This window comes from Desulfovibrio sp. 6_1_46AFAA (genome assembly GCF_000224635.1).
Classification (GTDB): domain Bacteria; phylum Desulfobacterota; class Desulfovibrionia; order Desulfovibrionales; family Desulfovibrionaceae; genus Desulfovibrio; species Desulfovibrio fairfieldensis.
The window spans coordinates 369,356-425,878 of record NZ_JH114300.1 but is presented as its reverse complement, the minus strand read 5'-3'; the positions used below and the strand labels follow the sequence as shown (position 1 = coordinate 425,878).

Sequence of the window (56,523 nt, the reverse complement as noted above, 5' to 3'; positions counted from 1 at the left end):
CGCTTTTTGTACCATCCGTCAATTAACCATAAAATAATAGACAAAGGGCGCGAGCAGCAAACGATAGACGGCAAAGGGCACCAGGGTCATCCGCCCCACCAGGGCCACGAAAACTTTGACCGCCAACAGGGCGGAAATAAAGGAGCCCACTATGCCAACCGCGAAAAAGGGAATGTCCGCCGAGGTGAACAGGCTGAGATTCTTCAGCATGTCAAAGCCCGTGGCGGCCACCATGATGGGCACCGCCGCGATAAAGGAATATTCCGCCGCCAGCGGCCGCTTGGCCCCCAGCAGCATGCCGCCCATGATCGTGGCCGCTGAGCGCGAAAAACCGGGCCAGAGGGCCAGGCACTGGAAACAGCCGATGCCCAGGGCCAGACGCGGCGTCATGTCGTCCAGGCTGATGCAGGTGGGCTTATGCTTGCGCCGTTCCACAAGAATCATGCACACGGCCCCCACCACCAAGGCGATAAGCACGGTGGAAGGCCGGAACAGATATTCCTTGATCAGGGAGTGGAACAACAGGCCCATCACGCAGGCGGGCAGCGAGGTGAGGACCAGCAGCCAGATGCCGCGCATGCCCGCGAAGCGCACGTAGGGCTGCGGCTGGACCAGGCCCCAGAAGCGTTTCCAGTACAGCACCACCACGGCCATAATGGCCCCGAGTTGAATCACAACCTCAAAGGTGGCGGCCCGCTCTCCCACAAAATTAAGCAGATCGCCCACAAGAATCAGATGCCCCGAGGAGGAGACCGGCAGAAATTCAGTCAGGCCTTCCACGATGCTCAGAATAAGGGCGGTGAGCAGATTATCCATATTGGGTCTCCGGGCGGCCCGCCGCGCTACGCGGCAGTCCGCTGCTTTTCGATCCGGCCGTGGCACAGTCGTTTACAACGCGGCATTGCCAAAAAGCCGCGTCGTGGCTATCTAACAGAAAAAGTGAGGATACCCCGATGCCGACCATCATGCCCCAGAGCGAACTTGTGCGCAAAGCTATTGCCTATCTGAATGAGGAACACAAACGCGACCCCCACAAAAGCCTGTCCAGCCTGCTGGACGAAGCGGGCATGCGTTTCAACCTTACGCCTGTGGACGCGGAAGCTCTGGAGTTTCTTTTCCGCAAGGAGCAGAAACGCGACTAAGATTCCGCTTTTTTTCTTTGCTAGGGCCTCCTGACACTACTGGGATTTTGTTCGCTGGCAAGGAGAACGAGCCTTTTATGCAGGGAGTGTACTTCTTATGGTACTCGACCGGAATAAAAGGCGAAGTTCAACAAAGCCAGCGGGCAAAAGAACGTAGTGTCAAAAAGGTTCTAGGCGATTTCGCTGCCGTCGGGAACGGCCTTGGCCACAGCCAGCAGGCTGAGCTCGTCCCCGCCTTGGGCGGTAAGCACCATGCCGTGGGACATCAGGCCCCGGATCTTGCGCGGCGCCAGATTCAGCACGGCGCAGACCTGTTTGCCCACCAGATCATCGGGGGCATAATATTCCGCCAGTCCTGAAAGGATCTGGCGCAACTGCCCTTCCCCGAAATCGATTTCCAGACGGAGGATACGGTCCGCGTTGGGATGCCGTTCCGCCACGCGTACCGTGCCCACCCGCAGGTCCAGAGCCTTGAAGTGATCAAAGTCCACCTCGGGCCGCCCCGCTGTTGCGGCGGGCGCGAGAGCCGCGGCTTTGGCCTCGGCGGGCTTGTCCGCTTTCTTTTCTTTATGTTTTTCTTTAACCTTCGGCGCGGGCGCCTTGTCCCCGTCCGCGTCGGTATTTTTCTTCACGTCGATGCGCGGGAAAAGATTGGACGTTGCCGACACCTGCGTGCCAGCTGACAGCCCGCCGAAGCAAATGATTTCATCATCCAGGTTGGGCACCGGGGGCAACCCCTCTTCCACGGGCTGGCCCAATTGTTCCAGCATCCGGCGGGACGCGGCGGGCATGACCGGCCAGAGGCAGAGCGCAACTTTGCGCATGGCCGCCAGCAGAATGTACATGACCGTGGCCAGCCGCTCCATATTGCCCTGCTTGTGCAGGGCCCAGGGGGCCTGGCTGTCCACATATTTGTTCAGGGCCCGCACCAGCTCCCAGAGCGACTCCAGAGCTTGGGCGAACTGCACGTTGCCGAACAACTGGGAGAAATTGCGCATGGCCGTGGCGCACAGTTCCACCATGGCCTCGTCTTCCGGCTCGCGCTGTTTGGGCTGGGGCACGCAACTGCCGAAGTATTTGGCTGTCATGGAGAGCACCCGGCTGAAAAGATTGCCCAGGTCGTTGGCCAAGTCAGCGTTGATCCTGCCGATCAGGGATTCCTCGCTGAAACTGGCGTCCGAGCCGAAGTGCATCTCGCGCAACAGGAAGTAGCGGAAGGCGTCCAGCCCGAAACGTCGGCCCGTCTCCAGGGGGTCCACCACATTCCCCAGAGATTTGGACATCTTGGTATCCCGCGAGAGCCAGTAGCCGTGCACATTGAGGTGCTTGTACAACGGCAGGCCGGCGGCCTTGAGCATGGTGGGCCAGAATACGGCGTGCGGCTTGAGGATGTCTTTCGCCACCAGATGTTCGCCGGGCCAGTAACGGACGTATTCGGCCCCGTCAGGCCAGCCCAGAGCGCTGATGTAGTTGATCAGGGCGTCGAACCAGACGTAGCAGACGTAATTCTTGTCAAATGGCAACTCAATGCCCCAGGTCAGACGCGTTTTCGGGCGGGAGATGCACAGATCCTCCAGCGCGCCCGATTCCAGCATGGCCAGCACTTCCGAGCGGTAGCGCTCGGGCCGGATAAAATCCGGATGCTGGCTGATATACTCCCGCAGCCAGGGCAGATATTTGGACATGCGGAAGAAGTAATTCTTTTCGCTGATAAATTCCGGCTTGGTCAGATGCTGGGGGCAGAGGCCGTTTTCCAGCTCCTTTTCCGTGTAGAAGCGTTCACAGCCGTAACAGTAATGGCCGCCGAACTCGCCGAAATAGATGTCGCCGGCGTCATACACTTTTTGCAGAAAGTCCTGCACCGTGCGCTTGTGCGCCTCGTCCGTGGTGCGCACGAAACGGTCATTAGCAATGCCCAGTTGCGGCCAGAGCGCCCGGAAACGGCCGCTGATATCGTCCACGAATTCCTTGGGAGTCTGTCCCTGTTTTTCGGCGGCCTGCACGATCTTGTCGCCGTGCTCGTCCGTGCCGGTCAGGAAGAGCGTGTCCTCGCCCAGCAGTTTATGGAAGCGGGCCAGGGAATCCGCGACAATGGTGGTGTAAGCGTGTCCCAGATGGGGATTGGCATTGACGTAGTAAATGGGCGTGGTGATGAAAAAACTTTTCACACAAGGCTCCGTGCTGTTGACTTGAACCCCAATACGCTATTCGTTTTCCGGGCGTTGCGCGGGCTTGCGCCGACGCTTGCGGCGGCCTTTGCCCGCTTCGCCGGCTCCCGATGGTCCGGCTGGTCCGGCGGGCGCGCCGCCCTTCTCTTCCCGGTTTTCCGCAAAATTCGCCGTATCCGGCCGCTCAGCAGCCTGCCCGTCCTCATGGGCCCGGCTTTCGTCCGGAGGCAGCAGGTCATCAAACAGACCAGGGTCTTCCACCGTGTCGGGCGTCACGGAAACCACCAGCAAACCGTCCCCCTGCCGGGGCTTGGCGGTCGGCTTGGGTTGGCCGCTCTGCTGCTGGGGCTCGGGCCGGTGGGGAGCCAGAGCCTGCCATTCGTCCAGGCTCAGTTCCAGCTCCTCGTTATTTTCCGTGATCACGGACAGGGAATTGCGGAACATATTGGCCCGCAGCACCTTCATGCCGCCCCGGTCGGTCTGGTATTTCTTGCCCAGGCGCGGGCAATGGCGGTGGAAATGGTCGTAATTTTCCTGCTCATAGGAAAGGCAGCAGAGCAGCCGACCGCAGATGCCGGAAATTTTGGCCGGATTGAGAAAAAGGTTCTGCTCCTTGGCCATACGGATGGTCACCGGGGCGAACTTGCGCAAATAGCGACGGCAACAGCAGACCATGCCGCAGTTGCCCACCGCGCCCACCATCTGGGTTTCATGACGGACGCCGATCTGGCGCAGCTCAATGCGGGCGCGGTATTCTCGCACCAGATCCTTCACCAGATCGCGGAAGTCAATGCGCGCGGGCGCCGTGAAGTAAAAGATCAGCTTGCTGCGGTCAAAAAAGACCTCCACGTCCACCAGCTTCATGTCCAGGCGGCGGTCGCGGATGCACTGGCGGCAATAGGCCGTGGCCTCGCGGGCCAGCGCCTCGTTTTCCCTGCCGGTTTCCAGATCCGTGGAGTCCGCCTGGCGCAGAATGTCGGGCAGGTCCTGCTCTTCCATGCCGGGCAGGCCTTCAAGCGGGCCGGAAACAACCTCGGCCAGGGTCAGGCCCTGATCGGCCTCAATCAGAACATGGTCGCCGCGCTTGAGCTCCGGCGGGCCGGAATAGTAGCTCGTCTGTCCGAGCTCACGAAATTTAACACCAAATATGGGCATAAGCATCACTGCGGTAAAACGTCAGAAGAATGTGTCTAAGACATTGCTTTTCGGCCATATTGCCCCTGCTGTCAACAGCGGCGGGTCGCGGTGCGCTTCGTTTAAGCTTATCCGGTCATGTGTCGCTGCCCCGCGCGGAAGGGAAGGCGGCAGGCAAACGCGCGGACACGGCCTCGGCATCCCCATATCTTTTGAGACCCCGGACGTTCCTAATCTTGCCGTCTCGCCTTGCCATCGTTGCGCCCCTGTTTTACATTTAGAGCATAAAGGGGGCCTGATGATGATTGAACGAGATGAAGCCCTGAAACTGCTGGCGGACCAGGGCACGCCGGTATCGTTGTTGCAGCACGCTTTGGCCGCGGAGGCCATTATGCGCTCTCTGGCGCGCCGTTTCGGCGAGGATGAGGACCTTTGGGGCCTGACCGGGCTGCTGCACGACCTGGACTATCCCACCACCGCTGAAGCGCCTGAACGACATGGCCTGGAAAGTGCGACCATGCTGACCGGCATGCTGCCGGAAGAGGCTCTGGCCGCCATCCGCGCCCATAACGGCGAAATGAACGGTGCTGCTCCGCAATGCCGCTTTGATTACGCCCTGCGTTGCGGCGAGACGGTCACGGGGCTCATCAGCGCGGCGGCGCGTATGCGCCCCACCGGCCTGGAGGGCATGGAGCCCAAAAGCATCAAGAAAAAGATGAAGGACAAAGCCTTTGCCGCCAGCGTGAACCGCGACAATATCCGCCAGTGCTCCGACGCCGGGCTGGAATTGGACGATTTTCTGGCTCTGTCCATTGAAGCCATGCACGGCAAGGCCGCGGAACTGGGCCTGAGCAAATAGCGTTTTTACTTTTTTTATGAGGCAGATCATGGAAGAATGCGCGCTGGATACAAGCATCCGCACCCTAGGGCCCTGCAAGCTGGAATCGCATCTGCCCTACCGCACCTGGGCCGACGACAAACGTATTCAGATTTTTGTGGATGAGGAACTGAGCGAACACAACGGAAAGGCCTGCTGCGTCTGTTTCGAGGCGGCAGGGCCGCGCAAAAAGCTCTATTTCGACTCCTCCCGCGCCAAGTGCGCCATCGTCACCTGCGGCGGCCTGTGCCCCGGCATCAACGACGTGATCCGCGCCATCGTCATGGAGGCCTACCACGCCTACAATGTGCCTTCCATTGTGGGCATTCCCTACGGCCTGGAAGGTTTCATCCCCAAGTACCGGCACGCCCTGCGGGAGCTGACCCCGGACGTGGTGGCCGACATCCATCGCTTCGGCGGCACCATTCTGGGTTCGTCGCGCGGGCCGCAGTCGCCCGAGGAAATCGTGGACACCCTTGAGCGCTGCAACGTCAACGCCCTTTTCGTCATCGGCGGCGACGGCACCATGAAGGCGGCGCTTTCCATCAGCCGGGAAGTGCAGAACCGGGGCCTGAAGATCGCGGTGATCGGCATTCCCAAAACCATTGACAACGACATTAATTTCATCCCCCAGTCGTTTGGTTTTGAAACCGCCGTATTCAAGGCAACCGAGGCTATTGAGTGCGCCCATACCGAAGCCTGCGGCACGCCCAACGGCATCGGCCTTGTCAAACTCATGGGGCGGGAGTCCGGCTTCATCGCCGCGCGGGCCACGCTGGCCCTCAAGGAAGTGAACTTCGTGCTGATTCCGGAAGCGCCTTTCACCCTGGAGGGGGAAGGCGGCCTGCTGCCCGCCCTGGAAGAACGCCTGCGGTCCAGAGGGCATGCGGTCATTGTGGCGGCCGAGGGCGCGGGTCAGCATCTGCTGAAACACAGCGCGGGCACCGACGCCTCGGGCAATCCCGTGCTGGGCGAAGTGGCCGACCTTTTGCGCAAGGAAATCAATACCTATCTCAACGCCCGCCAGATGGAGCATTCCATCAAATACATCGACCCCAGCTACATCATCCGCTCCGTACCGGCCAACGCCAACGACAAGGTTTACTGCGGCTTTCTGGGCCAGTACGCGGTGCATGCGGCCATGGCCGGGCGTACGGACATGGTGGTGGCCAAACTGCAGGACCGCTATGTGCATCTGCCCCTGCAACTGGTCACCCAAACGCGCCGCAAGCTGAACATTTATTCCGATCTCTGGCGCGCGGTGCTGGAATCCACGGGCCAGGGCATGCTCAAGGGCATGCTGCCGCCCGAATAGAGCCGCTCTCCACATGTCTCGTCTCTGCCAGGTCAAGGCCTCGGCCGGTTCCGGCAAAACCTATGAGCTGACCCGTTGTTTTCTGTTGCGCCTGATGGAGTGCGGGCATGCCTCGGGTGTGGCGGCCTCTCCGGCCTGCGCGCTGGCGCCGGAGGGCCGCCAGTGCGGTTGGGGCGACATCCTGGCCGTCACCTTTACCAACGCCGCGGCCGCTGAAATGCGCGACCGCGTCATCCGCCACCTGAAAAGCGCGGCTCTGGGTGCGCGCGCGGAAGACATTCCCCTTGATGCGGGCGAGGCCCGCCGCTGGGTGGATGTTATCATGCGCGATCTGAGCGCCCTGAACATCCGCACCATTGACAGCCTGCTGCATCTTATCGTGCGGGCCGCCGCCCTGGAGCTGAATCTCCATCCTGATTTCCAGCCCGTCTTCGCCACTGAGGAGGCTCTGGCCCCCTACCTGGACCTTTTTATGGAACGGGCCTGGCGGGAAGACGCGGCCATGCGCGATCTTTTGCGCGAGGCCTGCCGGGCTCTGGTGGTGCACGGCCAAAGCAAGGGTTTTCTGGCCGGGGAAAAACTGCTCCGCCAGCTGCGGGATTTGCTGGACGATGTGCTGCTGGGGCGGTTCGAGGATCTGACGCCGGAGGCCGTTCTTAAAGAAAAACTTCAAGAAATGGATGAGGCCGCCGTGCAGGCCGCGCGGGAACTTCTGGCCTCCGCGCAGGCTGCGGGTCTGCGCTGGAAAAAACCGGCTCTGGGCGCTGTGGAACAGCTTTCCTGGGGCCAAGTGGAAAAATGTTCTTCCGCCTTTGCAAGTAAGGAAACAGCTGAAGAACTCTTTCTCAAAAATACCGTGGTGCCGGAAGCAACCGCGCAGGCCTTTGCCGTTTACTCGGCCCACGCCCGTCGCCGGGCCGGGGAAGGCGCGCTGATTGTCCAGGCCTTGCGCATCGCCCCTTTTGTGCGCCTGGCACAGGCTCTGGTGGCCGCTTTTCTGCAAAATCAGGAACAGGAAGGCGCGCTGCCCGGCCTGCTGGTGCCGCGTCTGGCCCGTGAAGTGCTGGAGGGCGAGCGCGGCGTGCCGGAAGCGCTCTGCCGCCTAGGCACGCGCCTGACCTATTTTCTGGTGGATGAATTTCAGGACACCAGCCGCGAGCAATGGCAGGCCCTGCGTCCCTTGCTTGAAGAGGCCCTGTCGCGCGGCGGCTCTCTGACCTGGGTGGGCGACGTCAAGCAATCCATCTACGGTTGGCGCGGCGGCGAGCCGGAGCTGTTCGACGCGGTCTTTGACGATCAGGGTCTGACGCGGCTGGCTCCCGGCGGGGAACGCCGCCATCTGCCCCGCAACTGGCGCAGCCGCCGGGAAGTGGTGGAGCACAACAACCGGATTTTTGCCCCACTGGAAAATGCGGCTACAGCGCAACGGGTGCTGGCCGCCCTGCTGCCCGGCGATACGCCCCCGGAAGTTCTGACTACGGCCACGCGACGCTTGAGTCGGGCCTTTGCGGGCGCGGCGCAGCAATGTCCGCCCAAGGCCCGGGAAGGCGGCCTGGTACGGGCCGAAGAGATTCAGGGCGCCACGCAGGACGACTTGCGGGATTGTGTGCTGGAACGCCTTTGCGATTTGTTGCGGGACGAAATCGGCCCGCGCAGGCCCTGGTCCGACGTGCTGGTGCTGGTGCGCGGCAATGAAACAGCCCGCGTGACCGCCGAAGGTCTGGTACATGAGGGCATTCCGGTCATCACGGAAAACAGCCTGCTGCTGGCGGAACACCCGCTCATTGTACAGACTGTGGCTTTGCTGGCTTTTCTGGACAATCCCGACGACGACATCGCCTTTTGGACCATGCTCACGGGTTCCATCGTGCTTGAACACCCGCAGGCGGCGGAACTCGACTGGGAAATACTGCACGGCTGGTGCGCGGAGCCGGGCCAAGGGCCATTTCATCTGCGTTTCAGACGGCGCTGGCCGCTGATCTGGCGGAACCTGCTGGCCCCCTTTCACAGTCAGTCCGGCCTGATGACACCCTATGACACGGTGCTGGAATGGTTTACGCGCCTGGACGTGGAAGCACGCTTTCCGGAAGCCCGGACGTTCCTGCGCCGTTTTATGGAAGTATTGCACAGCGCTGAAGAAAAAGGCCTTGCTACCCTGTCCACGTTTCTCGAGCATTGGCAAGACAAAAGCGGTGAAGAAAAAGTGCCCATGCCCGAAAACATGAATGCCGTGCGCGTCATGACTATCCACAAATCCAAAGGGCTGGAAGCTCCGGTGGTGATTCTGCCCTGGACCAGCTTCAACGTGCGCCCGTCAGGGCGTCCCGTTCTGCTGGAACGCGACGGACTGCGCATGGCGGTGCCCAATCGCAAGGCTCTGGGCGAAATCTACTATGAGGATCTGGCGCGGCAGGCTTGCGAAAATCTGGATCTGCTCTATGTGGCCTTTACCAGGGCCAGGGACGAACTGCACATTTTCCGTACCGGCACGCCGGGTCTGGACAACAAAAGCGGCTCGCTCTGCGCGGCCCTGGATATTCTCTGGCAGGAGGCCGAGTTGAGGCTGCCCTACAGCCGTGGCACGCCGGTGGAGTGCCCGCGCAACGGGGCAACGGACGACGAGATCTGCCCCGAGCCGCTTGCCGCGCCACTTACCGAGGCGGCTGTACCGGAACAGAAATGGCGGCCCATGCAGTGGCTGCCCCGTTTAAAGATCTTCCGCAATCCGCTGGGCGGCTTTGCCTTCAAGGCCGAAGACCGCGGCAGCCTGCTCCATTTCTGCCTGGAGCATCTGCGCGTTACCGGGCAGGCGGAGGAGGACGCCAGGGCCGCCCTCTCTTTCGGCCTGCGCAACTATCCCCTGCCTGTGCCGGATGATCCGGCCCTGCGCGACTCGCTGGCCGGGGCTCTGGCCTGGTTCGCGTCCCAGCCCGAGGCAGGGCGCTGGTTTGAGCAGGGCTGGCCCGAACAGTCGCTTATGGACGAACAGGGCCATGTGCTGCGCATGGATCTGCTGGTGCGCGAATCCTGGGGACCGCTGGTCATCGACTATAAAAGCGGCCGCCTCGAAGCGGAGCACATCAGCCAAGTGCGCCGCTATCTGAGCTGCCTTGAGCAGAGCGGCGACTACGGCGGCACGGCGCGCGGCCTGCTGGTCTATCTGGATCAGCGTCGCTTCCAACTGGTGGAAGCGACGCGGGTTTCGCCTCTGTGCGAGACGTGCGGCGAGCTCCTGCCGTCGCCGGAGACCCGATTATGATGAACCGTTCGCCCTTTCTGATTTTTCCCTGGCAGCGGCCTTTTCTGCCCGATCTGAAAGCCGTGCTGGAAGATTGCAGCGGCGGCCGTTCCGGTTCCGCTCTGCTGATTGTGCCGCATAACCGCCCCTGGCGGTATCTTTTGCAGCTCTATGCCAAAGAGAGGAAGCCGCGCCTGCTGCCGAAGGTTCTCACCCTGGCTGATATGGTCAAGGTCTGGCGGGCTGGCACCAGCGACGTGCCCCTGCATACGGCCAACATGCTGGACCGCGTGGCTTTGCTGCACGGCTGCGTGCAGAACCTGACCGAGGATGACGCGGCTCTTTCCGCCCGGTTCGCGCGCATGGACATGGCGCTTTTTCTGCCTTGGGGCCTGCGCCTGGCCGCCCTGCTGGAAGAAATGCTCGGCCAGGGCCTGGAAACCGCGGACCTGGCCTATGTGGAGAATGAAGTGGCCGCGCCCGCGGCGGCTCTGCTGGGAGCCCTGGGGCGGATCGGCCGCGCCTATCTGGCGGCCCTGAACGAACGCCGATGGACCACGCCGGGGCTGGATCAGTACATGGCCAGCCGCCAGGCTTCACATATTCCGCCTCTGCTCGTGCCCGGTGCCGAAAGGCCGGTGCTGGTGGCGGGCTTTTCCGTGTTGAGCGGCACGGAGGATGTGCTGCTGCGCTCGCTCTGGCGGGCCGGAGCGCATATCTGCCTGCATACTGATCCTGCCTTGGCTGGAAATGAACCAGCGCACTGGGCCTGCGCCGAACACGCGGCATGGCTGCGTCGCTGGCAGGCCAGGGCCAAACCGGCTGTGGAGCCCGCCGCGCTGGAAGCGGCGCACAAGCCGCGTCTGTCCTTTTTCGCCGGTTATGACTGCCATTCACAGCTTCAGGCCATGCGTGACACGCTGGAAAAGGATACGAAGACGAACGGCCGCATGCCCTCCACCGCCGTGTTGCTCACGGACAGCGCCCTGCTCATGCCAGTGCTGCACCATCTGCCGGACAAGGACGTCAATGTATCCATGGGTTATCCTCTGACCCGCTCGCCCCTCAACCGCCTGCTGGACGCTCTGCTGCGCCTGCAGGAGGGACGGTCCGAGGATGGGCGCTATTACTGGCGTACCTTGCTGCAATGCCTGCGGCACCCCTATCTGAATATGCTGCGGATAGAGGACGAGAGCGGCCGAACGCTCTTTTTACGCGACGCCTTGCGCCGCCTGGAAGCTCTAGTCCGCACGGGCAACCGTTTTGTGGATCCGGCGGCTCTGGCCGACGAATGCCGCGCCGCTCTGCCCGCCCCGCTGGACACGTTGCTCTCCCAGTGCCTGGCCATCACGGTGGAAGCCTTGTCCGCCGCCCGCAGCACGGAAGATATAGCCGAATGCCTGCACGGCATCTGCGACTTTCTGTTGGCCTACGGCGGCGATATGTGGCGGCATTTTCCTTTGGACGCGGAGGCCATGTTCCGTCTCATGCGCCACGCCGCGCCCATCTTGCGTGAAACCTGTCTTGCGCAGACCCCTTTTCCTCCGGCCGTGCTGCACGGCATCACCCGACAGGTACTGGAACAGGAGCGCGTGCCCTTTGAGGCCGAACCGCTCACAGGCCTGCAGGTGCTCGGCATGCTGGAAACCCGCCTGCTGCATTTTGAGCGCGTGCTGATCGTGGACGCCACGGACGACAAGCTGCCCGGCAATCCGGCCCAGGACCCACTGCTGCCGGATTCCCTGCGCCAGGTCCTCGGCTTGCCCGACGCCCGGCGACGCGAGCGCACGGCGGCGCATACCCTCTATCGCCTGTGCGCCGGGGCGGAGGAAGTTCATTTTTTCTGGCAGGAAGGCATCACCCGCTCCGCCCTTTTTGACGGCAAAAAAAGCCGCAGCCGCTTTGTGGAGCAACTGATCTGGGAGGAGGAACAACGCCGGGGAGCGCTGCTCACGCCCGGAGAGGAGCCTCTGGCCGGGGCACGTTGTACGGTGCGCGCCAGTCAGGTCTTGCCCAAAAGCCTGCCGCGCGGCGCGGGCCTGGACACGGCCTTGCAACATCTCTTGCGCGAGCCGCTTTCCGCCACCCGGCTGGATGTCTATCTGCAATGCCCCCTGCGCTTCGCCTGGCAATATCTCTGCCGTCTCGCGCCCCAGCGGGAGATCAACGAGGGCGATGACCCGGCGGCGGTGGGGATATGCATTCATAATACCCTGCGCGCGCTGTACGAGCCCTATCTGCACAAGGAAGTAAGGCGGGGCGATATCTCCATGGAAACCGTGCGGGCCCGCTTTTACGAAGCTCTGGAAGCGGCGGACCTGCGCCGGATTTTGCCCGCGGATAGTTGCCTGATGCTGGAAACAGCCGCGCCGTTAAGGCTGGAACGCTTCCTGGCGCGGCAGCCCGAAAGCGCGCTGATCCTGGCTCTGGAAGAAAAACTGAACGTGGATCTGGACCTCAACGGACAACGCTATGCCTTTACCGGCACCCTAGACCGCCTGGACCGGCGCGACGGCCTGCTGTATGTACTTGATTATAAGACCGGCACCATCAAACGCCATGACGGCAGCCTCTGGACCGACGCACCCTTCTTCGAAAGAGTGGCCCAGGCCTGCTCTGCCCCGGGAATAAAAGCGCAAACATCCATGGGGGAAGACCCCATGTCGGCACTGTTTGAGGAGTTGCGCCAACGCCTGCCCAGCCTGCAACTGCCCTGCTACCTGTCCATGATCAAGGCAAAAAATATAGGCGCTCCCGGCGATGCGGCCCTGGTCGAACTCAAGGAAGACGGGGCGGAAATTCCCCTGTTCGGCGGCCTTGCGGAAGAAGACCTGACGGCTGCCCTTGCTTATTGCGATCTCAGCCTGGCCCTGGTCCTGCGCCATTTGGAAAGCGCCCTGCACTTCGCGGCCCGGCCGGACCGGCATTGCGCCTGGTGCCCCTATGCCGGTTTGTGCATGGCCTGAATCACGCAGCGTGAAAATCCGTTTACAATGATGGATTGCTCCTGCCGGCTGCCTTGCTTTTTCATAATCAGGCTTTACCCTTGCTGACGTCACGGCATAAAAAGGACAACATTCCGCGCAACTGCGCTCCCCTTTTTGAACTTTGTGAAAATATCCGCGAAACCAGCGGGAGACATTTTTTCGACATCACTCAAAAGGTCAGGCAGAGCCCGCGCTTAAATATAAATCAGATCATCTTTGTTTCCCACGGCTATGGAGAGATCACGGCCTCTTTTAATCTGCAAACCGATCTAAACGAATACTGGGATATCTCATATTCATTCGATGGATATACGAAAGAAAACCTTGTTGATTCGGTTATGGAGAGTCTGATGGAGCATAGAAAATCATGTAAAACGATGAAGGTGGCACATTTTTGTGAAGAACCCGCTGTTGAAAACAGCCTTTCCTGTTATAGTTAGTAAGTCGCTGCATTTCGCAGTGGACCGAATAGCGCGGCATTGCCCCACCCGGCATAAAAAAAATGCCGCTTTCCGGCGCATTTTATTGCGTCTTGTGACTTTTCCCGCTATGCTTTCTGCCAGATGGTTGGGGATAACCGTCCCATGCCGACCGGGGGGGTCGGCGGCGGTAACCCCGCACTGGTTCAAGACGGAGGTCTTGTCATAATGCCCTTCCCTTCTTTGCAAATCGGCAATCTCACGGCTAAAGTGCCCGTTATCCAGGGCGGCATGGGCGTGGGTATCTCTCTTTCCGGCCTTGCGTCGGCGGTCGCCAATCAGGGCGGCATCGGCGTTATTGCCGGAGCCATGATCGGCATGAAAGAACCGGACGTGGCCAAAAACCCTCTGGAAGCCAATCTGCGCGCTCTGCGCAATGAAATTATCAAGGCCCGTGAACTTTCCAACGGCATCATCGGCGTCAACGTCATGGTGGCCCTGACCACCTTCAGCCAGATGGTGCGCACGGCCATTGAAAACAAGGCGGACATCATTTTCTCCGGCGCGGGTCTGCCGCTGGAAATGCCGCGCCATCTGCTCCAGCTTTGCGAGGAAAAGAAGGAGGAGTTCAAGACTAAGCTCGTCCCCATTGTTTCCTCGGCCAGAGCCGCCACCGTCATTGCCAAAAAATGGCTTTCCCGTTTCAATTACCTGCCGGACGCCTTTGTGGTGGAAGGCCCCAAGGCCGGCGGCCATCTGGGCTTCAAACCCGAAGAGATTCAGGATCCCGCGCATGCCTTGGAGGTGCTGGTGCCCCAGGTGGTGGATGCGGTTAAGCCCTTTGAGGACCAGTACGGCCGCGCCGTGCCGGTCATTGCCGCGGGCGGCGTCTATACCGGCGCGGACATCAAGAGATTCCTGGATCTGGGAGCTGCCGGAGTTCAGATGGGAACGCGTTTTGTAGCTACCCATGAATGCGATGCGGACGAGCGCTTCAAGCAGAGCTATCTTGCGGCCAAACAGGAAGATGTGACCATCATCCGCAGCCCTGTGGGCATGCCGGGCCGTGCCTTGTGCAACGACTTCATCAGCGCCGCGCGCGAAGGCCTGAAAAAGCCCTTCAAGTGCATCTTCCACTGCGTGAGCACCTGCCAGCAGGAAAAGACCCCGTATTGCATCGCCCAGGCCCTGATCAACGCCATGCGCGGCAATCTGGAGCGCGGTTTTGCCTTCTGCGGAGCCAATGTATTCCGGGTGAACAAGATCATTACCGTGGGCGAACTTATGGATTCCCTGCAGCACGAATTTGACGAGGCCATGAACTCGTTGAGCAAGAGCGTGCAGAATGTACAGTCCATACTGGGCTACGGCAACAAGGCGGAGCAGACGCTGTAAAACGGATTCGTAATAAGTAAAAACCGGCAGGGTAAGCATGATTAAAGAATTTCATGCACCCTGCCGGTTTTTCATTTTTGTGTCATCTGTCAGACAATAGTGCAATTTCAAAGAGAAATTGTTCTTGCGGCCGGGTAAGCAGACACCCGCCGCGTAGGCGCAGCGTAATTTATTTGCGCTATTAAGCGACGATCGGCAATGCAAGACGCCGTGGTACCCTGAATTGCAGGGGCACCACGGCCTCTTGTGAGCAACTTCGGCACGCCGGTCTTTTCAGTTCTTCAAGGCCAATGGCGCGAGCGGTTCAACCTGAAAATGTTCAGGCTTACTTGAACAATTCCCGTTCCTGCACGTCATGGTCGATACGGTCCTCCACCTCAATACCCTTGGGCGGCGTAAAGCTGAAATCCGAGGCCTTGAGTCGCATGTCGGGCTTGAAGGAAGTGAAACGCACCTCATTGGTGTTGCCGTAAAAATCCACGATGCTGGCCCGGCGGATGTAACCATTGTCCGGTTCCACCCAGATTAGGGCCTCCACCATCTGCGGAGCGGGTTCCTTGGGGTAGAGGCGCAACTTGGCCAGACCTTGTTCGCTGCCTTCGGGCTTGACGTCAAAATCCTTAGTCAGCGCCGCCTGGCCGGTGATCACCTGAATGATGCTGCGCGAATCCCGCACCAAGCCAGGCGGATAGCGGTAGGCCACTTCTTCATCCGGCAGATAATCCCAGATTTCCTTGGCCGTGACCACCAGGGTTTCCTCATGGGGTTTGGCGGTCTGCCAGCGGATCAACAGGGGTTTCTGAAACAAGAGGCTGCCCTGCCGCCGCTCCACCGAGCCGCTTTCTTTATGGGTGAGAGTCTGCTCAAAATCCGCTGAAAAGGAGTTCAGTGTCTCGTAGCGCTGCTGGATGACGGCGGCCAGATCCGCCGCATTGGCGGCGGGAGTCAGCCAGAGCAAGGCGCAGAGGGCCGTGCCCGCCGCAATGAACATGCCGGATATACGCATGGAACCTCCGCTGAAACGTCAGCTCGTTATCTGACCACGGGCCGGGGCTTGCTGCCGTCGGCCGGTCCGATGATGCCGTCCTGCTCCAGTTGTTCCACCAGACGGGCGGCACGATTGAAACCGATTTTGAAACGCCGCTGCACCAGAGATATGGATGCCCGGCCCTGTTCGCTGACAAAGGCCTGCACTTCGGGGTACAGCGGGTCCTGGGCCGCGTCGCCGCCGCCCACGCCCTGGCCCGTGGCGGTTTCCACGCCCCACTGGGCGAAGTCCACCTGATAAGAGGGACTCAGATGCCGCTTCCAGTGGGCCACCACGGACTGCACTTCCTCATCGCTCAAAAAAGGCCCGTGCAGGCGCTGCAAACGGCCGCCGCTGGGCTTGAAGAGCATATCGCCCCTGCCGAGCAGATGTTCCGCGCCCACCTGATCCAGAATGGTGCGCGAGTCGTGCTTGGACGTGACCTGGAAAGAAATGCGGCAAGGGAAGTTGGCCTTGATCAGACCGGTGACCACATCCACGCTGGGACGCTGGGTAGCCAGAATCATGTGAATACCCGCCGCGCGCGCCAGCTGGGCCAGACGCACAATACTGGTTTCCACCTCACGGGCGGCGGTCATCATCAGGTCCGCCAGCTCGTCGATGACAACAACCAGATAGGGCAAGGGCTCCAGATCCGCGAAATCCGGCGGCAGTTCATTCTTGAAGGCCGCCAGCTTCTGATTGAAGCCCGCCACATTTCGCACGCCCAGGCGGGCCATGGCCTCATAGCGGCGGTCCATTTCATGTACGGCCCAGTCCAAAGCGTTCTTGGCCTCGGCCATTTCTGTGACCACGGGGTGCACCAGATGCGGCTCATCAGCGTAAACCGCCATCTCGATGCGCTTGGGGTCCACCAGCAAAAGGCGCATATCCTGAGGCTGGGTGCGGTACAGCAGGCTGATCAGAATGCCGTTGAGGCAGACGCTTTTGCCCGCGCCCGTGGCTCCGGCCACCAGCAGATGCGGCATGCGGGTCAGATCGGCCATGAAAGGCTTGCCTGCAATGTCCTTGCCGAGAATCATGGTCAGCGGCCCGCATCCCTTGCGAAAAGGTTCGGAGGCGGCCAGTTCACGGAAATTGACGGTCTCGCGGTTGTCGTTGGGGATTTCAATGCCCACGGTGTCCGAACCGGGAATGGGAGCCTGGATACGCACGGCCATGGCCTTGAGCGCCAGGGCCAGATCGTCACTGAGATTGGCGATGCGGCTGACGCGGACGCCTGGGGCCGGGCGCACCTCATACATGGTCACCACGGGTCCGGGCGTAATACGCACCAGCTCGCCTTGAATATCGAAATCCTTAAGGCAGGCCATCAAGGCCTTGCCTTTGCCTTCGCGGTCCTCACGGCTGCCGCCGTGAGCGGCCTTGGGAGGCGGCGTCAACAGATCCAGAGCGGGCAACGGCACCGGGGCTTTTTTGCCCAATGCGGCGGAGATCAGATTGTCCCAGACACGTTTCTCGGGCGCGGCCTCACCCTTTGCGCTTGCCGCCTTGTCCGCCTGAACGGGCTGGCGAACTTCAGGAGCGGCGGGCGCGCTCTCCTCAGGCGCGGCTTCCGGTTCTTTTTCCGGGTTCGCCGCCGTGGAGACAAGGGGCGCGCCGCTCAAGTCCTCGGCCACGGCAAAGGGATCGTCGCTGTCGGCATCCACGGGCACAACGGATACGGCAGGCTCGGCTTTGCCTGCCCCGCTCTTGGCGGAACGCTTTTCCTCGTAGACCTCGGGCAGTGAATCCGCCGTGGGACGGATATCTCCCAGTTTATCCCGCCATTGGGTCAAAAAGCTCCATTGCGGCAAGCGCAACCGGGGCAGTTTCCAGGCTGAGCGGGGCATTTCAGGTTCAGAATTTTTTTCAGCACTCTTGAACCTGCCGTCAATACGTTTGCCGAGCTGACCACGCAACCAATGCCCGAAACGCGCGGCCAGGCTGAACCAGGAGATATTGCAGGCCAGTTGCAAACCCACCAGCAGGACGAACAGCCATAAGAGGGCCGAACCGCCGGGGCTCAGATAACGGCCGGCATTGTCGTGCAGGGCGCTGCCCACCATGCCGCCGCCCCAGAGATCGCCCAGTGAGAGATCCCAGGCCGCGCCCATGACCAGCAGGCAGATTGTCAGCAGGAAAAAACCACACCAGCGCCACCAGTGCAGGGCATAGGCAGGAGAAACGTAAGCCGCTCCCAGCGCGCCGAAGACCAGCGGCCAGAGAAAGGCGGCCACGCCAAAGACATCATTGAGAAAACCCGCCGCGTAGGCACCGAACAATCCGGCTTTGTTCTGCACTTCCACGGAACCGCTGACCACGTGGTTGAGGCTGGGATCATTGGCGTCGAAGCTGGCAAGACTGAGCAGCAACAACAATGCCCAGAAGAGCAGAAAAAGGCCGAACAGTTCGCGGCTGAATTTGTGGGCGTCCGTAGGGCTACCCTCCCGGACAAAGAACGGCTGCAATCATTCCCGGCCCAAATATTCCTTGGTGCGGGTATCCACCTTGATCCGGTCGCCGGTGTTCACGAAAATCGGCACCTGCACCGTGATGCCGGTCTCCAGCTTGGCGGCCTTGGTGACGTTGCTCACCGTGTCGCCCTTGGCGCCGGGTTCGGTTTCCGTGACTTCCAGCACCAGGCTCAACGGGATGTCGATATCCAGGGGGCTGCCCTTGTAAAGCAGCACGCGGCATTCCTGACCGTCCTTGAGAAAACCTTCCTTGCCGCCGGTGGAGGCCACAGGCATCTGCACCTGCTCATAGGTGGTCATGTCCATGAAAATCAGTTCGTCGTCCTGGCGATAAAGAAACTGCATGTCGCGGGTTTCCATGTCGGGCTTGCCCACTTTTTCGCCGGAACGAAACGTGATGTCCTGCATGCGTCCGGTAAGGATATTGCGCAGCTTGGTACGGACCATGGCCCCGCCCTTGCCGGGCTTGAAGTGCTGGAAATCCACTATTTCGTAGGGCGTGCCCTCCACTTCGATTTTAAGGCCCTTGCGAAAGTCGGTGGTTGAATACATGCGTCCCTCCTGCCATGCCGCGGCATGTTCTGTATTGGCAAAATTGCGCCGGTCTCAATTGCCAAGCGGCGCGAGAGCGGCTACCGTATGGCGGAAATGTTCTTCCGCGAACATGTGTAGTTCCGAATTGGATATATTTGTTGAAAACAGCCGTGTTGTCAAGACACAAAGTTCAAGTTATACATGAGGTTTTTATGAACATCAGTCTGACGCTTGAAACCACAGCCTATACCCTGGATCAGCTCCTGGCCCTGCCGGAAGCGCAAATCGCCCTGGCCGGGCGTTCCAATGTGGGCAAATCTTCCCTGATCAACGCTCTGGCCGGACGCAAAAAACTTGCCAAGGTCAGCGCCACACCGGGGAAAACGCGCTCCGTCAATTTTTACCGGGTGGAGCCCTACAACTTTTATCTGGTGGATCTGCCCGGCTATGGCTACGCCAGGGCCAGCCATGAGGAACGCCGAAAGTGGGCGAAACTGCTGGAGCACTATCTTGCGGATTGCAAGACTCTCAAGGCGCTGGCCCTGCTGCTGGATTGTCGCCTGCCTCCGCAAAAGCTTGACCTGGAACTAGCGTCCTTTGCCCGTGGCTGTTGCCTGCCGCTGCTGCCCGTCCTGACCAAGGCCGACAAATGCAGCCAGCGTGAACGCGCCGCCCGGCAAAAAGAATGGCAGGAACTGCTGAATGTCAAACCGGTACTGACTTCCTCCAGCAGCCGCCTGGGTATGGAGGAATTCTGGCGTGCCCTGATCGCGGCAGCCGGAACCGCTGAAGCCGATGGAGATGCAGCTGGAGAGTCGGAAGACGGCACCCCGACCATGTCGAGCTAGAGGATATCCGCTTTGAAATGCCATGCATTTCAAAGGTAACGTCATGCTTACTCCGCCACTTAAGCATGCTGCCTTGCACGCAACGATCGAGGACTCGCCAAGAGGAGAACAGCGCAAATAAATTAGGCTTACGGTTCGTAGCGCGAGGCTGCTCCCGAGCCTCGCCAGAGCATTTCAACGTTGAAATGCCCTGACGTACGCCAGGGTCAGTCCGCCTGCTGCTCCGCCGAGACGGCGTCCGGCTCCATGTGAATGATGATCCTGCCCAGCAGCGGCACGGCGACGCGCAGCTGTTTTTCCAGACGCACGCAGATGTTATGGACCTCCACCACGCTCAGCTCGCCGTTGATGCCGCAATGGAAGGAAATACAGATGCCCTGCTCCGGCAGCTCATAGGTGGAAAACTTGTGAGGGTCGCAGACCAGCGGTTCTTTTTCCACCGCCGCATGCACTTCCCGCCAAGCCAGCTCGGACAGGGGCACGGAAACGGCGGCTCCGGCATGCAGTGCGCTGGCCGCGCCCTCAGGTTCCAGATGGCTGACCACTTCCGCACCGGGCAGGGCTTGGCGCAAGTCTTCTTCAAAGGGACGCACCCGCGCGTAGGCCTCGGCAAAAGGCTGGGTGCCGGGCAGCTCCACATGCAGTTCAATGTGGAACAAAGCGCCGGTGCGCAGCACATGCACGTTATGCACCGCCAGGCCGTGCTCCGAAGCCGTGCGCTGCACCAGAGAAAAAGGATTCTCGTCCTTCCGGGAGCGGGAGCTTAAGGGCTCCACGTGCACGGTCACATCCGAGCCCGGCAGGATGGCGGCCACGGCCTGTTCAGCGTCATGGGCCAGCTTGTGTCCGTCACGGACGCGGATGCCCGGTTCCACGCCAATGCTCAGATCCACAAAGGTCTGCGGGCCGCTATTGCGCAAGCGTATCCGCCGCACCGCCGTGATGCCGGGCACCTGCCGCACGGCCTTGACCACCGCCCTCTGCTCCTTGGTCGAGCCTGAATCCATCAGCGTGTTAATAGACTCCACAGCCATGCTCAGACTGGCGCGGAAAATAAGCAGGGCCACCACCAAGGCCGCCACAGTATCGGCTTGGGCCAGCACCCGGTAAAGCGGTTCCGGCAGATTCAGGGCAGCGGCCAGCCAGACGGCCAGCACGCCGACCAGAACCACGGCCGAGGACAAGATGTCCGTGGAGAAGTGCAGGGCGTCGGCCTCCAGCGCCTGGCTTCTGTACTGGCGGGCCACCTTCCGCAGAACGCGCACACGGTTGATATCAATGCCCATGGAAACAGCCATGACGGCCACGCCCCAGAGCGAAGGAGTTATGGGACTGACACCCTCCAGAAGCCGCTGCACGCCTTCATAGACCACCCAGAAGCAGGTCAGGAACAACAACAGGGTTTCCGCCAGAGCGGAAAGATTTTCAACCTTGCCGTGCCCGTAGGGATGCCGACTGTCGGCCGGGCGGGCCGAAATGCGCACCGCCGCCAGGGTCATGGCCGCCGCCAGCAAATCAAGGCCGCTGTGAAGCGCTTCGGAAAGAATGCCCAGGCTGTTGGTGTACAGCCCCACGGCCAACTTCAAACCGGTCAGGGCAAAGGCCGCGAACAGCGAGGCCAGCGCGGCGCGGTGCTTTTCGGCGGCGCCGTCTTCGTGCCGAAGGCTCTCCATAACTACTCCCGATAAAAAAAGCCCCCGGAGGGGCTTTTTCGCTTCCTTTAGAGCATGCAAACTTGAAATGCTCGTTTACGGCGAGCAAAGCCCGCCTACTCGCATTTCGTGGCAAGGATTTGCAGACAGGTCCTTGCAGAGCAGTTCACGCATGAAATGCGTGAACTGCTCTAGCACGCCGCTACAACCAGGTGAACCACTCCCGCCAGGAACCCTGACGCTTTTCGCGCGTCTCCGCGGCCTGTTCCTCGCGGTAGTTGTGGTAAGCGGCCAAGCTCTTTTCCTTGGCGTGTTCCGCCACTTCCGGCACGTCCTTGAAGTTTTCCATGATGAATTCATACCGCCGCCAAGCCGGGCCGTATTTTTTCATGTGCCAGAACACGTCGGCAATGTACAATTCGTGTTCGGCCATGAGTTTGCGGCAGGTATGCATGTGTTCTTCCGCGCCCTTGGCGTAGGGCGAATCGGGATACATCTGAGAGAGGCGGTTGAAGTAATCGTAGGCCTCCTGCAATTCCGTGGTAGCCCGGTCAATGGAGCGGAATTGCTTCATGAGCGACATGCCCGTCTGATACAGCACATAAGGTATGGCTTCATGACGGGGATGGAGCGACTCGAAATCCTTGTAGGTTTCGGCGGCCAGCTCGTATTCCTCATCCAGAAAATAGGCGTCGCCCAGCGAAAGTTCAGCATCAATGGTATAAGGGCTGAACGGATACGTGTCGCGCAATTTGTTGTACAGCTCCACGGCGCGCACGTAGTTCTTTTCACTCATGGCGTCGTTGGCGGCTTCAAAGATCTCCTGCGCGGTGTCTTCAGCCGGCGGCAGATAGATCATATCAATGATGCCGCAACCGGACACGGCAAACAAACTGACGGCAAGCACAAAGCAGCGAAGCAGTTTTTTATGCATGGAGCTGTTCCAAAAAGACAAAAGCCGCTTGCGCAGCCGTTGCGCCGTCACCGGCAGCGGTGATTACCTGACGGCAGAGTTTGGAGCGAATATCCCCGGCGGCGAAAATGCCGGGAATACTTGTGCGCATTTCCGTATCCGTTACGATGAAGCCCTGGTCGTCGCGCTGAAGTTCCTGAGGCAGAAAAGAGGTTACCGGTGCAAATCCCACATAGACGAAAAGTCCGTCCACCGGCAGCTCTTCTTCCGCGCCGTTCTGAATGTTGCGCAGATTGAGGCTTGTCAGCTGCTCATTGCCATTCAGGCTTGTGATGACCGTGTTACGGTGGATTTCCACCTTGTCGGGCATGCTCTCCAGCCTGTCCTGATAGACTTTAAGGCCTCGAAAGCCCTCGCGCCGATGGATCAGGTGCAGCTTGCCCACGATTTTGGCAAGATACAGCGATTCTTCAAGGGCGGCATTGCCGCCGCCCACTACCGCCACAGTCTGCCCACGGAAAAAATTACCGTCGCAGAGGGCACAGTAGGAGACGCCGCGTCCGACCAGACGATCCTCATTTTCCAGTCCCAACTGACGATGACGCGCCCCGGAACAGACGAGCACCGTTTTGGCGGCGTATTCCTCATCGCCTCCGGCGCGCACATTGAACCGGCCTGCCGCGCCGGAAACGGATTCCACGGCGCCGGTAGGCCGGTCAATGTCGAGGCCGTCCAGATGGGCGGCAAAAAGATCGGCCAGCTCATAACCCTTGATGCCCTGGGGGTAGCCGGGGTAATTTTCAAGGGATTCGGTCTGCAGAACCTGGCCGCCCGGAGTCAGCTGCTCAAAGAACGACACTGAACAACCGGAGCGCGCCAAGTAAAGGGCAGCCGTAATGCCGGCCGGTCCGCCGCCGATAACAACGGCGTCGTATGCCTTCATGCCAGGACCTTTGAATCAAGCAGTTCCTTCATGGCCACCTTGGTGACGGCGCCGGTGATCTGTTCCACCGTTTCGCCGTTTTTGAAGACTACCAAGGTGGGAATGGCGCGGATGCCGAATTTTGTCGGCGTGGCGGGATTCTCATCCACATTCATTTTAACCACACGCACCTTGCCTTCGTATTCCTTGGCGAGTTCGTCAATGATCGGACCCACCGCGCGGCAGGGGCCGCACCAGGGAGCCCAGAAGTCAAGCAGAACCGGCAGATCGGATTTCAGAACAAGGCTCTCGAAAGTGGCATCAGTGACCTGTTCAGCCATATGATTACTCCTTGGGTTGCTTAGGGTCGCGCACGGCGGCTCGGCAATGCCAATGGCCGCGCGGCGCGCATTGTACAGACGGACCGGCGGGGGCGCCGCGTCCGCTTCTGTGCCTGTTGAGAGTAGATATCTAACGTCCCGGTGTCAAGACAATCTGCGCGTTTCAGGCGGGTTCCCCGACCTGTGCCGTATCCGCGCAACACACCATATCCTCGGGCACCGCCCTGCCGCGCGGAATGGTTTCCATGCGCAGATCATGGCAAAAACCGGCCTTACCCAACAGCCAGCCGGCATAGGCCGTCATGGCGGCATTATCCGTACATAAGGTCGGGTTCGGCACAAGGATGTCGCCGCCCCGTCGCCGCATGAGCTCAATCATGCGGCTGCGCAGCAGCGAATTGGCGGCAACCCCACCGGCCACAATCAGCGTGCGCAGATCCGGCTGTCGGTCAAGAGCGCGCTCAACCTTGACGCACAGCGTATCCACCACCGCCAAGTTGAAAGACGCGCAGCAGTCCCTCAGAGCCTCGGGCGCATCTTCAACCTTCTGTAACGGATGCGGCCAGAGGCCGTCCAGATGCTGCTCAATATAGGAGGCGGCCGCTGTTTTCAGGCCGCTGAAACTGAAATCCAGATTGTCGTTGTCAAGATACGGGCGCGGAAAAAGTCCGGCATCCGCCCTGCCGACGGTGGCCAATGCGTCCATGAGGCGCCCGCCGGGGTAGGCCAGGCCCAACAGTTTGCCCACTTTGTCAAAGGCCTCACCCGCCGCGTCATCCAGAGTCCGGCCCAGCGGCAGGCAACGCCAGGGAGACTCAAGCCGGTAAATATGGGTGTGACCGCCGGAAACCAGCAAACCTAAACAGGGAAAACGCAGCTCCCGCTCCAGCCCCACTGCCAGCAAATGCGCGTGCAGATGGTTGAGGCCCAAGAAGCGCGCCCCCAATCCCAGAGCCAAGCCCTTGGCAAAGGCCACGCCCACCAGCAGACTGCCCAGCAGACCCGGACCGCGCGCCACGCTCACAAGGTCAATGTCAACGGCTTGGCGTCGGCAACGGCGCATCAGTTCGTCGAAAAGCGGCCCGATATAGCGGTAGTGCTCCCGCGAGGCCAATTCCGGCACCACTCCGCCGAACAAAGCATGCACGTCCGCCTGGCTGGCAAGAACCGAGGCCAGCAGTCGACCGTCTTCCACCAGAGCCAGAGCCGTCTCATCACAGGAGCTTTCAATGCCGAGACAAAGCATGGATCACAGCCCCCGCGCCGCTACGGCTTCAGGCCTTGGCATGTTGTGCATACGTGCGCTCCACGGCTTCCACATCCTTGCGCGAACCGATGAACAGGGGCGTACGCGCGTGCAGGCGCTCGGGCTTGCGCTCCAGAATGCGTCCCCGCCCGTCGCTGGCCTTGCCGCCCGCCTGTTCCGCCAGGAACGAAAGAGGTGAGGCCTCGCACATCAGGCGCAGCTTGCCGTCAGGCTTATGGGCGTCCGGCGGGTACATGTAGATACCGCCGTAAATCAGGGTGCGGTGAAAGTCCGCCACCAGCGCGCCCACATAGCGGGAGGAATAGGGCTTACCGTCCTGGCTCTCGCAGGTGTGGAACCAGTTCACGGCTTCGCGTGTAGCTTCGTCCCAGTATTGCCAGTAGCCTTCATTGACGGAATAGATATGCCCCTGTTCCGGAATACGCATATCGGGATGGGAAAGCAAAAATTCTCCCACGCCCGGATCCAGCGTGAAGCCGTGCACGCCCTGTCCGGTGCTCAACACCAGCATGGTTGACGGCCCGTACAGAATATAGCCGGCCCCGACCTGCTGTACGCCCGGTTGCAGCACTTCATCGAGCGTCACTTCACCCGTGTGCCCCTCGGGCCGACGCAGGATGGAGAAAATAGTGCCCACATTGATGTTGACGTCGATGTTGGAGGAACCGTCCAGCGGGTCAAAAATCAGAATATAATCGCCGCGCGGGAACTCCGGACTGACGCGGATGAGCTCGGCCTCTTCCTCGGAACTCATGGCGCAGAGCGCGCCGCAACGTTCCATGCGGTAAATCATGATCCGGTTGGCGATAGCGTCCATTTTCTGAACATTTTCGCCCTGAACGTTCACTTCGCCGGTGCCCCCCAGAATATCGAGCAGACCGGCCTTGTTGATGCGGCGGGAAATGGACTTGCCGGAAAGAATGAGATCATAAAGCAGGCCGGTGAACTGCCCGGTAGCCTGTGGCGTGCGCTTTTGGTGTAGCAGAAGGTGCTCGGTAACCGTGATGTCAGCCATGAGAGCCTCCTTGATAACGTCCCGGAAGCGGAATTACTCCGGGGCCGGAAAGGCATGCGCCACCCTGAGGGCGGCGCATGCCAGCATTCTGCGATGCGTCAGTTCTGTGGACCGAAAGGACTCGGCCGTCCGCCCGGCAGTGTTGCGGGCGCTTGCGGCTCGCCTTCCTTTTCCGGAGCCTGTTCCGTCGCAGCGCCGCTTGCGGCAGGCGACTGTTCGGCGGATGGGGCCGCTTCCTGCTTCGGCTCCTTGGTCTGAGTCGACGACGTTTGCGCCGAAGACTCTTGCTTTGTCGCGGGAGCGGCCTCTTCCCCGGCAGGCACGGCCGGGCTTTCCGTATGGGGGCCGAAGGGGCTCGGGCGCTTGACGACCGGAGCTTCTTCACGCGGCCCAAAGGGACTCGGACGGCCGCCCGGCAACGTGGGCATATCAGCGTCCGGAACCAAGTCCGGAGACGGCATGCTGCGGCGCGGCTGCTGCGGTGCGGCCTTTCTGGGGCGTTGTACCCGCTCTACCGGCACATTTTCGCCTTCCAGCTGACGTTCCTGCACGCGCGACTTTTCGGCGCCCTTGCCTTTCAGCAACATGCTGTCACGGCTGCCCGGCTGGATTTCATTGGACGGCTTGCCCGCGGTTCTGCCGGGCGTGCCCATGTCGGCGGCCGGAGCGCCCTCTTCCGACGGAGCGCCAAAGCTCGGCGCGCCGGACATGTCAGTCTTATCTTTGTGCTCCGGCTGCGGCGGGGGCGGCAGTTTTTCACGTTCCTTGGGGAAGAAAGGCAGACCCTGCTCCAGATCGCCCTTGCCCTCAGGGAAGGTGCCGGATTCAGCCACGGCGAAAACCAGGGGCAGATTGCCCAGATAGCGTACCATGTAATAGAAGGAGCCCGTGGCGTTGGTGCAGGTGCCGGACGAACTTTTGCTCACCACTTCAGACCAGTCGACGCCGGCCAGCGGCGTGGCCGCGAAATCGTACTTGCCGGGCCAGAGCAGGGCTTGGGGAGACAAAATCACCATATTTTCCGGGCTGCCGGAATATTGCATCAGAGCCCGCATGTCGAAATAGGCCACTACCACGCCCAGGAAATCCACGCCATCATACAGCGGCGCGGCCAGCATGACCTCCGGCCCCAACGGCGTATTCTGCACATCGGCGCGCAAAGCGCGGCTGTTCTGCTTTTTATCCTCATAGAGCAGCGGAATAAAATCCAGATCCTTCATGGAAGTGGCCGGCTCCTGTCCCAAGATGGTGCCGTCATACTTGACGCCGGCAAAACCGCTGATCCAAGGGAAGGTGGCAAAAAAATTGCTGATCCATTCCCGCGTCGGGGGCTTGTCCGCGTTGAGCATGACCCGCTCCAGGCGGCCCAGTTCCACGTCGATGCCCATCATGCAGTTGGTCAGAGCCAACGCGCGGGGAGAAAGATCGCCCTTTTCGTCATAATCCACGCTGGCCGGAGGACTGACATAGGTATTCCAGAAGCCCTTGGTGCTCTTCCAGGCGTTTTTGGTGGGCTGGTAGGAACTGCAGCCAGCCGCCAGAGACACGGCCATCAGCAGCAGAAAACAACGCAAAAAAGAATTCGACACCATATTCCCCCGTGCATTAGAGCATTTTACGCTTGAGAAGCTTGCGCAACGGCGGGCCGCACCCACCTGCAAATACATCCCGGCAAGGATTTGAGGGCAAATCCTCATCGAGCAGCTCAATATTACGAAGTTAACCCGCTCTAGAGCAGATTACCTTTGAAACGCTTTGCGTTTCAAAGGGGGCATTCCGGAAAAAACGCGGTTTTTCCGGAATCCACGCCGCGTTGCTCTCGATGTCTGTACGCCCTTTGGGCTACAGGCACGGCCCTACGGGCCGCCCGTCGGGTCGGTCTTCGCGGCGCGCCTCACCGTGTTCGGCGTTAGGCATTTCAAAGTTGAAATGCTCTAGTCTTGCGCCCTGGCTTCCACGCGCTCCGCTAACGCCTCAAGCATGCTGATCAGCTTGTCTTTGCCGCTGGCGGATTCCTCCTGTTGCGGAGGCTGTTCCTGTTCCATCTCCTGCGCGCTGCCGAGGCGCGCGCTCAAGGTGGCAATACGCTGCTGCAGGTCGGCGCTCTCCTCCGGGGCAACCGCCACCGCAGCCAACTCATGGTAAATATCCAGCGCTCCCTTGATATCCCCCTGCTCCGCCAGAACTTCGGCCATGGAGCGGGTACGCAGAGAAAAGCGCTCTTCGCTGTCGTCAGCGTCGTCCGCGTTGCTCGCCGGTTGCGTGTCCACGACATCGGAGGCCTGAATCGTTACGACAGCAGTTTTTTCCCTGCCCGGCATTTCCAAAGGCTCCGGCAGGGCCTCGTCCTCGGCCATGGCCGTGTCGGGATCAAAACCTTCTCCGTCCGCTTCCTCAAAAGGGGCGTCGTCATCCTCAACCGCTGTTCCGGCGGAAAATTTTTTGAGAGTCAGATCAAGCTTCAGATCGTCTTCCTCCGGCAACAACGGCAGAGGCGCGCTTTCACTCAGGGGCGCGTCCTGGCCCGGTGCAGGCTGACCCGGCATTTGCGCGGCGGCGTCCACTGTCCGGGACCGAAAACCAGAAGAATTTTGTTGCGATTGCGGCTCATCCAGCAGCGAGGCAATGCCGCGGTCCAGCACTTCATGCAGGGAGATGGGGCCACGCATGAAATGCGCGGCCAGAAAACGCAGCACCGAGGCGGTATCCGGCGAACCGTCCGACGTGGACAGGCAGGCGGCCCAAGCCTGCCAGAAACCCGCATACGCGGAAAACATGGAACTGAGTTTGTCTATTTGCCTGACGCAGGCCTCGCGGCGGCCAGTTTTATGCAAAAGCTCAATAAAAAAAAGACGCGCTTCCAGGAACTCGCCATGGCGCTCCAGTCCATGTTCCAGCACGGCCACGGCTTCGTCAAAGCGCTGCTCCTCAGCCAGCATACGCGCCAGAGGGAAAAAAACCTTGGAATTGGGTTCCAGTTCCAGAACCTCTTTATACCATTCAATTTTTTCCGTCATTGTCCGCGGCTCCCTGTCCGGTTTTGGCCGACTTTCCAAAAAGATACAGCACTTCGTTATCCCGCACGTAATGCAGGCGCTGGCGAATCATTTTTTCCACATACTGGTTATCAGACTGCAGCAGACGGATTTCCCGGCTCAGCGCCAGATTTTCCGCGTCCAGACCGGCGACCTGCTCCTGCAGGGCGGCGTACTGCCGCTTGAGTTCGCGATATTCCATAAGACCGGTGGGCCCCCAGATCATGCGACTGAACAGAACCACATTGATGAGCCCCAGAGCCACGAGAATGAACACACGCCAGAACATGATTACTGCAAAAGACGTTTCTGTTGCGGCTGCCCCCTGCGGAAAAGCCTGAGTTCAGCGAGAAAACTGGCCGTGGCGTTTTCAAGACGTTGCACGTCGTCCTCCGCCAGATTCATACGGTCCACGCGCTGCAAATAGTCCTTGAGGGTGGAAAGCTCTTCGTCGAAATGTCGCCCCCAGATCCCGGCACGCATGTCGGGCTCCAGATCCAGAATGGTCTGGATGCAGTTTTTGAGGCGGATCTGCAACGTGCTCATGCAACCTTCCCGGGCTGAACCTTATCGCAGGCATGCCGGTAAAAATAATAACAGTAGTTGACGCCGGAGATCAGAGCCAGGGCCAAGGCCACATAGAGCAGCACTTCGCCGATGGGCCAGAGCGCGACGCCGAACAGGGGATAATGCAGGATCAAGGGCACGATGGCCACAATCTGCAGCACGGTTTTGGCCTTGCCGAACTTGTCGGCGGCCAGCACGATGCCTTCGTCGATGGCCATGGCGCGCAAGCCGGTCACCACCAGTTCCCGGCAGACGATGACGATCACCACCCAGGCCGGAGCCCAGCCCAGCTTGACGAACATGATCAGCACCGAGCAGATCAGCACTTTGTCGGCCAGCGGATCCAGAAATTTGCCCATGCTGGTGACCATGTTTTCACGCCGGGCGATGTAGCCGTCCATCCAGTCGGTTATGGCGGCGAAAATAAAGGCCAGCGCGGCCAATATGCAAAATGCGGGGCCTTCGAAATACAGCAGAACAACGACCAGAGGCGCCATCAGAATGCGCAACAAGGTAATTTTATTGGCAAGGTTGAGCATTGTTCCTCTCTGGCGTTTCCATCGGAATTTTTTGTTTTTCTAGCACAAAAGCGCGGGGGAGAAAAGAAGAAATATCCCGCCTTGCGGCGGACTCGCGCGGTCTCGGCATGAAAAAGGGGCCCCTCCGGCTGAAGGGACCCCTGAAGCTCAGGAATTGGGGCTGGACAGGGCTTCCAGGCTGTTGTCCGCGGCCTCCGCAATGGCATCGGCCAGAGCCAGGAAGGCCGACTTGGCCGGGCCGTCGCTTTCCAGATAGACCACGGGCACGCCCCGGTCGGCGGCCACCACCGTGGCCGGGTCCAGGGGAATGGCTCCCAGGAACTTGAGCCCGTAACGCCGGGCCAGCTCCTCGCCGCCGCCCTTCTTAAAGAGATCAATCTCAGTGTGGCAATGCGGGCAGACCAGTCCGCTCATATTTTCCACCACGCCCAGCACATTGGCATTGGCATACTGGAGGAAATTCACCGCCTTGCGTACGTCGGCCAGGGAAATTTCCTGCGGGGTCGTCACCACCACGCAAAGCGCGTCGGGGATGCTCTTGAGCACGGTCATGTGCTCGTCGCCGGTGCCGGGAGGCGAATCAATCAGCAGGAAGTCGAGATTGCCCCATTTCACGTCCGCGAGGAACTGGCGGATGGCGGAGGACTTTTTGGGCCCGCGCCAGAGAATGGCCTGGTCCTTGTCCTGCAACAGCGAGTCCATGGAAATGACGGACAGATTCTCATTGTAGGCGGCGGGCAGCATCAGCTCGCTACCGGGGTCCACTTCAACGGTGCTGGTGAGGCCCAGCAGGTTGGGCACGCTGGGGCCGTGCATATCCACATCCAGAATGCCCACTTTGAAGCCGCGCCGGGCCAGGGCGGCGGCGGTGTTCACCGTCACCGAGCTTTTGCCCACGCCGCCCTTGCCGCTCATGACGAAAATTTTATGGCGGATATGCCCCAAAGTGGCGGCAATGACCCTGTCCTGGCGGGCCATCAGATCATTGCAGTTCCCATCGCCCCCCTTGTCCGTGGAACTGGAGCAGGATGAAGCGGAAGAACAGGAAGAACAGGAAGACATGACATCTCCTTCATTATGTTGGCAGAATTCCAGAAACTCAACGGGACGACGGTTGCCAGCCGTGGTCGCCCACCAGATCCACAAAGATGACCGAGCCGAGATCCTCGCTGCAGATGCGGCCCTGTTCTTTGCGCAGGCGCATCAGCCGTTGCGTGCGCGGCCGCGTGCCCACGGGGATGAGCAAAATGCCGCCCTCATCCAACTGCTCCAGCAAAGGACGGGGGATCTCGGGGCCGCCTGCGGTAACGATGATGCGATCAAACGGAGCCGCCTCAGGAACCCCCAGGGTGCCGTCACGCCGCTGCATGTGGATACCGCGAAGGCCCAGTTGCCGCAAGAGGGCGCCGGTATTCAGATAGAGTTCGCGCAGACGCTCCACGGTAAAGACGATGCAGCCCATGGTGGCCAGCACGGCCGCCTGATAACCGGAGCCGGTGCCGATTTCCAGTACGCGCATGCCCCGCTCCACTTCCAGCAGCTCGCTCATCAGAGCGACGATATAGGGCTGAGAAATGGTCTGACCGTAACCGATGGGCAGGGGGGTATCCTCATAAGCTTGGGCGCGCAGAGCTTCCTGCACGAAAAGATGCCGGGGCACGGCGGCCATGGCCGCCAGCACGCCGGAATGGCTGATGCCTCTGGCCTCCAGCTGCTCGCGCACCATCCGGCGGCGCAAGCGCTTGGGGTCTACCTGCTGGTCCCGCGCGCCCTGCGCGTTGGGGAAAGCCTGGTCATATGGATATCTGCCGCTCTGCATACTGCGGAAGAAGAAACAGATTTTAGCAGTCAAGTCAATGCGCGGGCACGCCGACGGACAAGGGCGCTTCATGCACGGTCAAGAAAATATCAAGACTTTTCCTTGAAAATCACCGTTCTTTGTGCAAACATTTCAAACACCGTCACGAGGAGTTCCTGATGCGCAAAAAAGGTATATTTTCCACTGTGTTAGTTCTGCTGATCGTAGCCGCCCTGGTTGTCGGCGGCTATACTTTTTTTAAGGATATGGACGGCCCGGCCGTCCAGGTTTCGCCTAATACCGGCAGAGTCTCGCCGGCCACAGTACTGCAGATCCGCATGGACGATCCCTCTGGCATCCGCGCGCTGACTGTGGGCATTCGCAAAAACAACGTGCTCAATGTGATCTTCAACAAGCATTTTGAAGAGTACCTGCCTGAGCGGGTGGTGAACGTCCCCCTGAAGGACGCCAACCTGCGCGAAGGAGCTTTTGATTTGGAAATCCGCGCCACGGACGGCTCTCTGGCAGGCTTCGGCCAGGGCAACACCCGCACCGTGCAACTGCCCATGCGCCTGGACACCCAGCCGCCGCGCATTTCCGTCAAAACCCTGCCGCCCAATGTGCGCCGGGGCGGGTCGGCGGTGGTTCGCTACACCATTGATGAAGACGTAAGCAACAGCGGCGTGCTTGTGGCAGGCTATTTTGTGCCCGGCTTCCTGCAAAAGGACGGCAGCTACCTCTGCTTCTTCCCCTTCCCCTATACCATGACCGCCCGCGACTTCAAAAACGCGGTGGAGATCACGGCCACGGACCTGGCCGGCAATGTGACTAAAAGTCGCCTGACGGTCATGGCCTATGAACGCAACTTCAAAAGCGACAGCCTGGAACTGAAGGACGATTTTCTGCTTTCGGTGGAGAACAAACTGCGCAATCTGGCCCCCAACGCCGCCAATCCGCTTGAATGCTACCTTTATATCAACAATCAGGTACGCGCCGCCAATGTGCAGACCCTGCGTGAAATCGGCAAGGATACCGCGGCGGCCATGCTCTGGAGCGGTGCCTTCACGCGGCTGCCCCGCTCCGCCGCGCGGGCCGGTTTTGCCGATCACCGTTTCTTCCATTATCAGGGCAAACTGGTGGGCGAATCCTTCCACCTGGGTTTCGACCTGGCTTCAGTGCGCAATGCCGACGTGCCCGCCGCCAACAGCGGCCGCGTCGTCTATACGGGCGATCTGGGTATTTACGGCAACCTCGTGGTCATTGACCACGGCCTCGGGCTCATGTCCCTGTATTCCCATTTGAGTGAAATCCAGGTCAACAAGGGCGACGTGGTCAAGAAGGGCCAGACCATCGCCCGTACGGGCAGCACCGGCCTGGCTTTCGGAGATCATCTGCATTTCGGCATGCTGGTGGGCGGCGTTGAAGTGACGCCTTTGGAATGGATCGACCCCAAGTGGGTGCGCGACAATATCACCGGCAGGTTGGAAGCCGCTGCCAATTAGAGCAATTTCACTTTGAAATTGCTCTAACGCCAAACACTGTGATGCGCGCCGCGAAGACCGACCCGACGGGCGGCCCGTAGGGCCGCGCCTGTAGCCCAAAGGGCGTACAGGCATCGAGAGCAACGCGGCGTGGATCCCGGCGAAAACCACGTTTTTTGCCGGGATGATCCCTTTGAAACGTATAGCGTTTCAAAGGCAATCTGCTCTAAGGCAAAAAGACTCCGCGCAGACGGCGACGCAAACATGCTCTTGCCGCAGATGCTGCCAGGGAAGCTGCATAATTCCAGGTAACGAAACAGCCCCGCTGATGCAGAAGACATCAGCGGGGCTGTCAATTTTGACTGCGGATCGGCGAGTCGGACCAAAGGCAGGTATGCGCCTCTGCCTTACGCGGCGGCGAAGCAGAAATTATTCGCGGGGAGGCAGTTCGCGGCCGCCTTCTTCCAGGCGCTGCAGGAATTTGTCCCGACAGTCATAGCTGCAAAAGCGGTATACCTTGTCGCCGTCGCGCACGGAGATATTGCCGTCCACTGAAACATAGGTCCCGCACTCGGGATCCTTGACCATTTCACCGGCGGCCACTTTGCGTTCCAGATCAGCGGCGCTCTCTTCCTTGTTTATCTTTTTTTTCTTAAGCACGTCATTGGCGAAGAGACGGTACAGAACATAGATCGCCACGATCAAAATAAGCCATTTCAACATTCGTTATGCTCCTTTCACCGTTCCGAGCATGCTGCGCCGCAACGGAATATGGCGTATGGTTCGCGCGGAGCTTGTGCTCCACGTCTTTCGGGCGTCATGCCGCTTCGGACCGCTGACGACATTAGCACAGAGAGGGGGAACGCGTCACTGAAAAATTCTGCACCCGTCCAGCCTGTAGTTCAGGCGCGCCAGCCATTGCGTGGCGGCGGTTCCCTCAATGCGGACCTGAGGTGCGATATCCAGAAGAGGCACCAGAGCAAAGGCTCGTTGCGCCAGACGCGGATGCGGTACGCGACAGGCGGGATCGGAACAATGCTCCTCGCCGAAGAGCAGAAGGTCCGCATCAATGGCGCGCGGGCCGTAACGCAAAGCCGGGTCCGGGCTGCGGACACGCCCGAGGGTGCTTTCCAGCCGGAGCATGGCCGCCAACAGACGCCGTGGACGCCATACCGGCGCGAGTATGAGTTCCACCACCTGGTTCAGAAACCAAGGCTGCTCCGTATACCCCTGCGGTTCCGTGCTGTACAAGGGCGACGCCGCACTCAGGCGCAATTCCGGCAGGCGGGAAAGTCCTTCACGAGCCCGCGCCAGCATGGCCTCCGCCTCGGGGCTGTTGGAACCCAGCCCCACATACGCCCGAATCTCTTCATGCAGCGCCGTGTGATTTTCCGTCATAGGTATCGCCGCGAAGGTTCAAAGCAACTGTTTCATGGCCCGCTTGCGGGCGTAAAGACGGCTGTCCGCTCGCTTGATGAGGTCAGAAAGCGTATGGTCCTGGCCTTTTTTGAAAAAAGCGTGCCCCGCCGCAAAACTGAGGCGGGTGGTATTGGCCATATTGTAGGCTTCCTTGCGGTCTTCCAGCTCCCGGAGCGCCCGCTCCAAAATGCCGTTGTCGGCGTCGGGCAGAAAAACCGCAAACTCGTCGCCGCCGTAACGGTACAGCTTGGCTGTGGCAGGCATGGACTCCTTGAGCAGGAAGGCGAAACTGCGGATCAGCTGATCGCCCGCAAGATGCCCCAAGCTGTCATTGATCAGCTTCAGGTTATTGAGATCAAACAGAACCATAGCCAGCGAATCTATTTCCGACAGACGCCCGGAAAGCTCAAGCAGATCGGTTTCATAGGCGTTGCGGTTGCCCAATTCCGTAAGGCTGTCGGTAAAGGCCAATTGATGGGTGCTGGCTATATATTCATAGGCTTCCTTGCCGAAGCGGAAAGGGAAATACTCGTCCGGGTCTGTAACTTCATAAGGATGGGAAAGGTGCATATGCACCACTTTAAGCCGGTCGCCGAACAGGCGATAGAAAAAACTCACCCGTTGGTGGCAGCGGATGAAGAGTTTGGTCTCCGGGTCCGACGTCACGTAATAACAGCCGGACACAATACAGGATTCCTCATCCTCATAGGGCACCAGATACTCTTCCTGCTCCATGGTGAAGGTTACGTCCTTCTCCTGGTCCAGAAGCGCCTTGGCCTTATCCAGGCCGGTGACGAACTGGGAACGCAGGGGGCCGATCCACATCACATTTTCCACAAGCTGGTCCCAGACGAATTCTTCGTCACGGACATAGTGACGGTTCATGATCTCGCTGGTCAGCGCCACGCCGCGCCGCCCCAGCGCGCCAACACTTGCTTCATTGTGAATGATATACATGATGTCTTGAACATAGCCGATTCGTCGGCCGGAGGGAAGCCCGCCAAGCCCCGGACAGCCGTTTTTTTCTACAGCATTTACCACTTGAAATGCTCGTTTGCGGCAGGAAAAGCCCGTCTACCCGCATTTCGCAACAAGGATTCGCAGACCAATTCTTGCGCCGAGCGTTGCATGCGTAACGACACGGTTACATCGCCGCAATCACTGTCGCCTTCGCAGGCAAGCTCTGCCTGCTTATGGATAGCGCGCAAAGCCGTTGGCTCATTCTATTCGTGAACTGCTCTAAAAGGGCACTTGCCCGGCGCGGGCAAGGCGGCTAGCATGACAGGCATGGAACAATCGCAAGCTGTCCCTCCCCTCTCCAATCAGCTCCCGGCTTGGCTGGACTATTTACTGGCGCAGCGCGGTCTTTCGCCCCGGACAGTGGAATCCTACGGTCAGGATCTGGAAAGTTTTTTTCTGTTTGAGGAAGAACTGGCCCAAAGCGGCGGCAGTGCCTCCTGCCTGGACGAGCAGGAAATTTTTTTGTATCTGGCCTGGCTGCGGTCCAGAGGCAATACCGGGCGCACGCTGGCCCGCCGTCTTTCCGCCCTGAGGGCGTTCTTCGCCTTTGCCGTGGAGGAAGGAACCCTGAAAACCAATCCAGCGCTTTTACTGGAAAATCCCAAATTACCCCAGCATCTGCCGGAAGTGCTCAGCCGCGAGGAAATGGAAAAATTGCTGGTCCTGCCGGATATGGACGAAAAAAGCGGCCGACGCGACCGCTGCATGCTGGAGATGCTCTATGCCGCCGGTCTGCGGGTGTCGGAACTCTGCAACCTGAGTGTGGCCGACCTGGACCTGCAACGAGGGCTGGTGCGCGTATTCGGCAAAGGGGCCAAAGAACGCCTGGTGCCCCTGCATGACATGATCCAAGCTCTGCTGGGCGACTATCTGCGCTCCTGGCGGCCGCTGTTTTCCCCCGGCGGCAACCAGCTTTTCGTCAACCGTTCCGGCCGGGCTCTGAGCCGTCAGTATATCTGGAAAATGGTCAAGAAATACACCCTGTTGGCGGGTATCCGTCGAGCAGTCTCTCCCCATACCTTCCGGCATTCCTTTGCCACACACCTGCTGGAAGGCGGCGCGGACCTGCGCGCGGTGCAGCTCCTGCTCGGGCACGCGGACATCAGCGCCACGGAAATCTATACCCATGTCCAGGCGGAACGCCTGCGCGGCATTCATCATCAATTCCATCCCCGGAGCCAGCTGTGAGCGCCGCTACGGCCACTTTGATCACCTGTCACGCCAATGCCGACTTCGACGCCTTTGCGGCCATGCTGGCCGCGCGGCATCTCTATGCGCCCTGCATGCTGCTTTTCCCGGGCAGCCAGGAGCGTGGCCTGCAAAAAGTATACGCCAACCTGAACCCCGCCGCCTATGGCTTTGCCGAGGCCGCCGACCTGCGCTGGGAGGATTTCGATCGGCTGGTACTGGTGGACACCCGCCAACGCAGCCGCGTGGGGCATGTGGCTCCCCTGCTGGAGCGACCCGGCATACGCATCGAAGCCTGGGATCACCACCCCGACTCGCCGGACGATATCGCGGCGGATGCGGTGCATCTGGCCCAGGTGGGCGCGGTGACCAGCCTGCTGGTCCAGAACCTCGAGACGCAAAACGTCCGTCTGGGTAGCGACGAGGCCACGCTGCTGGGGCTGGGCATTTACGGAGACACGGGTTCGTTCACCTACTCCTCCACCACGGCGGAAGATTTTCAGGCTGCGGCCTGGCTGCTCGGCCAGGGCATGGACGTCAACCAGATCAATGAGATGGCGGCCCATGAGTTGACCAGCCTGCACATCCAGGCCTTGAACAGCCTGCTGGAATCGGCGCATACCTATACCATCAACAATACGCCTGTGGTCCTGGCCGAAGCCTCCATGGAACACTACCTGGGGGACTTCGCCTATCTGGCCCACCGGCTGATGGAAATGGAAAAATTTTCCGTCCTGTTCGCCATCGGGATCATGGGCGACCGCATCCAGGTGGTGGCGCGCAGTCGCAGCGACGCGGTGAACGTGGGCGACATCTGCGCGGAACTGGGCGGCGGCGGCCATGCCTATGCGGCATCGGCCTCCGTCCGTTCCATGACCATCAATGAAGTGCGCGAAACCATTTTGCGCCGTCTGTACGATCAGGCCAATCCGGACAAAACGGCGCGCGAATACATGTCCGCGCCTGCGGTAGGCATTGAATCCGCCTCCAGCATTCAGGAGGCCGACGAGCTGATGCTCCACTTCGGTCTCAAGGCCGTGCCGGTGTTCAGACCGGGCACGCGTTCCTGCGTGGGCCTGCTGGATGCCCAGACCGCTTCCCGGGCCAGCGCTCACGGCCTGGGCGACTCGCCGGTGGAGGACTATATGCAGCGTCGGGTGCGCACCCTGCCGCCCGACGCCAGCCTGAAGGAGCTCACCGCGGTCATCGTGGACGCGCGCCAGCGCCTGGTGCCCATTGTGGAAGGCGAAAAAGTGGCGGGCGTGGTCACCCGCACGGACCTGATCAATGTCTTTGCCGACGAGCCGGGCCGCCTGCTGGACCGCAAAAGCCAGAACAGCAAGGAACGCAATATCGGCAAGCTCATCCAGGACCGCCTGCCGGCTGAAATCCGGGAGCTTCTGCATCTGGCCGGGCAATTGGGCAGAAAACTGGGCCTGCCGGTCTATGCTGTGGGCGGTTTTGTACGGGACCTGCTGCTGGACAGGCCCAATCAGGACATCGATCTGGTGGTGGAGGGCAACGGCATCGCTCTGGCCAAGGCTCTGGCGGCTGAATTGAACGGCCGGGTGCGCGAGCATCAGAAATTCCTGACCTCTGTGGTCATCTTCCACGACAGCAAGGGCATTGAGTCGCGCATCGACGTGGCCACGGCCCGGCTGGAATATTATGAATACCCGGCGGCCCTGCCCACGGTGGAACTCTCCTCCATCAAGATGGATCTCTTCCGACGAGATTTTACCATCAACGCTCTGGCCGTGCGTCTGGACAGCACGCCCTTCGGCCAGCTGGTGGATTTTTTCGGAGGCCAGCGCGACATCAAGGAGCGTGTCATCCGCGTGTTGCACACCTTGAGCTTTGTGGAGGACCCCACCCGCTGCCTCAGGGCCGTGCGCTTTGAACAGCGCTATAAGTTCCGCATCGGCCCGGGAGCGGAAAAGCTGATCAAGAACGCCCTGTCCCTCAAGCTCATGGACCGTCTCTCCGGGGCGCGCCTGTTCAACGAATATCAGCATATCTGCGATGAGGAGGATCCTCCGGCCTGTTTTTCCCGCCTGGACGAACTGGGCATTTTGCAGGCCATTGCGCCCCAGCTCGGCCTGACGCCCAACAGGCGAAATCTTTTGCACCGCCTGAAGGAAATGCTTACCTGGTACCGTCTGCTCTATTTCGACGAAACCGCGCAGGCCTGGCTGGTCTATTTTCTGGGGCTCAACCTTAACATGAACTATGCGGACACTTCAGCCCATTACCTGCGGCTGGGTCTGCCGCAGGTAAAGAAGGCCGAAATCCTAGGGCAGCGTGAACAGATGCGCGCCGTGCGCGGCAAACTGGAGGCCTGGCAGCGCCAGGACGACATGGGCACGGCCAAAGTCAGCGCTCTGTGCGCCCTGTTGCGTCCCATTGCTCTGGAGTGCCTGCTGTATATCATGGCCTCCACGGACAATCCCGGCCTGCAGAAAAACCTCTCGCGCTACATCACCCAATGGCGGCGGGAAAGAGCCGACATCGGCGGTGCGGAACTGCGCCGTCTCGGGCTCGCGCCGGGGCCGCTGTATGGCCGCATTCTGAAAGCCGTACTTGTCGCCAAGCTGGACGGCGAAGCCCCCAATGTGGAAAGCCAGCTCAACCTGGCCCGCCGACTGGCGCAGAATGCGTCCGAAAACAACAATAAACGCCCGTGACCGGAGCATGCGCGAGCAATCAACGCTTGCTCCCTCCCCCCATGCAGTGTATGCTGGTCTGGTCATGAAACAACTTTGGGCGCCTTGGCGCATTGAATACATCCTCGGACCCAAGCCCGATACCTGTGTTTTTTGTCTGCCCGATACCACGGACGAAGACGAGGAGCGGCTGGTGCTCTATCGCGGCACGCGGGCTTTTGTGATCATGAATAAATATCCCTATAATAACGGGCATATCATGGTCTGTCCGTACCGGCACATTATGGCTCTTGCCGATCTGGCCGCCGAGGAAACCCACGAAATCATGGATCTGATCCAGCGCTGCACGGTGATCCTCAAGGATCACTTCAACTGCGAGGGCATCAATATAGGTCTCAATCAGGGCCAGGCCGCAGGCGCGGGCATCCGGGAGCATCTGCATTTTCATCTGGTGCCGCGCTGGAACGGCGATTCATCCTTTATGGCCGTATTTGATGAAGTACGTACCATGCCGGAACATCTCAGCCGCACCTATGCGGCTTTGCGGCCCTATTTCAGCCGCGACGGAAAAGAGGCCTGATCGCCTGCCCTCCTCTTCGGTTGCCATCGGATGGAATTGAGCGTGGCGATGACATGAATGGATAGCGCTTCCGACGCGCCTGACAGCGCATTTGCATGTTAATCTGCTTACGATGTGCTCAGCGCTTTGCCGTCAGGCAAAGCGGTTTTCTCAAAATGTCTTGGTAGCGATTCACGCTTGAAATGAGTGAATTGCCCTGGTGGTCGCGTGAGCGGACCCCGTGCCAAGCGCAAGGAAGCGACCGGAGGCGACCTGACGTGCCCGTTAGCCCAAAGGGCTTACGGGCATTGATGGCAGCGATAAACCGCGTTTTAGCATTGCTGTCGGTATCCGTACGGCTCGAAGACTCGCCAGCGGCTACCGCTTCCGCAACACGCGGGCGGCGTAGAGTTTGAAGTGCGTAACATTTCAAACGCAAAATGCTGTAAAAGAATTTTGGGACAGCTTGTAGCCTCGAGGAGTATATCTATGCGGTATGTCAAGGTTCTGTTGCTCGCCATCCTTTTTTTCCTGGCTCTGGTCTTCTTTTTCCAGAACCAGAACGCCCTTTCCCAAAATCTGGTGTTGACGCTCAATCTTTTCTTCCTGCCACCCATGGCCTCCATTCCCCTGCCGTTCTATTTCCTGATCGTAGCGGCCTTTTTTGTGGGCGCTGTGCTGGCGCTCGCCTTCCTGGTCTGGGACAAGGTCAATCTCTCCGCGCGCCTTATGAAGAGCAAGTGGCGCGTCAGCAGCCTTGAGCGCGAAATGGAAAAACTGCGCAAGCAACTGGGCGCGGAAACCTCGCGCAGCTCGTTTTTGCGCAAGACGCAGAGTACTTCGCCCAATGCCGACAAGTCCGCAGGGGAAAACAAGCCCACAGCCGCGCCCAGTGCTCTGCCCGAAGACGTTCAGGTTCCTGATCCCGATAAAGCATAATTCCCGCCTGACCGCGCCCGGTCCCCCGGGCGCGGTTCTCTTTTTTTTATATGGTTTACGCGATGGCGCAAATAGGTTATCGTTTATAACTAAACGATTGCAACACCTTTTAGCGCAGCGTAACTACCATGCCAGAAACTCCCACCAAACTGACGCCCATGTTCGAACAATACATGCACATCAAGGCTGACTACCCTGATGCTTTGCTTTTTTATCGCATGGGCGATTTTTATGAATTGTTTTTCGATGATGCCGTGACTGCGGCGCGCGAATTACAGATCGCACTGACCAGCCGCAGCAAGGACAGCGAAAATCCTGTGCCCATGTGCGGCGTCCCCTGGCATGCCGTGCAGAGCTATGTGGCCCAGCTTATCGATAAGGGCTTCCACGTAGCCATCTGCGACCAGACCGAAGACCCCAAGGCCGCCAAGGGCTTGGTCAAACGGGCCGTCACCTGCGTGATCACGCCGGGCACGGTTTTGGAAGACGCCAATCTGAACACCAAAAGCCACAACTATCTGGGCGCGCTTTGCTACGATACGGGCCAAGGCCGGGGTGGTTTCGCCTGGGCGGACATTTCCACCGGGCAGTGGTCAGGCGTGGAGTTCAAACGTCAGGCAGAGCTCTGGCAATGGGCTCAGAAGCTGGCGCCGCGCGAACTTCTGGTGCCGGAAGGGCTGGAAATGCCGCCCCACTGCCTGCTGGAAGGCGTGCGCATGGTGCGCATGCCCGCCGCGCATTTTGACCTCAAACGCGCCACGGAGCGCACTCTCAGGGCACAGGGCGTACAGGAAGCCGGAGCGCTGGGTCTGCAAGGCAAAAACGAACTGATGCGTTCCTGCGGCGCGCTCTTGGTTTATCTGGATCAAACCCAGAAGCGCGATCCCGATCATCTCATGCCGTTTAAACCGCTGGACCTGAGCCGTCGCCTGCTGATCGACGAAGTGACCGAGCGCAACCTGGAAATCTTTACCCGCCTCAACGGCCGCAAGGGCAAGGGTACGTTACGCCACGTGCTGGACGATACCATGACGCCCATGGGCGGCCGCTTTCTGGAAGACATGCTCCGCCATCCCTGGCGGGAGGCCGGACCCATCGCGCGCATTCAGGAAGCCGTGGCCTTTTTCCATGACGACGACAACCGCCGCGCCGCATTGCGGGAAGCCCTGCGCGAAGTTTACGATCTGGAGCGTCTTTCCACCCGGATCAGTCTCAATCGCGGCGGCCCGCGTGATTTCATTGCCCTGCGCAACAGCCTCGCCGCCCTGCCCAAGGTTCATAACGCCCTGATTACAAGCACGAACGGCAGTTATGCCACGGAGGCCCAGTCTCTGGGGCACGAATTGCCGCAACGCCTTTACCAGATAGTTAAAACCTGGGACCATCTGGAGGACTGCACAACCCTGCTGAGTGCGGCCCTGGTGGACAGCCCCCCCACCGTGATTACCGACGGCGGTTTGTTCAAAAGCGGCTATAATGCCGAGTTGGACAAACTGCTGGATCTTGTGGAGCATGGCGAACAAAAACTTCAGGAGTTACTTGAAGAAGAGCAGAAAAAAACCGGCATCGCCAAGTTGAAAATGGGCTATAACCGTGTATTCGGTTATTATTACGAAGTAACGCGGGCTTCCCATTCGGGCCCCATGCCGGAACATTTCATCCGCCGCCAGACCCTGGCCAATGCGGAACGCTTCACCACCGTGCAACTCAAGGAACTGGAAGAAGAGCTGCTTTCCGCCGCGGACAAGCGTAAGAGTCTGGAATACAAAATGTTCCAGGATCTGCGGGAGCATATGGCTCGTCAGCGCGAGCGTATCGTGCACATGGCGGATCTGGTGGCCCAGCTGGATTACTGGCAAAGCCTTGCCCAGGTGGGACGGCAGAACAACTGGTGCCGTCCCCGGCTCACGGACAGCGCGCATCTGGACATCCGCGAAGGTCGCCATCCGGTGGTGGAAGGCATGCTGGGCAGCGCCAACTTTGTGCCCAATAATTTCCGTCTGGACCAGAAGCGCCGCCTCTGCCTGTTGACCGGCCCCAATATGGCGGGCAAGTCCACTGTGCTGCGGCAGGTTGCCATTATTTGCCTGCTGGCCCAGATGGGTTCCATGGTCCCGGCGGCTGAGGCCACGCTGGGGCTGGTGGACCGCCTCTTTTCCCGCGTGGGCGCTTCGGATAATCTGGCCCAGGGTCAGAGCACATTCATGGTCGAGATGATGGAAACCGCGCGCATTCTGCGCCAGGCCACCCGGCGCAGCTTGGTCATTCTGGACGAAATCGGGCGCGGCACCAGCACCTATGACGGCGTGGCCCTGGCCTGGGCCGTTGTGGAGGATCTGGCCAGACGCGCCGGCGGCGAACTGCGCACGCTTTTCGCCACGCACTACCATGAGCTCACGGCGCTGGAGGGACGCATTCCCGGCGTTTTCACCATGAATATCGCCATTCGCGAGTATAACAACGACATTCTGTTCCTGCATAAGCTGGTGCCCGGCCCATCGGACCGCAGTTACGGCGTGGAGGTGGCGCGTTTGGCGGGCGTGCCCGTCCCCGTGGTGCAGCGGGCCAGGACCATCCTGGCCGGTCTGGAGCGGGGCCGCGAAGGCTCGCGCAAAGCCGTATCCGTGGCGTCCATGTCCCTGCCCGGCCTGGATCTGCCTAAAGCGAAAACGGAAGCTGACGCCGATCTGCCGGAGATCAATGCCACGCCGCCCGCAGCGGAACATCCTCTGGTTCGCTTGTTGTACGATCTCACGCCGGAGACGCTCAGCCCGCTGGACGCGCTCAAACTTCTGATGGAATGGAAAAGCCTCTGGGGCACGGAGCCGAATACGGATGCCGATGACGGCGATCAGAACGAGGAAGCATGAGCGACGCCAATCCCTGGTCCGTCATTCAGTTCATCGCTGAAAAGCGTATTGAAGAGGCGCAGGCCAAGGGAGAATTCGACAATCTCCCCGGCCGAGGCAGGCCTCTGGAATTGGAGGATATGAGCCATGTGCCCGAGGAATTGCGCATGGCCTATAAAATCCTGCGCAATGCGGGCTGTCTGCCGCCGGAACTGGCCGAGCGCAAGGAGATCAGCCGCCTTGTGGATATGCTGGAACAGTGCGAGGATGAGCAGGAACGCGTGCGCCAGATGCAGAAACTGCGCTTCATGATCCAACAGGCCCGGATGCGCCGCCAGCGCTCCATCCAGATTGAACAGGATGATCCCTACTATGCGCGTCTGCTGAAGCGGATCACCGTTCTGAGCAAGCGGCATCAGGAGTAAGTGCGCGTTGAAATCACTTCAGGGTCTGTAGTCCTTCGGACAACGGCTGCCGCATGCAGCGGGCGGGCAAAAAGGCATAGTGTCAGCAGCCCCTAGTATAAATCCGCGTCCGCAGGCATGCGCTCCCAATAAATCCGGCCTTTTTTACGGTACTTGCGCAGCAGCACATAGACACTGCCCGGACCGCCGTCATGGGATTGCGCCGTGCAGAAAGCCAGCACCACCCGCTTGAAAGGATCCTGAGTCAGCCAGCTTTGCAGCTTTTCACGCAGCACGCCCATCCCGTCAGGCGAATTGCGGCCCCGCCCGGGCACCACCAGCACAGTGCGAAGCCCCTTGTACCAGCAGCCCCGCATGAAACCCCGCAGGGCTTCAAAAGCCTGCACGGCATTCAGGCCGTGCAGATCCAGATGCGCTTCCGGACTCAGCCCACCGGCGCGCAGCTTGTTCATGATCATCTGATCCAGGCCCACCACATGCCCTTCCAGATATTCATCCGTAAAGGAAAGGGCGAATTCCAGCTTGCCGTCCATGAAATCCTGCAGACTCAGCTCGCCCCGCGGCGGCGGGGTGGTCGGTTGCGGTTCAGGGCTGACTTCGCGGCCCCGCGCCTGCAAGGGACACACTTCTCCCATGACCCGCAAAAAAGCCAAGGCGTCAGCGTCGTCCGCGTTGGCGGTCGCCTGCTGCTGCGTCGCTTCCCCTGCCGCTTCCGGCTCCATAGGACCGGCCTGCTCTCCACGAACACGCTCTGGAGCAACAGATGTCCTTTGCGCGGCCTCGCCCGTAGCGGCCCGGTTCTCTTTACGGACCTTTTTGCGCCCTCCGGCATCAGGCAGGGAGCACTGTTCTTCCAGGCGGAAACCATGCGTGCCGCCTTTTCCTTTTTTACCTTCCCGCCGCACGCGACTCATGGCTTGCATGAACAGCTCGGTTTCTTCGGGATTCAGTGTGGCATCATCCACGTTATCCTGCGCTGCCCCCGCGTGCACCCGCTGTTTTCCCCGCCCTTTCTCCGGTTGCAAGGCGCATTTTTTCGCCGCGGCGGCTTTTTTTCTGTCGGGAAAATTCTTGAGATCCAGAGCGCGGAAAGGATTTTCCGCAAAAATATCATTGTCGGACATGGCGATACCGGATGACTTTCATAAATGGTAAAAAAAGCCGCGGCATGGCCGCGGCTCAACACTGTCGTCTGCAGAAAACTTATGGCACTTTGGGGGCGTCAGCCGGCGCCTGGCCGCTCTGCGGAGCCGCCGCAGGCTGCTGCGGCGCGGGAGCGGCCTGCCCGGCATTCTGATCGGGCTTGGGCGCGGGAGTCACAGGCGCAGCCGGGGCCGGAGATGCGGGTTCCTCAATCTTGACGTTCAGAATGGTGGACTCGCTGCTGGGACGGGAACTCGTCACATAGGTGTAGCTCAAAGAGGTGATCATGAAAATGACGGCCATCAGCGTGGTAAGTTTGGCCAGAATGCCTCCCGCGCCGCCGCTGCCGAACACCGAGGTGTTGCCGCCGCCGAAAATAACGCCCATGCCTTCCTTACCCGATTGAAGCAGGACCAGAATAACCAGCAATACGCACACAATGATATGCAGCGTAAGAATAAGAGTCTGCACGAATTCCTCCTCACCACCCGGCACAACCCGGCGGCGCGCCAGAAAAAAGGATACACCGGCCTCACATCGCGCAAACGCCGCGCGACAACCCGGTAGTTGCGTATGCCCCGCCGTCAATCAACGAAGCCGTAATCAAAGCGTCCCGACCCAGCTGCTTCCGCCTGCGGGCAAACGCGGCGGGACGGGCGTTCACTACGATCCGATAATCTGCAGGAAACTTTGCGCCTCTAAAGAAGCGCCTCCTACCAGAAGACCGTCCACATTGTCAAGCCCGACCAGGGCGGAAGCATTGTCCGGTTTGACGCTGCCGCCATACAGAATGGGCAGTTCCGCAGCCGTTGCGCCGATCAGGCCCGTAAGCAGGGCGCGCAGAACAGCATGCGCCTCCAGTACCTCCACCGGGCCGGCTACCTTGCCCGTGCCGATAGCCCAGACAGGCTCATAGGCAAGGGCGAGCCGACCGGGCAACGTCCCGCGCAGGGCTTCCGGCAGAGGCTCCAGAGCCGTGGCAAGCTGGCGGGCAAGCACATCCCTGAGTTGCCCCGTCTCACGCTCATGCAGCATTTCCCCCACGCAAAGCATGACCTTAAAGTCCTGCGTCAGGGCAAAAGCCGCCTTGCGGGCCACCAGCTCATCGCTTTCACCAAAGACATGGCGGCGTTCGGAATGGCCGGCCAGAACCCATGTCGCGCCCGTATCACGCAGCATGTCCGCTGAGATCTCGCCGGTAAAGGCGCCCTGCTCCGCAGGATAAAAATTCTGGCCGCCCACAGCCAGATTTTTCTTGCCGGTAAAGGCCTCCGCCACGGCAGTTATGTCCGTAAACGGCGGAAACACCAGCACCAATCTGTCGTGAGGCGTTCCGTCAGCCAGAGCTCCGGCCAGTTCTCGAGCGGTTTGCGCGGCTTCAACACGGGTTTTGTACATCTTCCAGTTGGCGGCGATGATTTTTTGCATAACAGCACCTTTGGCTGGGATCATTCTTGCAGAAGGCAGACATAGATAAGCGCATCCTCGCCGGTATCCGTATAGTAACGCGGGCGCACGCCCACTTGGCGGAAACCGCTGCCCTGATACAGACCGATGGCCGCGTGATTGCCCACGCGCACCTCCAGCAGAACTTTTTGCATACCCATTTTGCGGGCCACTTGCAAGGCCATGCCCAGAATCCGTCGCCCGAAGCCCTTGCGGCGCTCTTCGGGCCTGACGGCCAGGTTGAGTATTTCCAGCTCGTCCAGGGTATGGTATACGGACGTATAGGCCAGCAGGTCCATACCCCGAAAAAGGCCGAAAGCCGCGAAAGCCGGTTGCTCAAATGCCGCGCGGCACTGCGCCTCGGACCAGGGCAGGGAAAAACAGCGCTGCTCAAGCTCCCGCATGGCCACGGCATGACGCGCGTCAAGGCGCTGGAAGGCTACCGGGACCGACGCGTCAGAAGAAACGGATGCACACATGGATCAAAGCCTTTATCCGGGATTGAAAAACGCCGCTTCTTTCCTGGAGGTGGTGGACGGGCGCAATGCGCCGCTCTGCATCATGGCTGAAAAAGACGTGCTGCGCCAGCGTCTGCGTCATCGCGCCACGGCCCTGCTGATCCGCGACAGCACGGGCCGGGCCTTGCTGAGTTTCCGCGAGGGACAAGGCTGGGGCTTTTCGTCCTTTGCCATGGTGCGGGCCGGGCAATCTTTTGAAGAGTGCGCCCGCGACATGCTCCAGGAGGACTGGGGCGAGCAAGGCGGACGTTTATTGTCTCTGGGCCTCTGCCCGCCCTGCCGGGAAAGCCGCCAAGCCTTTGTGGCCCTGTTTGAAGCCCGCCTGCCCGCCGCCCTGGCCGCCCAAAAAGCCCTGGATCCGGACCGGAGCATGCTGCTGGACTATGATGAACTCAAAGGCCTAGGCGCGCATTTCGGCGATTTGCTCTCGCCGTTTATGCGGGTGGCCGTTCAGGGCGGCTACGTGCGCCCGCGCTGAACCTACAGCATTCCCCGTTTAATAATATTATACATTTCAAACTGTACGTCGCCCGCGTGCTGCGGAAGCGGCAGCCGTTGGCGAGGCTTCGTGCCGCAGGATACCGACAGGAACGCCTTCTATCGCATCCTTGCACGCGGGCACCAGAGCAATCCACATTTGAAATGAGTGAATTGCTCTAATTCCGGGAAGACTCAGGCCGTTTTCAGCAGAAGCGCCGCCATGGCGTCGTGCAGACGGCCGTTGCTGGCAAGAAGCGCTTCGCCGAAGCACAGAGGCTCATTGCGCAGATTGCTGACCCTGCCGCCCGCTTCTTCCACCAGAAGCCAGCCCGCCGCCATGTCCCAGGGCTTCAGGCCCGCCTCATAAAAGGCGTCCAGACGACCACAGGCCAGATAGGCCAGATCCACCGACGCGGCCCCGATGCGCCGCAGCCCCTGAGTTACGGGCAGGACGGCGGCGAGCCGCTCCAACACTTCCGGCAGACGCGCGGCCACATCATAGGGAAAGCCCGTGCCCACCAGCGCATCGGCAAGTGTGGCGGCTTCGGAAACGGCAATGGGCCGGTCGTTGCAGAAAGCCCCCTGCCCGCGTACGGCCCTGAAGCATTCGTCCAGCATGGGCACATTGACCACGCCCAGAACCACCCGATCTTCCTGCCAGAGCGCCACGGAAGTGCCGACCTGCGGGATGCGGTGCACGAAATTGGTGGTGCCGTCCACCGGATCGATAATCCAGCAAAGCGGGCCCGGCTGCTGGTCCGCGGCACTGCTCTCTTCAGCCATAAATGACGCCTCGGGCAACAGGACGGCCAACTTTTCCTTGAGAAAGGCCTCCACAGCCAGATCCGTTTCCGTCACCAGATCAATGCTGCCCTTATGCCGCACACAGCGCGGCCGGGACCAGTGATCGCGGATGATGGCGCCGCTCCGACGCACGATATCCACGCACTCGCGCAAAATGGACGCCGCCTGGAACATGGCAAATCCTTGTCAGTTAATGAACACAGAGTGATAGGCCCGGCGGTCGAGCATGGCCCTGGCCGTGCCGCGCAGAACGGTGGTCAGCGGCTCTTTGTCCACAAAGACCTTGAGGCGGGTCTCGCGGGCGATGAATTGATCCAGCCCCTTGAGCAGAGAACCGCCCCCGGCCATGAGCATGCCGTTGCGGTAGATGTCGGCGGAAAGTTCGGGCGGCGTTTTTTCCAAGGCACGCAGCACGGTTTCCAGAATGGCCTGTATGGGTTCGCGCAGGGCTTCGCGGATGTGCCCCTCGCTCACCGTCACCACTCTGGGCGTGCCCTGCACCAGATCCTTGCCGGAGACTTCCAAGGCCGGGGCATTGGCTTGGGGCATGGCCGAGCCTAGGATTTTTTTGACATTCTCCGCTGTGTTTTCGCCCAAATCCATGCGGAACACATCGCGCATATAGCGCTGTACGGCCAGATTCATGGCATCGCCGGCCACGCGGATGGACTGGGCGTTGGCGATGCCCCCCAGGGAAATGACCGCCACCTCGCTGGTGCCGCCGCCGATGTCCAGCACCAGATTGCCCAGCGGTTCGTGAATGGGCAGGTCGGCCCCGATGGCCGCGGCCATGGGTTCCTCCACCAGGCTCACGTCGACCGCGCCCGCCAGCAGGGCGGCATCTATGACGGCCTTTTTTTCCACCTGCGTGATGCCCATGGGAATGCAAATGACCATGGAGGGCTTGACCAGACGCAGGCCGTCGATGGCCTTGCGCACGAAATAGGCGATCATTTCGCGGGTGACGTCAAAATCCGCGATGACCCCGTCCTTCATGGGGCGGATGGCTTGGATGCGCTGAGGCGTGCGGCCCAGAAATTCCTTGGCTCCGGCGCCCACGGCCAGAACGGCGTTTTTTTGCACGTCAATGGCGACCACCGACGGCTCATTAATCACAATGCCGTGGGCCCGGGTATAGAGCAGGGTGTTGGCCGTGCCCAGATCCATGGCAATGTCTTTGGAAAAAAAGCGAAAAAAACGCTGCAGGAACATACTTACAGTTCTTTGCGCGGCGGCATGGGCGCGGTATCCGGGTCATAGGCCTGCGGTCCGTCGCTGTGCACCTGGGCCTTGGGCAGCATGGTCCGCAGGCGGGTTTTGAGGTACAGATTCTCCAGAAAAAGCGCCAGATGATCCACTGCCTGGCGCACGAAGCTGCGCATGCTCTCGTCGATCTGGCGGGGACTGGTGTGCGCCAGGCACAACACGCCGCGCGTGCTCTTATTGACCATCACCGGCATGCACATGGCGGCCTGAAAATCCGGCATGTCCGGCAGCTTGCCGAACAGTACCGAAGCCGGAGCCCCCTCCACGCCCTCAGCCACCACGGGCTGGTCGTTGCGGAACACCCAGCCGGTAATGCCGCTGCCCATGGGCAGGATCAACGGTTCGCCGTCCATCAGCAGCAGGCGGGCCGACTCGCACTCCACGCAATACGTTTCGCCGGGCGCGTCCACCGAAGCAAAGGCGCAGTAGTCAAAGCCCGTGGCGTCGGCCATGGTGCGCAGATAATTCTGCAAGAATTGCGGCCAGCGTTTGTAGCGGAAGCGCAGATCCTGGATAACGCCCAGTTCGGCGAAGTAGCGGGGAATGTCCCCGGCCAGTTCCTGTCGGCCGCGGCTGCCCTGCTGTCGGGAGATCAGCTCCGCGAAGAGCTGCAGTATCTTGTGGTCCTTGTCGGAAAAGGAATACTGCCGCTTGCTGTCCACGCACAACGCGCCGCCCGTGGGTACCGGGCAGCCCATGAAAGCCTTGATGCTGGCTTCCTCGCCGTCGGCGTAATAGCCCAGATTGCTCTGGCGCTGGTCGAAATTGGGCACCAGCAGGGGCTGCCGGTTGCGGATGATCCAGCCCACCAGTCCCCTGCCCGGCAGAATGGAGACGTCGGGAGAAATCTTGTCGCCCAGACTGAAGGCCGCGGACAGATAGTGGGCCTCGCCTTCCTCGTCGGGCAGGAACAATACGGCCGAATAGGCGTCAAAAACACTGCAAACAATGCTCAGAATATGTTTTTCAAGAGAATTTGCGGTCATAGCGCGTGGGGTTGAAGGTGACGGGGCGCGGCGGCCCAGGCAACGGCCCGCACGCGCTGGCTTGTTGTAGCAAAGCGTTTCCGGCGTCGCAACTGCTTTTGCGCCGCGCGCGGGCCGTGCGCCGTAAGGAAAAAACGGAGCGGAAAATCCACAAAGCCATACTCTGCGTACTGGAATTATTCCGAAAAAAAGGGTAACAAAATAAAAAAAGTTGTTACAGGAATCGCGGATGATAAAATGGCAAGAGGTTTTCAGCAAAGACGGGCTGCCCTGGCAGGATGCCGCGACGTTGTCCGAACCTGTTGCCGTCAGCGACCTGGACGGTCTCAAGCGCTTTCTGGACGCCGTCCATATCCGTTTCTGCCTTGTCAAACCCTATCAGGAAAATAAAAATTATCCACTGGTGGAAGGGCGCGAGCTGCTGCCCTCCTTTGACAACGACATGTTCGAATACAAGGACCTGCCGGGCTTCGCCTTGGTGGCCTTTGCCCGCCAGCTGGACTATTTTTCCGAGATATTTCAATTCGACAAACTGCACCCGGTCATCACTGAGGCGGACGGCGCCTGCTGCCCGCTGGAAAATCAGGTCATTGACCTGAACATTCAGACTCTGGCGTCGCGCCTGCCGCGCATTCATCAGGATATTTTCCGCCAGCAGTTCCGTTACGTGGATACGGTTCTTCTGGATAATTATCCCTCCCTCATGCCCTATCTGCTGAACATGGACAGAGCCCAGGTGCTGGCCTGGGATGCGGACAAGTTCTTTCATCTGGCCGGGGTCTTCGCCTCCTTCCCCTCGGACATCGACAGCGAGCTCAAGCGCTTCGGCATCCGTATCGGCAAGTTCGTCTACGGCGACAGCGACATGTACGAACGCAACCGCATGTTCGTCTATCAATATCTCATGGAACTGTACGGCTTTCCCATCGTCTCGGAGCGACGCACTTCCAGTGCGCTCTTCGCCCGCAAACTGCACAAGATGGGCGAGCGTTTTCTCTTGCGCGTCATGGGCCAGACCGACCGCACGCTGACCACGTACATCTCCAACGGCGAAAACCGGCGCTATCCCATGCTGGAAAAAATAGCCCTGGTGGCTGTGGACGAAGATCAGGAAGAGGCCCTGGACATCATCGACAAAGACGGCTTTTTTCTGGACAAGGCCAAGCGGGTGGTGATCATCCGGATCACCTACCGCCAGCACCGTTTCGATTCCAGCAACGTACGCCAGGACCGCGCCCTTTCCGTGGCCGGTCAGGAAATGCTGCACCCGCTCACCGGCGAACCTCTGCGCGGCCTGAATATCATCAAGGACGCCAGCAATATGTTTTTGCGCCTCAACGATATTGTCCGGGGCGAATTCACGGGCCGCATTGTCTACAAGCGTACGGAAGTGGTGGAAAACACCGACACGGACGAAAAACGCCTCAAATTTCTGTACACTTGGCTGAGCAAGCACCAGCGCCGGATGATCAGCTACAGCGATGAATTTTTCGCCAATGTCAGCAAAGTCCTGTCCAGTTATCTTTTCGCGCCGGAAAACAGCGAAGTGTTCGATAACATGCGCGACCTGTACCAGGAAGTCTGCACGCGCTTCAGCTATATTCAGCAGGCCCGGCGAGTGCGCATTCTGGAAGACATATGCCAGCGCACCTTCAAGGGCGCGCGCATCACCTACCGGCAGATGATGCGCGAGGCCGTGGATCTGCTTAACGAACTCAAATTTGAGATCGTCAATTTCTTTCCGGCGCTGGTGGACGACATTATCGGCTGCGTGGAAAAAATTCTGCGCGACCGGTATTTGCAGCGTAATTATCTGGATGTGCCTGAAAGCTCGCTGACCAAGGCCGGTCTGGAAATACGCAAGAACTACGGGCGTCTGGTCTCGCTGCAGGACGGCTTCAAGGCCGTGCGCAAGGCGCGCCTGGGCACGGAAGCCAAGGTAATGAAGGAAGTGATTGTGGCATGAGCGGACCGTTTTTTTATCTGCCGCCCGGAGCCTGGGGGCGGGAAGTCAGCCTGGAAGGCCAGGAAGCCAAGCATCTGGGGCAGGTGCTGCGCCTTGTGCCGGGCGACGAGGTGAGTTTGCTGGACGGGCAAGGCCGCACAGGTCGCTTTGCTGTCCGCGCGGTGAGCAAAAAAAGCGCCCGCCTGGAATGCCTGCGTGAATCTTTTACGCCCCGGCCCGCATCCCTGGCTGTCATGGCTCTGGCCTTCAGCAAGGCCGTGCGGCGCGGTTTTTTTATGGAAAAGGCCGTGGAACTGGGCGCGCATGCCGTCTGGCTCTGGCAGGGCGACCACAGCCAGGGCAAACTGCCGGCCGGCGCGCGCGATTCCTGTCAGGGGCAGATGATCGCCGGCGCCAAGCAGAGCGGCAACCCCTGGCTGCCGGAAGTGCGGGCTTTGACCGGGGGCGTGGACGAGCTTGTGGAACTTTCCCGCGTCGCCGACCAGCGTATTCTGCCTTGGGAAATGCAGGAAAATGTGCCCATGCTGACACCGGATCTGGCGGGCAGGACGGGTGTGACCGTCTATATCATCGGGCCGGAGGGCGGTTTTTCCGCGCGGGAACTGGATGCCCTGCGCGCGGCGGGTTTTGCGGCGATCAGCTTGGGAGCCCGGATTCTGCGTTGTGAAACGGCTGCCACCCTTTGTTTGGGCATTCACTGGTGGGCCTCGCAATTGCCGGGCCGAAATGCGGAACACGCGGAGAGCTGAACATGGCCATCAGCAAGCCGCTGCCCGAACGCATGCGCCCCGACGATGTGGCGCAGTTCTTGGGTCAGAGCCATCTGGCGGATCGGCTGCGTTCATTAATGCAGGCCAAGCGCCTGCCCAGCCTGCTTTTTTTCGGCCCTCCCGGCTGCGGCAAATCCACCCTGGCCCTGCTGCTGGCTAAATCCATGGGTAAAAAATATCTGCGGCTCAGTGCGCCCGAGGCGGGTTTGCAGCATTTGCGCCGCGCTCTGGCCGGGGTGGAAATTCTGGTGCTGGACGAACTGCACCGCTTTTCCAAAGCGCAGCAGGATTTCTTTCTGCCCTTGGTGGAATCGGGCGAGCTGACCCTGCTGGCCACGACCACGGAAAATCCTTCTTTCAGTGTCACCCGCCAGCTCCTTTCTCGCCTGCATGTGCTGCGCCTGCGCCCTCTGGGCCGGGCTGAGCTGATGCAGCTGGCGCGGCGCGGCGCGCAGGATCTTCAGGTAGAGTTGAACGATGAGGTGCTGGACCTGTTGGCGGGAGTGGCCCACGGCGACGCCCGCAGTCTGCTCAATCTTGTGGAATACGTGGCCGCCCTGCCCGAGGACAAGCGTGACCTGGAGCAGATCAAGGCAGCCCTGCCCGAAGTGCTGGTCCGCCACGACAAAGACGGCGACAGCCATTACGAACTGGCCTCGGCCCTGATCAAATCCATTCGCGGCAGCGATGTGGACGCGGCTCTCTATTATTTGGCCTGCCTGCTGGAAGGCGGCGAAGACCCCCGTTTCGTCTGCCGCCGCCTGATTCTTTCCGCCTCCGAGGACGTGGGGCTGGCCGACCCCGGCGCTCTGCCCCTGGCTGTGGCCTGCCAGCAGGCCGTGGAGTTCGTGGGCATGCCGGAAGGTTTCATCCCCCTCGCCGAAACCGTGGTCTATCTGGCCCTGGCCCGAAAAAGCAACGCCTCCTATGCGGCCTACCTCAATGCCGCGCGCGAGGTGAAGCTCAACGGCGCACGGCCCGTCCCCCTGCATCTGCGCAATCCTTCCACACAAATGCAGAAGGAATGGGGCTACGGCAAGGAATACAAATATCCCCACAATTACCCCGATTCCTGGGTGGAACAGCCCTATCTGCCGCCCGAACTGGAGGGCAGGCGCTTTTACCAGCCGCGCGACAACGGCGAGGAGCCGCGCCTTTCCCAGTGGTGGCGCAAAATCCATAAAATCAAAAAGACGGATGAGCAGTCATGATCCCCCAGCATGTTGACGGCGTTTTTCTTGAAAAATTCCTCACCGGCGACGTTTACCGCAGCCCGGAAGTCCGGGCGGGCGCGTTCAGCCGCCTGCTGCCCTCGCTCTCCTTTTACAGCCGCCTTTTTCTGGGGCCCGTTCGCTGGCTCTGCCGCCGGGCCTCTCAAGGCAGATGCGACGACGCTGCCTGGGTTTATGCCAGTATCTGGACGGCGGATCTCATGGAACGCATGGGCTGCCCCATTGAGGTGGAAGGCATGGACGCCATCAATGCCGTGGACGGCCCCTGCCTCTTTGTGGCTAACCACATGAGCACTCTGGAAACGTTCATGCTGCCGGGCATGATTCGCCCAAGACGCCCCGTGACCTTTGTGGTTAAGAAAAGCCTGACCACCATGCCCTTTTTCGGCGCGGTAATGCGCTCGCGCGACCCCATCGTGGTAGGCCGGGTTAACCCCCGCGAGGATCTTTCGGCCGTACTGAACGGCGGTGTGGAACGTCTCAAAAAAGGCGTTTCCATCATTGTTTTTCCGCAGAGTACGCGGTCCAGCGTCTTTGACGAGCGGCATTTCAACAGCATCGGCGTCAAGCTGGCCCGGAGGGCCGGGGTGCCCATCGTGCCGCTGGCGCTCAAGACGGACGCCTGGGGCCAGGGTAAAAAAATCAAGGAGCTGGGACCGGTCAAGGCGGGCATGACTGTACGGTACCGTTTTGCCAGACCCATATGCGTCCAGGGCCAGGGCAAGGAAGAACACACCGCCATCTGCAACTATATTTCCAGCACCCTGGCCGCCTGGCAGGAACGGGACGGCATCAACCGCTGACCTGTCGACCCGGCCCCGGCTGAAAAATTCTCCGTGGCCGCAGCCTGACAGGCGTGCGGCACCCGCCCTGCACGGCAAGTGCGGCATATGCAATGAAAACGCAGAGCCGAGCGGAGAACGCTGAGACTGAGCCGGAGATTTCAGAAATAAAAATCACCCCCCCGCATATATAGTGATTGCCCCCATCAAGGTAGACAAAGTAAAAAAGCCCCTCTAGGCCCAAACTTTAGAACCCTGATGGGAGCTTGCATGGCAAACGGAAAGAAGACGACTTATTTGCCCTCCTTCAAGGAAGAAGCTGTACGGCGCTACCTTGAAGGAGGGCGAAGCTATCAGCAGTTGGCGGATGAGCTTGGCCTGAAAGACAAGAAAACACTCCGTGAATGGGTAACCAAATTTCAGCGAGGCGAATCTCTCGAAGATGGACGCGGCAAGGCAACGGGTTCTCGCAGAGGGAGACCTCGCACTCAATTCGCATCTGTTGAAGAAGAGTTGTCCTATGTGAAGGCGGAACGTGATTACTTAAAAAAGTTATATCGCTCCCGATTCGGGCACGAATGGGGAGCAGACAAAAGTGGCAGCATTTCAGAATAATTGATGAATTGCGGACGCTGCATTCGTTGTCAATTTTGCTGTCTTATTCGGGATTATCCAGGTCTGGATATTATAAATGGAAGAAGAGTGTACCCAAGCAAGACAACAATGAAGATATTGTGGAGTACATTAAAGCGATTCACTCATTACGCCCCTTCTACGGATATCGTCGTATAACGACAACTTTGCATCGTGAAGGGCTTATCGTAAACCATAAGCGAGTTCATCGCTTGATGCAAAAACTTGGCATTCAATCGGTTATCCGTAAAAAACGCCGTTACGTTGGCAAATCGGGCAGTATTGTGTTTCCGAACCTCCTTGGCCGTGACTTCAAAAGCGATGTTCCCGGTAAAAAACTTGCG

The 56,523-nt window shown here is 60.0% G+C and carries 52 protein-coding genes; 23 read left to right on the top strand and 29 right to left on the bottom strand.

The features are described from left to right. Positions 1–18: 18 nt before the first annotated feature. Positions 19–816 (bottom strand): undecaprenyl-diphosphate phosphatase, encoded by a 798-nt coding sequence (locus tag HMPREF1022_RS01685; protein WP_008683989.1) that lies wholly within the window; start codon positions 814–816, stop codon positions 19–21. Positions 817–953: 137 nt separating this feature from the next. On the opposite strand from HMPREF1022_RS01685, the gene HMPREF1022_RS01680 reads away from it, so the two are divergent. Then, positions 954–1,142, top strand: coding sequence for a hypothetical protein (locus HMPREF1022_RS01680; RefSeq protein WP_008683987.1), 189 nt, complete (start codon positions 954–956; stop codon positions 1,140–1,142). A 170-nt stretch (positions 1,143–1,312) separates the two neighbouring features. Here the strand turns inward: HMPREF1022_RS01680 and metG are convergent, their stop codons facing one another. Beyond that, positions 1,313–3,310 carry a methionine--tRNA ligase gene (metG, locus tag HMPREF1022_RS01675; RefSeq protein ID WP_008683986.1) on the bottom strand — a complete coding sequence of 666 codons (1,998 nt, stop codon included), beginning with the start codon at positions 3,308–3,310 and terminating at the stop codon, positions 1,313–1,315. Between the two features lie 36 nt (positions 3,311–3,346). Continuing rightward, complete coding sequence (locus HMPREF1022_RS01670; RefSeq protein WP_008683983.1) at positions 3,347–4,465, bottom strand: PSP1 domain-containing protein; 1,119 nt, start codon at positions 4,463–4,465, stop codon at positions 3,347–3,349. A gap of 280 nt (positions 4,466–4,745) precedes the next feature. Here HMPREF1022_RS01670 and HMPREF1022_RS01665 point away from each other — a divergent pair, with 280 nt between their 5' ends. The 6 genes from HMPREF1022_RS01665 (at position 4,746) to HMPREF1022_RS01645 (ending at position 14,675) form a co-directional block, all read left to right on the top strand. Beyond that, positions 4,746–5,303, top strand: a complete 558-nt coding sequence (locus HMPREF1022_RS01665; protein ID WP_008683982.1) for an HD domain-containing protein — start codon at positions 4,746–4,748, stop codon at positions 5,301–5,303. Between the two features lie 28 nt (positions 5,304–5,331). Continuing rightward, positions 5,332–6,636 carry an ATP-dependent 6-phosphofructokinase gene (locus HMPREF1022_RS01660; protein WP_009301595.1) on the top strand — a complete coding sequence of 435 codons (1,305 nt, stop codon included), beginning with the start codon at positions 5,332–5,334 and terminating at the stop codon, positions 6,634–6,636. 13 nt (positions 6,637–6,649) lie between these two features. Then, positions 6,650–9,895 carry a UvrD-helicase domain-containing protein gene (locus HMPREF1022_RS01655; protein ID WP_009301594.1) on the top strand — a complete coding sequence of 1,082 codons (3,246 nt, stop codon included), beginning with the start codon at positions 6,650–6,652 and terminating at the stop codon, positions 9,893–9,895. Continuing rightward, a complete protein-coding gene (locus HMPREF1022_RS01650; RefSeq protein ID WP_009301593.1) occupies positions 9,892–12,840 on the top strand; it encodes a PD-(D/E)XK nuclease family protein in 2,949 nt (982 codons plus the stop codon). Before HMPREF1022_RS01655 ends, HMPREF1022_RS01650 begins: the two co-directional genes overlap by 4 nt. Positions 12,841–12,920: 80 nt before the next feature. Beyond that, on the top strand, positions 12,921–13,301 hold the full coding sequence (locus HMPREF1022_RS17885) for a hypothetical protein (protein ID WP_156802792.1): 381 nt from the start codon (positions 12,921–12,923) through the stop codon (positions 13,299–13,301). A gap of 207 nt (positions 13,302–13,508) precedes the next feature. Continuing rightward, positions 13,509–14,675, top strand: a complete 1,167-nt coding sequence (locus HMPREF1022_RS01645; RefSeq protein WP_008683977.1) for an NAD(P)H-dependent flavin oxidoreductase — start codon at positions 13,509–13,511, stop codon at positions 14,673–14,675. Between the two features lie 325 nt (positions 14,676–15,000). Here the strand turns inward: HMPREF1022_RS01645 and lolA are convergent, their stop codons facing one another. Genes lolA through efp form a run of 3 tightly spaced genes read right to left on the bottom strand, consistent with a single transcriptional unit; the run spans position 15,001 to position 18,731 of the window. Then, positions 15,001–15,681 carry an outer membrane lipoprotein chaperone LolA gene (gene lolA / locus HMPREF1022_RS01640; protein ID WP_009301592.1) on the bottom strand — a complete coding sequence of 227 codons (681 nt, stop codon included), beginning with the start codon at positions 15,679–15,681 and terminating at the stop codon, positions 15,001–15,003. Positions 15,682–15,707: 26 nt separating this feature from the next. Then, complete coding sequence (locus tag HMPREF1022_RS01635; RefSeq protein WP_009301591.1) at positions 15,708–18,173, bottom strand: DNA translocase FtsK; 2,466 nt, start codon at positions 18,171–18,173, stop codon at positions 15,708–15,710. Next, positions 18,174–18,731: an elongation factor P gene (gene efp, locus HMPREF1022_RS01630; RefSeq protein WP_008683974.1), complete on the bottom strand. Its 558-nt coding sequence runs from the start codon at positions 18,729–18,731 to the stop codon at positions 18,174–18,176. It lies immediately after the preceding gene. A gap of 14 nt (positions 18,732–18,745) precedes the next feature. Between efp and yihA the strand changes: the two genes are divergently transcribed. Then, positions 18,746–19,561: a ribosome biogenesis GTP-binding protein YihA/YsxC gene (yihA, locus tag HMPREF1022_RS01625; RefSeq protein WP_232221525.1), complete on the top strand. Its 816-nt coding sequence runs from the start codon at positions 18,746–18,748 to the stop codon at positions 19,559–19,561. A 206-nt stretch (positions 19,562–19,767) separates the two neighbouring features. On the opposite strand, the gene HMPREF1022_RS01620 is transcribed toward yihA, so the two are convergent. From HMPREF1022_RS01620 to HMPREF1022_RS01560, 13 genes are all read right to left on the bottom strand, one after another. After that, positions 19,768–21,234, bottom strand: coding sequence for a cation diffusion facilitator family transporter (locus HMPREF1022_RS01620; RefSeq protein ID WP_008683970.1), 1,467 nt, complete (start codon positions 21,232–21,234; stop codon positions 19,768–19,770). 181 nt (positions 21,235–21,415) lie between these two features. Continuing rightward, the gene (locus HMPREF1022_RS01615) at positions 21,416–22,147 is read right to left on the bottom strand and encodes an outer membrane protein assembly factor BamD (protein ID WP_008683969.1); all 732 of its coding nucleotides are present in this window, start codon (positions 22,145–22,147) and stop codon (positions 21,416–21,418) included. Further along, the gene (trxB, locus tag HMPREF1022_RS01610) at positions 22,140–23,069 is read right to left on the bottom strand and encodes a thioredoxin-disulfide reductase (RefSeq protein ID WP_008683968.1); all 930 of its coding nucleotides are present in this window, start codon (positions 23,067–23,069) and stop codon (positions 22,140–22,142) included. Before trxB ends, HMPREF1022_RS01615 begins: the two co-directional genes overlap by 8 nt. After that, the gene (trxA, locus tag HMPREF1022_RS01605; protein WP_332248508.1) at positions 23,066–23,437 is read right to left on the bottom strand and encodes a thioredoxin; all 372 of its coding nucleotides are present in this window, start codon (positions 23,435–23,437) and stop codon (positions 23,066–23,068) included. The genes trxB and trxA overlap by 4 nt, the downstream gene beginning before the upstream one ends. 115 nt (positions 23,438–23,552) lie before the next feature. After that, positions 23,553–24,635: a tRNA (adenosine(37)-N6)-threonylcarbamoyltransferase complex transferase subunit TsaD gene (gene tsaD, locus HMPREF1022_RS01600; protein WP_008683966.1), complete on the bottom strand. Its 1,083-nt coding sequence runs from the start codon at positions 24,633–24,635 to the stop codon at positions 23,553–23,555. Positions 24,636–24,663: 28 nt separating this feature from the next. After that, the gene (gene fbp / locus HMPREF1022_RS01595; protein ID WP_008683965.1) at positions 24,664–25,671 is read right to left on the bottom strand and encodes a class 1 fructose-bisphosphatase; all 1,008 of its coding nucleotides are present in this window, start codon (positions 25,669–25,671) and stop codon (positions 24,664–24,666) included. Positions 25,672–25,769: 98 nt separating this feature from the next. Then, complete coding sequence (locus HMPREF1022_RS01590) at positions 25,770–27,263, bottom strand: hypothetical protein (RefSeq protein WP_009301590.1); 1,494 nt, start codon at positions 27,261–27,263, stop codon at positions 25,770–25,772. A gap of 342 nt (positions 27,264–27,605) precedes the next feature. Further along, a complete protein-coding gene (locus tag HMPREF1022_RS01585; RefSeq protein WP_008683958.1) occupies positions 27,606–28,688 on the bottom strand; it encodes a tetratricopeptide repeat protein in 1,083 nt (360 codons plus the stop codon). Beyond that, on the bottom strand, positions 28,672–28,995 hold the full coding sequence (locus HMPREF1022_RS01580) for an FtsB family cell division protein (RefSeq protein ID WP_008683956.1): 324 nt from the start codon (positions 28,993–28,995) through the stop codon (positions 28,672–28,674). The genes HMPREF1022_RS01585 and HMPREF1022_RS01580 overlap by 17 nt, the downstream gene beginning before the upstream one ends. 2 nt (positions 28,996–28,997) lie before the next feature. After that, positions 28,998–29,252: a hypothetical protein gene (locus tag HMPREF1022_RS01575; RefSeq protein ID WP_008683954.1), complete on the bottom strand. Its 255-nt coding sequence runs from the start codon at positions 29,250–29,252 to the stop codon at positions 28,998–29,000. Continuing rightward, entirely contained in the window at positions 29,249–29,812 is a 564-nt protein-coding gene (pgsA, locus tag HMPREF1022_RS01570; protein WP_008683952.1) for a CDP-diacylglycerol--glycerol-3-phosphate 3-phosphatidyltransferase, read from the bottom strand. Before pgsA ends, HMPREF1022_RS01575 begins: the two co-directional genes overlap by 4 nt. 147 nt (positions 29,813–29,959) lie before the next feature. Beyond that, the gene (locus HMPREF1022_RS01565) at positions 29,960–30,874 is read right to left on the bottom strand and encodes an Mrp/NBP35 family ATP-binding protein (RefSeq protein WP_008683949.1); all 915 of its coding nucleotides are present in this window, start codon (positions 30,872–30,874) and stop codon (positions 29,960–29,962) included. Between the two features lie 37 nt (positions 30,875–30,911). Next, a complete protein-coding gene (locus HMPREF1022_RS01560; RefSeq protein WP_035060413.1) occupies positions 30,912–31,538 on the bottom strand; it encodes a protein-L-isoaspartate(D-aspartate) O-methyltransferase in 627 nt (208 codons plus the stop codon). A 251-nt stretch (positions 31,539–31,789) separates the two neighbouring features. Here HMPREF1022_RS01560 and HMPREF1022_RS01555 point away from each other — a divergent pair, with 251 nt between their 5' ends. Beyond that, complete coding sequence (locus HMPREF1022_RS01555) at positions 31,790–33,112, top strand: M23 family metallopeptidase (protein ID WP_009301588.1); 1,323 nt, start codon at positions 31,790–31,792, stop codon at positions 33,110–33,112. A 408-nt stretch (positions 33,113–33,520) separates the two neighbouring features. On the opposite strand, the gene HMPREF1022_RS01550 is transcribed toward HMPREF1022_RS01555, so the two are convergent. The 3 genes from HMPREF1022_RS01550 to HMPREF1022_RS01540 all read right to left on the bottom strand — a co-directional run bounded on the left by HMPREF1022_RS01550 (position 33,521) and on the right by HMPREF1022_RS01540 (position 35,467). Continuing rightward, positions 33,521–33,814 (bottom strand): trash, encoded by a 294-nt coding sequence (locus HMPREF1022_RS01550; RefSeq protein WP_008683943.1) that lies wholly within the window; start codon positions 33,812–33,814, stop codon positions 33,521–33,523. A gap of 144 nt (positions 33,815–33,958) precedes the next feature. Then, entirely contained in the window at positions 33,959–34,489 is a 531-nt protein-coding gene (folK, locus tag HMPREF1022_RS01545) for a 2-amino-4-hydroxy-6-hydroxymethyldihydropteridine diphosphokinase (protein ID WP_008683941.1), read from the bottom strand. Between the two features lie 18 nt (positions 34,490–34,507). Further along, positions 34,508–35,467, bottom strand: a complete 960-nt coding sequence (locus HMPREF1022_RS01540; protein ID WP_009301587.1) for a GGDEF domain-containing protein — start codon at positions 35,465–35,467, stop codon at positions 34,508–34,510. A 321-nt stretch (positions 35,468–35,788) separates the two neighbouring features. Here HMPREF1022_RS01540 and xerD point away from each other — a divergent pair, with 321 nt between their 5' ends. The 6 genes from xerD (at position 35,789) to HMPREF1022_RS01510 (ending at position 44,153) form a co-directional block, all read left to right on the top strand. Beyond that, positions 35,789–36,718, top strand: coding sequence for a site-specific tyrosine recombinase XerD (xerD, locus tag HMPREF1022_RS01535; protein WP_008683935.1), 930 nt, complete (start codon positions 35,789–35,791; stop codon positions 36,716–36,718). Next, on the top strand, positions 36,715–39,402 hold the full coding sequence (locus HMPREF1022_RS01530) for a CBS domain-containing protein (RefSeq protein ID WP_009301586.1): 2,688 nt from the start codon (positions 36,715–36,717) through the stop codon (positions 39,400–39,402). The genes xerD and HMPREF1022_RS01530 overlap by 4 nt, the downstream gene beginning before the upstream one ends. Before the next feature lie 64 nt (positions 39,403–39,466). Continuing rightward, entirely contained in the window at positions 39,467–39,961 is a 495-nt protein-coding gene (locus HMPREF1022_RS01525) for an HIT family protein (RefSeq protein WP_008683931.1), read from the top strand. A gap of 468 nt (positions 39,962–40,429) precedes the next feature. Next, the gene (locus HMPREF1022_RS01520; RefSeq protein WP_009301584.1) at positions 40,430–40,879 is read left to right on the top strand and encodes a LapA family protein; all 450 of its coding nucleotides are present in this window, start codon (positions 40,430–40,432) and stop codon (positions 40,877–40,879) included. 128 nt (positions 40,880–41,007) lie between these two features. Then, complete coding sequence (gene mutS / locus HMPREF1022_RS01515) at positions 41,008–43,749, top strand: DNA mismatch repair protein MutS (protein WP_009301583.1); 2,742 nt, start codon at positions 41,008–41,010, stop codon at positions 43,747–43,749. Beyond that, on the top strand, positions 43,746–44,153 hold the full coding sequence (locus HMPREF1022_RS01510) for a DnaJ family domain-containing protein (RefSeq protein WP_008683926.1): 408 nt from the start codon (positions 43,746–43,748) through the stop codon (positions 44,151–44,153). Before mutS ends, HMPREF1022_RS01510 begins: the two co-directional genes overlap by 4 nt. Positions 44,154–44,245: 92 nt before the next feature. On the opposite strand, the gene HMPREF1022_RS18785 is transcribed toward HMPREF1022_RS01510, so the two are convergent. Continuing rightward, on the bottom strand, positions 44,246–44,875 hold the full coding sequence (locus HMPREF1022_RS18785; protein ID WP_232221524.1) for a Smr/MutS family protein: 630 nt from the start codon (positions 44,873–44,875) through the stop codon (positions 44,246–44,248). 144 nt (positions 44,876–45,019) lie between these two features. On the opposite strand from HMPREF1022_RS18785, the gene HMPREF1022_RS18780 reads away from it, so the two are divergent. Next, on the top strand, positions 45,020–45,292 hold the full coding sequence (locus tag HMPREF1022_RS18780; protein WP_232221523.1) for a hypothetical protein: 273 nt from the start codon (positions 45,020–45,022) through the stop codon (positions 45,290–45,292). Positions 45,293–45,356: 64 nt separating this feature from the next. On the opposite strand, the gene secG is transcribed toward HMPREF1022_RS18780, so the two are convergent. The 3 genes from secG to rimI form a co-directional block, all read right to left on the bottom strand. Further along, positions 45,357–45,767, bottom strand: coding sequence for a preprotein translocase subunit SecG (gene secG, locus HMPREF1022_RS01500; RefSeq protein WP_009301581.1), 411 nt, complete (start codon positions 45,765–45,767; stop codon positions 45,357–45,359). Between the two features lie 192 nt (positions 45,768–45,959). After that, the gene (gene tpiA, locus HMPREF1022_RS01495) at positions 45,960–46,724 is read right to left on the bottom strand and encodes a triose-phosphate isomerase (RefSeq protein WP_009301580.1); all 765 of its coding nucleotides are present in this window, start codon (positions 46,722–46,724) and stop codon (positions 45,960–45,962) included. Between the two features lie 20 nt (positions 46,725–46,744). Continuing rightward, positions 46,745–47,221, bottom strand: a complete 477-nt coding sequence (rimI, locus tag HMPREF1022_RS01490; RefSeq protein ID WP_232221522.1) for a ribosomal protein S18-alanine N-acetyltransferase — start codon at positions 47,219–47,221, stop codon at positions 46,745–46,747. Here rimI and HMPREF1022_RS01485 point away from each other — a divergent pair. Continuing rightward, positions 47,220–47,738, top strand: coding sequence for an NUDIX hydrolase (locus HMPREF1022_RS01485; RefSeq protein ID WP_009301578.1), 519 nt, complete (start codon positions 47,220–47,222; stop codon positions 47,736–47,738). The genes rimI and HMPREF1022_RS01485 overlap by 2 nt on opposite strands. Before the next feature lie 194 nt (positions 47,739–47,932). Here HMPREF1022_RS01485 and HMPREF1022_RS01480 read toward each other — a convergent pair whose 3' ends face one another. Genes HMPREF1022_RS01480 through HMPREF1022_RS01470 form a run of 3 tightly spaced genes read right to left on the bottom strand, consistent with a single transcriptional unit; the run spans position 47,933 to position 50,796 of the window. Beyond that, positions 47,933–48,718, bottom strand: coding sequence for an inositol monophosphatase family protein (locus tag HMPREF1022_RS01480; RefSeq protein WP_009301577.1), 786 nt, complete (start codon positions 48,716–48,718; stop codon positions 47,933–47,935). Positions 48,719–48,730: 12 nt separating this feature from the next. Then, positions 48,731–49,756, bottom strand: coding sequence for a rod shape-determining protein (locus tag HMPREF1022_RS01475; RefSeq protein ID WP_009301576.1), 1,026 nt, complete (start codon positions 49,754–49,756; stop codon positions 48,731–48,733). Between the two features lie 2 nt (positions 49,757–49,758). Beyond that, a complete protein-coding gene (locus HMPREF1022_RS01470) occupies positions 49,759–50,796 on the bottom strand; it encodes a GAF domain-containing protein (protein WP_009301575.1) in 1,038 nt (345 codons plus the stop codon). A 229-nt stretch (positions 50,797–51,025) separates the two neighbouring features. On the opposite strand from HMPREF1022_RS01470, the gene HMPREF1022_RS01465 reads away from it, so the two are divergent. The 6 genes from HMPREF1022_RS01465 to HMPREF1022_RS18775 all read left to right on the top strand — a co-directional run. Next, positions 51,026–52,762, top strand: coding sequence for a hypothetical protein (locus HMPREF1022_RS01465; protein ID WP_009301574.1), 1,737 nt, complete (start codon positions 51,026–51,028; stop codon positions 52,760–52,762). Next, complete coding sequence (locus tag HMPREF1022_RS01460; protein WP_009301573.1) at positions 52,759–53,511, top strand: 16S rRNA (uracil(1498)-N(3))-methyltransferase; 753 nt, start codon at positions 52,759–52,761, stop codon at positions 53,509–53,511. Before HMPREF1022_RS01465 ends, HMPREF1022_RS01460 begins: the two co-directional genes overlap by 4 nt. Before the next feature lie 2 nt (positions 53,512–53,513). Continuing rightward, positions 53,514–54,743, top strand: coding sequence for a replication-associated recombination protein A (locus tag HMPREF1022_RS01455; protein WP_009301572.1), 1,230 nt, complete (start codon positions 53,514–53,516; stop codon positions 54,741–54,743). Further along, positions 54,740–55,567 (top strand): lysophospholipid acyltransferase family protein, encoded by an 828-nt coding sequence (locus HMPREF1022_RS01450; protein WP_009301571.1) that lies wholly within the window; start codon positions 54,740–54,742, stop codon positions 55,565–55,567. Before HMPREF1022_RS01455 ends, HMPREF1022_RS01450 begins: the two co-directional genes overlap by 4 nt. Positions 55,568–55,816: 249 nt before the next feature. After that, positions 55,817–56,161 (top strand): transposase, encoded by a 345-nt coding sequence (locus HMPREF1022_RS16900; protein WP_009301570.1) that lies wholly within the window; start codon positions 55,817–55,819, stop codon positions 56,159–56,161. Between the two features lie 119 nt (positions 56,162–56,280). After that, a partial coding sequence (locus HMPREF1022_RS18775) for an IS3 family transposase (protein WP_232221521.1) occupies positions 56,281–56,523 on the top strand: 243 nt, incomplete at its 3' end.

What these genes read in the sequence shown, in the direction of transcription:
- HMPREF1022_RS01685 (WP_008683989.1), bottom strand. Translation starts at nt 816, where the DNA reads ATGGATAATCTGCTCACCGCCCTTATTCTGAGCATCGTGGAAGGCCTG.
- HMPREF1022_RS01680 (WP_008683987.1), top strand. Translation starts at nt 954, where the DNA reads ATGCCGACCATCATGCCCCAGAGCGAACTTGTGCGCAAAGCTATTGCC.
- HMPREF1022_RS01670 (WP_008683983.1), bottom strand. Translation starts at nt 4,465, where the DNA reads ATGCCCATATTTGGTGTTAAATTTCGTGAGCTCGGACAGACGAGCTAC.
- HMPREF1022_RS01665 (WP_008683982.1), top strand. Translation starts at nt 4,746, where the DNA reads ATGATTGAACGAGATGAAGCCCTGAAACTGCTGGCGGACCAGGGCACG.
- HMPREF1022_RS01660 (WP_009301595.1), top strand. Translation starts at nt 5,332, where the DNA reads ATGGAAGAATGCGCGCTGGATACAAGCATCCGCACCCTAGGGCCCTGC.
- HMPREF1022_RS01655 (WP_009301594.1), top strand. Translation starts at nt 6,650, where the DNA reads ATGTCTCGTCTCTGCCAGGTCAAGGCCTCGGCCGGTTCCGGCAAAACC.
- HMPREF1022_RS01650 (WP_009301593.1), top strand. Translation starts at nt 9,892, where the DNA reads ATGATGAACCGTTCGCCCTTTCTGATTTTTCCCTGGCAGCGGCCTTTT.
- HMPREF1022_RS01645 (WP_008683977.1), top strand. Translation starts at nt 13,509, where the DNA reads ATGCCCTTCCCTTCTTTGCAAATCGGCAATCTCACGGCTAAAGTGCCC.
- lolA (WP_009301592.1), bottom strand. Translation starts at nt 15,681, where the DNA reads ATGCGTATATCCGGCATGTTCATTGCGGCGGGCACGGCCCTCTGCGCC.
- efp (WP_008683974.1), bottom strand. Translation starts at nt 18,731, where the DNA reads ATGTATTCAACCACCGACTTTCGCAAGGGCCTTAAAATCGAAGTGGAG.
- yihA (WP_232221525.1), top strand. Translation starts at nt 18,746, where the DNA reads ATGCCGCGGCATGTTCTGTATTGGCAAAATTGCGCCGGTCTCAATTGC.
- HMPREF1022_RS01620 (WP_008683970.1), bottom strand. Translation starts at nt 21,234, where the DNA reads ATGGAGAGCCTTCGGCACGAAGACGGCGCCGCCGAAAAGCACCGCGCC.
- HMPREF1022_RS01615 (WP_008683969.1), bottom strand. Translation starts at nt 22,147, where the DNA reads ATGCATAAAAAACTGCTTCGCTGCTTTGTGCTTGCCGTCAGTTTGTTT.
- trxB (WP_008683968.1), bottom strand. Translation starts at nt 23,069, where the DNA reads ATGAAGGCATACGACGCCGTTGTTATCGGCGGCGGACCGGCCGGCATT.
- tsaD (WP_008683966.1), bottom strand. Translation starts at nt 24,635, where the DNA reads ATGCTTTGTCTCGGCATTGAAAGCTCCTGTGATGAGACGGCTCTGGCT.
- fbp (WP_008683965.1), bottom strand. Translation starts at nt 25,671, where the DNA reads ATGGCTGACATCACGGTTACCGAGCACCTTCTGCTACACCAAAAGCGC.
- HMPREF1022_RS01590 (WP_009301590.1), bottom strand. Translation starts at nt 27,263, where the DNA reads ATGGTGTCGAATTCTTTTTTGCGTTGTTTTCTGCTGCTGATGGCCGTG.
- HMPREF1022_RS01585 (WP_008683958.1), bottom strand. Translation starts at nt 28,688, where the DNA reads ATGACGGAAAAAATTGAATGGTATAAAGAGGTTCTGGAACTGGAACCC.
- HMPREF1022_RS01580 (WP_008683956.1), bottom strand. Translation starts at nt 28,995, where the DNA reads ATGTTCTGGCGTGTGTTCATTCTCGTGGCTCTGGGGCTCATCAATGTG.
- HMPREF1022_RS01575 (WP_008683954.1), bottom strand. Translation starts at nt 29,252, where the DNA reads ATGAGCACGTTGCAGATCCGCCTCAAAAACTGCATCCAGACCATTCTG.
- pgsA (WP_008683952.1), bottom strand. Translation starts at nt 29,812, where the DNA reads ATGCTCAACCTTGCCAATAAAATTACCTTGTTGCGCATTCTGATGGCG.
- HMPREF1022_RS01565 (WP_008683949.1), bottom strand. Translation starts at nt 30,874, where the DNA reads ATGTCTTCCTGTTCTTCCTGTTCTTCCGCTTCATCCTGCTCCAGTTCC.
- HMPREF1022_RS01560 (WP_035060413.1), bottom strand. Translation starts at nt 31,538, where the DNA reads ATGGTGCGCGAGCAGCTGGAGGCCAGAGGCATCAGCCATTCCGGCGTG.
- HMPREF1022_RS01555 (WP_009301588.1), top strand. Translation starts at nt 31,790, where the DNA reads ATGCGCAAAAAAGGTATATTTTCCACTGTGTTAGTTCTGCTGATCGTA.
- HMPREF1022_RS01550 (WP_008683943.1), bottom strand. Translation starts at nt 33,814, where the DNA reads ATGTTGAAATGGCTTATTTTGATCGTGGCGATCTATGTTCTGTACCGT.
- folK (WP_008683941.1), bottom strand. Translation starts at nt 34,489, where the DNA reads ATGACGGAAAATCACACGGCGCTGCATGAAGAGATTCGGGCGTATGTG.
- HMPREF1022_RS01540 (WP_009301587.1), bottom strand. Translation starts at nt 35,467, where the DNA reads ATGTATATCATTCACAATGAAGCAAGTGTTGGCGCGCTGGGGCGGCGC.
- xerD (WP_008683935.1), top strand. Translation starts at nt 35,789, where the DNA reads ATGACAGGCATGGAACAATCGCAAGCTGTCCCTCCCCTCTCCAATCAG.
- HMPREF1022_RS01525 (WP_008683931.1), top strand. Translation starts at nt 39,467, where the DNA reads ATGAAACAACTTTGGGCGCCTTGGCGCATTGAATACATCCTCGGACCC.
- HMPREF1022_RS01520 (WP_009301584.1), top strand. Translation starts at nt 40,430, where the DNA reads ATGCGGTATGTCAAGGTTCTGTTGCTCGCCATCCTTTTTTTCCTGGCT.
- mutS (WP_009301583.1), top strand. Translation starts at nt 41,008, where the DNA reads ATGCCAGAAACTCCCACCAAACTGACGCCCATGTTCGAACAATACATG.
- HMPREF1022_RS01510 (WP_008683926.1), top strand. Translation starts at nt 43,746, where the DNA reads ATGAGCGACGCCAATCCCTGGTCCGTCATTCAGTTCATCGCTGAAAAG.
- HMPREF1022_RS18785 (WP_232221524.1), bottom strand. Translation starts at nt 44,875, where the DNA reads ATGGAGCCGGAAGCGGCAGGGGAAGCGACGCAGCAGCAGGCGACCGCC.
- HMPREF1022_RS18780 (WP_232221523.1), top strand. Translation starts at nt 45,020, where the DNA reads ATGCGTGCCGCCTTTTCCTTTTTTACCTTCCCGCCGCACGCGACTCAT.
- tpiA (WP_009301580.1), bottom strand. Translation starts at nt 46,724, where the DNA reads ATGCAAAAAATCATCGCCGCCAACTGGAAGATGTACAAAACCCGTGTT.
- HMPREF1022_RS01485 (WP_009301578.1), top strand. Translation starts at nt 47,220, where the DNA reads ATGGATCAAAGCCTTTATCCGGGATTGAAAAACGCCGCTTCTTTCCTG.
- rimI (WP_232221522.1), bottom strand. Translation starts at nt 47,221, where the DNA reads ATGTGTGCATCCGTTTCTTCTGACGCGTCGGTCCCGGTAGCCTTCCAG.
- HMPREF1022_RS01480 (WP_009301577.1), bottom strand. Translation starts at nt 48,718, where the DNA reads ATGTTCCAGGCGGCGTCCATTTTGCGCGAGTGCGTGGATATCGTGCGT.
- HMPREF1022_RS01475 (WP_009301576.1), bottom strand. Translation starts at nt 49,756, where the DNA reads ATGTTCCTGCAGCGTTTTTTTCGCTTTTTTTCCAAAGACATTGCCATG.
- HMPREF1022_RS01470 (WP_009301575.1), bottom strand. Translation starts at nt 50,796, where the DNA reads ATGACCGCAAATTCTCTTGAAAAACATATTCTGAGCATTGTTTGCAGT.
- HMPREF1022_RS01465 (WP_009301574.1), top strand. Translation starts at nt 51,026, where the DNA reads ATGATAAAATGGCAAGAGGTTTTCAGCAAAGACGGGCTGCCCTGGCAG.
- HMPREF1022_RS01460 (WP_009301573.1), top strand. Translation starts at nt 52,759, where the DNA reads ATGAGCGGACCGTTTTTTTATCTGCCGCCCGGAGCCTGGGGGCGGGAA.
- HMPREF1022_RS01455 (WP_009301572.1), top strand. Translation starts at nt 53,514, where the DNA reads ATGGCCATCAGCAAGCCGCTGCCCGAACGCATGCGCCCCGACGATGTG.
- HMPREF1022_RS01450 (WP_009301571.1), top strand. Translation starts at nt 54,740, where the DNA reads ATGATCCCCCAGCATGTTGACGGCGTTTTTCTTGAAAAATTCCTCACC.
- HMPREF1022_RS16900 (WP_009301570.1), top strand. Translation starts at nt 55,817, where the DNA reads ATGGCAAACGGAAAGAAGACGACTTATTTGCCCTCCTTCAAGGAAGAA.